Origin of the sequence: Tepidanaerobacter acetatoxydans Re1 (assembly GCF_000328765.2) — a bacterium.
GTDB lineage: Bacteria > Bacillota > Thermosediminibacteria > Thermosediminibacterales > Tepidanaerobacteraceae > Tepidanaerobacter > Tepidanaerobacter acetatoxydans.
The window spans coordinates 598,529-656,199 of sequence record NC_019954.2 but is presented as its reverse complement, the minus strand read 5'-3'; the positions used below and the strand labels follow the sequence as shown (position 1 = coordinate 656,199).

At 37.9% G+C, this 57,671-nt stretch carries 51 protein-coding genes, 10 tRNA genes and 1 pseudogene (2 of these 62 running past the window's edge); 5 read left to right on the top strand and 57 right to left on the bottom strand.

The features are described 5' to 3' along the window. The 19 genes from lonB to TEPIRE1_RS02985 all read right to left on the bottom strand — a co-directional run. A protein-coding gene (lonB, locus tag TEPIRE1_RS03075; RefSeq protein WP_013777718.1) for an ATP-dependent protease LonB crosses the window boundary here: on the bottom strand, positions 1-1,564 show its 5' portion. Its footprint begins 80 nt before the window's first position; only the first 1,564 of its 1,644 coding nucleotides appear in the window; the start codon lies at positions 1,562-1,564; its stop codon lies off the left edge, out of view. Positions 1,565-1,739: 175 nt separating this feature from the next. Further along, entirely contained in the window at positions 1,740-3,005 is a 1,266-nt protein-coding gene (clpX, locus tag TEPIRE1_RS03070; protein WP_013777717.1) for an ATP-dependent Clp protease ATP-binding subunit ClpX, read from the bottom strand. Between the two features lie 22 nt (positions 3,006-3,027). Further along, the gene (clpP, locus tag TEPIRE1_RS03065) at positions 3,028-3,612 is read right to left on the bottom strand and encodes an ATP-dependent Clp endopeptidase proteolytic subunit ClpP (RefSeq protein ID WP_013777716.1); all 585 of its coding nucleotides are present in this window, start codon (positions 3,610-3,612) and stop codon (positions 3,028-3,030) included. Between the two features lie 18 nt (positions 3,613-3,630). Then, positions 3,631-5,010 carry a trigger factor gene (gene tig / locus TEPIRE1_RS03060; protein ID WP_013777715.1) on the bottom strand — a complete coding sequence of 460 codons (1,380 nt, stop codon included), beginning with the start codon at positions 5,008-5,010 and terminating at the stop codon, positions 3,631-3,633. 164 nt (positions 5,011-5,174) lie between these two features. After that, positions 5,175-5,260, bottom strand: a tRNA-Leu gene (locus tag TEPIRE1_RS03055). A gap of 1 nt (position 5,261) precedes the next feature. Then, a tRNA-Lys gene (locus TEPIRE1_RS03050) sits at positions 5,262-5,337 on the bottom strand. 1 nt (position 5,338) lies between these two features. Beyond that, positions 5,339-5,412 (bottom strand) — tRNA-Gln (locus TEPIRE1_RS03045). Between the two features lie 86 nt (positions 5,413-5,498). Beyond that, positions 5,499-5,575, bottom strand: a tRNA-His gene (locus TEPIRE1_RS03040). A 15-nt stretch (positions 5,576-5,590) separates the two neighbouring features. Then, positions 5,591-5,667: transfer RNA gene (locus TEPIRE1_RS03035), tRNA-Arg, on the bottom strand. Position 5,668: 1 nt separating this feature from the next. Further along, a tRNA-Gly gene (locus tag TEPIRE1_RS03030) sits at positions 5,669-5,745 on the bottom strand. A 1-nt stretch (position 5,746) separates the two neighbouring features. Beyond that, positions 5,747-5,823 (bottom strand) — tRNA-Pro (locus tag TEPIRE1_RS03025). A gap of 111 nt (positions 5,824-5,934) precedes the next feature. Then, positions 5,935-6,405, bottom strand: coding sequence for a metallophosphoesterase (locus TEPIRE1_RS03020; protein WP_013777714.1), 471 nt, complete (start codon positions 6,403-6,405; stop codon positions 5,935-5,937). A gap of 10 nt (positions 6,406-6,415) precedes the next feature. After that, positions 6,416-7,003 (bottom strand): XTP/dITP diphosphatase, encoded by a 588-nt coding sequence (locus tag TEPIRE1_RS03015; RefSeq protein ID WP_013777713.1) that lies wholly within the window; start codon positions 7,001-7,003, stop codon positions 6,416-6,418. Between the two features lie 20 nt (positions 7,004-7,023). Then, positions 7,024-7,740, bottom strand: a complete 717-nt coding sequence (gene rph / locus TEPIRE1_RS03010; protein ID WP_013777712.1) for a ribonuclease PH — start codon at positions 7,738-7,740, stop codon at positions 7,024-7,026. A gap of 71 nt (positions 7,741-7,811) precedes the next feature. Beyond that, complete coding sequence (locus tag TEPIRE1_RS03005) at positions 7,812-8,822, bottom strand: GerMN domain-containing protein (RefSeq protein ID WP_013777711.1); 1,011 nt, start codon at positions 8,820-8,822, stop codon at positions 7,812-7,814. 77 nt (positions 8,823-8,899) lie between these two features. Next, entirely contained in the window at positions 8,900-9,421 is a 522-nt protein-coding gene (locus TEPIRE1_RS03000) for a DUF2179 domain-containing protein (protein ID WP_013777710.1), read from the bottom strand. Positions 9,422-9,496: 75 nt separating this feature from the next. Then, positions 9,497-11,431, bottom strand: a complete 1,935-nt coding sequence (locus TEPIRE1_RS02995; RefSeq protein WP_013777709.1) for an N-acetylmuramoyl-L-alanine amidase family protein — start codon at positions 11,429-11,431, stop codon at positions 9,497-9,499. 197 nt (positions 11,432-11,628) lie between these two features. Further along, positions 11,629-12,576, bottom strand: coding sequence for a GerMN domain-containing protein (locus TEPIRE1_RS02990; protein ID WP_013777708.1), 948 nt, complete (start codon positions 12,574-12,576; stop codon positions 11,629-11,631). Positions 12,577-12,631: 55 nt separating this feature from the next. Further along, the gene (locus tag TEPIRE1_RS02985; protein WP_013777707.1) at positions 12,632-13,333 is read right to left on the bottom strand and encodes a redox-sensing transcriptional repressor Rex; all 702 of its coding nucleotides are present in this window, start codon (positions 13,331-13,333) and stop codon (positions 12,632-12,634) included. Between the two features lie 197 nt (positions 13,334-13,530). On the opposite strand from TEPIRE1_RS02985, the gene TEPIRE1_RS02980 reads away from it, so the two are divergent. After that, entirely contained in the window at positions 13,531-15,228 is a 1,698-nt protein-coding gene (locus tag TEPIRE1_RS02980; protein ID WP_041591416.1) for an IS1634 family transposase, read from the top strand. Between the two features lie 538 nt (positions 15,229-15,766). On the opposite strand, the gene TEPIRE1_RS14065 is transcribed toward TEPIRE1_RS02980, so the two are convergent. From TEPIRE1_RS14065 to TEPIRE1_RS02955, 5 genes are all read right to left on the bottom strand, one after another. Beyond that, positions 15,767-17,233, bottom strand: coding sequence for an ISLre2 family transposase (locus tag TEPIRE1_RS14065; protein ID WP_013777705.1), 1,467 nt, complete (start codon positions 17,231-17,233; stop codon positions 15,767-15,769). Between the two features lie 121 nt (positions 17,234-17,354). Then, positions 17,355-18,440 (bottom strand): redox-regulated ATPase YchF, encoded by a 1,086-nt coding sequence (ychF, locus tag TEPIRE1_RS02970; protein WP_013777704.1) that lies wholly within the window; start codon positions 18,438-18,440, stop codon positions 17,355-17,357. 209 nt (positions 18,441-18,649) lie between these two features. Further along, a tRNA-Ala gene (locus TEPIRE1_RS02965) sits at positions 18,650-18,725 on the bottom strand. Between the two features lie 80 nt (positions 18,726-18,805). Continuing rightward, a tRNA-Val gene (locus TEPIRE1_RS02960) sits at positions 18,806-18,880 on the bottom strand. Between the two features lie 6 nt (positions 18,881-18,886). Then, positions 18,887-18,962 (bottom strand) — tRNA-Ala (locus TEPIRE1_RS02955). Between the two features lie 254 nt (positions 18,963-19,216). On the opposite strand from TEPIRE1_RS02955, the gene TEPIRE1_RS02950 reads away from it, so the two are divergent. Continuing rightward, positions 19,217-21,076 (top strand): IS1634 family transposase, encoded by a 1,860-nt coding sequence (locus TEPIRE1_RS02950; protein WP_231848315.1) that lies wholly within the window; start codon positions 19,217-19,219, stop codon positions 21,074-21,076. A 139-nt stretch (positions 21,077-21,215) separates the two neighbouring features. Here TEPIRE1_RS02950 and lepB read toward each other — a convergent pair whose 3' ends face one another. Continuing rightward, positions 21,216-21,740, bottom strand: a complete 525-nt coding sequence (gene lepB / locus TEPIRE1_RS02945) for a signal peptidase I (RefSeq protein ID WP_015294983.1) — start codon at positions 21,738-21,740, stop codon at positions 21,216-21,218. A gap of 219 nt (positions 21,741-21,959) precedes the next feature. Then, on the bottom strand, positions 21,960-23,111 hold the full coding sequence (locus TEPIRE1_RS02940) for a CapA family protein (RefSeq protein ID WP_013777701.1): 1,152 nt from the start codon (positions 23,109-23,111) through the stop codon (positions 21,960-21,962). Between the two features lie 294 nt (positions 23,112-23,405). Here TEPIRE1_RS02940 and TEPIRE1_RS02935 point away from each other — a divergent pair, with 294 nt between their 5' ends. Continuing rightward, a complete protein-coding gene (locus TEPIRE1_RS02935) occupies positions 23,406-24,515 on the top strand; it encodes an ABC transporter ATP-binding protein (RefSeq protein ID WP_013777700.1) in 1,110 nt (369 codons plus the stop codon). Between the two features lie 137 nt (positions 24,516-24,652). Further along, entirely contained in the window at positions 24,653-25,552 is a 900-nt protein-coding gene (locus TEPIRE1_RS02930; RefSeq protein WP_015294982.1) for a PucR family transcriptional regulator, read from the top strand. A 35-nt stretch (positions 25,553-25,587) separates the two neighbouring features. Here the strand turns inward: TEPIRE1_RS02930 and TEPIRE1_RS02925 are convergent, their stop codons facing one another. The 7 genes from TEPIRE1_RS02925 to TEPIRE1_RS02895 all read right to left on the bottom strand — a co-directional run bounded on the left by TEPIRE1_RS02925 (position 25,588) and on the right by TEPIRE1_RS02895 (position 33,532). Beyond that, positions 25,588-26,664: a mannose-1-phosphate guanylyltransferase gene (locus TEPIRE1_RS02925; protein ID WP_013777698.1), complete on the bottom strand. Its 1,077-nt coding sequence runs from the start codon at positions 26,662-26,664 to the stop codon at positions 25,588-25,590. A 103-nt stretch (positions 26,665-26,767) separates the two neighbouring features. Further along, complete coding sequence (locus TEPIRE1_RS02920) at positions 26,768-27,652, bottom strand: NAD(P)-dependent oxidoreductase (RefSeq protein WP_013777697.1); 885 nt, start codon at positions 27,650-27,652, stop codon at positions 26,768-26,770. 89 nt (positions 27,653-27,741) lie between these two features. Further along, positions 27,742-28,257 carry an O-acetyl-ADP-ribose deacetylase gene (locus TEPIRE1_RS02915; protein WP_013777696.1) on the bottom strand — a complete coding sequence of 172 codons (516 nt, stop codon included), beginning with the start codon at positions 28,255-28,257 and terminating at the stop codon, positions 27,742-27,744. 460 nt (positions 28,258-28,717) lie between these two features. Continuing rightward, positions 28,718-29,677: a Cof-type HAD-IIB family hydrolase gene (locus TEPIRE1_RS02910; RefSeq protein ID WP_013777695.1), complete on the bottom strand. Its 960-nt coding sequence runs from the start codon at positions 29,675-29,677 to the stop codon at positions 28,718-28,720. A 246-nt stretch (positions 29,678-29,923) separates the two neighbouring features. Beyond that, positions 29,924-31,114, bottom strand: coding sequence for a DNA polymerase IV (locus TEPIRE1_RS02905; RefSeq protein WP_013777694.1), 1,191 nt, complete (start codon positions 31,112-31,114; stop codon positions 29,924-29,926). A 336-nt stretch (positions 31,115-31,450) separates the two neighbouring features. Next, positions 31,451-32,743 carry a phenylacetate--CoA ligase family protein gene (locus TEPIRE1_RS02900; RefSeq protein ID WP_041591488.1) on the bottom strand — a complete coding sequence of 431 codons (1,293 nt, stop codon included), beginning with the start codon at positions 32,741-32,743 and terminating at the stop codon, positions 31,451-31,453. 378 nt (positions 32,744-33,121) lie between these two features. Beyond that, a complete protein-coding gene (locus tag TEPIRE1_RS02895; protein ID WP_013777692.1) occupies positions 33,122-33,532 on the bottom strand; it encodes a secondary thiamine-phosphate synthase enzyme YjbQ in 411 nt (136 codons plus the stop codon). A gap of 166 nt (positions 33,533-33,698) precedes the next feature. Here TEPIRE1_RS02895 and TEPIRE1_RS02890 point away from each other — a divergent pair, with 166 nt between their 5' ends. Continuing rightward, positions 33,699-34,562, top strand: coding sequence for a DUF4438 domain-containing protein (locus TEPIRE1_RS02890; protein ID WP_013777691.1), 864 nt, complete (start codon positions 33,699-33,701; stop codon positions 34,560-34,562). Positions 34,563-34,592: 30 nt separating this feature from the next. On the opposite strand, the gene dhaM is transcribed toward TEPIRE1_RS02890, so the two are convergent. From dhaM to lpdA, 24 genes and pseudogenes are all read right to left on the bottom strand, one after another. Continuing rightward, positions 34,593-34,988 (bottom strand): dihydroxyacetone kinase phosphoryl donor subunit DhaM, encoded by a 396-nt coding sequence (gene dhaM, locus TEPIRE1_RS02885; protein WP_015294980.1) that lies wholly within the window; start codon positions 34,986-34,988, stop codon positions 34,593-34,595. Between the two features lie 32 nt (positions 34,989-35,020). After that, positions 35,021-35,653 carry a dihydroxyacetone kinase subunit DhaL gene (gene dhaL / locus TEPIRE1_RS02880; protein WP_013777689.1) on the bottom strand — a complete coding sequence of 211 codons (633 nt, stop codon included), beginning with the start codon at positions 35,651-35,653 and terminating at the stop codon, positions 35,021-35,023. A gap of 27 nt (positions 35,654-35,680) precedes the next feature. Beyond that, positions 35,681-36,679 (bottom strand): dihydroxyacetone kinase subunit DhaK, encoded by a 999-nt coding sequence (gene dhaK, locus TEPIRE1_RS02875; RefSeq protein WP_013777688.1) that lies wholly within the window; start codon positions 36,677-36,679, stop codon positions 35,681-35,683. 120 nt (positions 36,680-36,799) lie between these two features. Beyond that, complete coding sequence (gene phnD / locus TEPIRE1_RS02870; protein ID WP_013777687.1) at positions 36,800-38,539, bottom strand: phosphate/phosphite/phosphonate ABC transporter substrate-binding protein; 1,740 nt, start codon at positions 38,537-38,539, stop codon at positions 36,800-36,802. Positions 38,540-38,563: 24 nt separating this feature from the next. Next, a complete protein-coding gene (locus tag TEPIRE1_RS02865; protein ID WP_013777686.1) occupies positions 38,564-40,246 on the bottom strand; it encodes a sigma 54-interacting transcriptional regulator in 1,683 nt (560 codons plus the stop codon). Positions 40,247-40,291: 45 nt separating this feature from the next. Beyond that, on the bottom strand, positions 40,292-40,648 hold the full coding sequence (locus tag TEPIRE1_RS02860; RefSeq protein WP_013777685.1) for a DUF1667 domain-containing protein: 357 nt from the start codon (positions 40,646-40,648) through the stop codon (positions 40,292-40,294). Further along, positions 40,638-41,915 (bottom strand): NAD(P)/FAD-dependent oxidoreductase, encoded by a 1,278-nt coding sequence (locus TEPIRE1_RS02855; RefSeq protein ID WP_013777684.1) that lies wholly within the window; start codon positions 41,913-41,915, stop codon positions 40,638-40,640. The genes TEPIRE1_RS02860 and TEPIRE1_RS02855 overlap by 11 nt, the downstream gene beginning before the upstream one ends. After that, positions 41,905-43,377, bottom strand: a complete 1,473-nt coding sequence (locus TEPIRE1_RS02850; RefSeq protein ID WP_013777683.1) for an NAD(P)/FAD-dependent oxidoreductase — start codon at positions 43,375-43,377, stop codon at positions 41,905-41,907. Before TEPIRE1_RS02850 ends, TEPIRE1_RS02855 begins: the two co-directional genes overlap by 11 nt. Before the next feature lie 118 nt (positions 43,378-43,495). Continuing rightward, positions 43,496-44,989, bottom strand: coding sequence for a glycerol kinase GlpK (gene glpK, locus TEPIRE1_RS02845; protein WP_013777682.1), 1,494 nt, complete (start codon positions 44,987-44,989; stop codon positions 43,496-43,498). Positions 44,990-45,125: 136 nt separating this feature from the next. Further along, entirely contained in the window at positions 45,126-45,464 is a 339-nt protein-coding gene (locus TEPIRE1_RS02840; protein WP_013777681.1) for a Lin0368 family putative glycerol transporter subunit, read from the bottom strand. Between the two features lie 29 nt (positions 45,465-45,493). Then, positions 45,494-45,868: a Lin0368 family putative glycerol transporter subunit gene (locus TEPIRE1_RS02835; RefSeq protein WP_013777680.1), complete on the bottom strand. Its 375-nt coding sequence runs from the start codon at positions 45,866-45,868 to the stop codon at positions 45,494-45,496. A gap of 197 nt (positions 45,869-46,065) precedes the next feature. Beyond that, positions 46,066-46,641 carry a glycerol-3-phosphate responsive antiterminator gene (locus TEPIRE1_RS02830; RefSeq protein WP_013777679.1) on the bottom strand — a complete coding sequence of 192 codons (576 nt, stop codon included), beginning with the start codon at positions 46,639-46,641 and terminating at the stop codon, positions 46,066-46,068. A gap of 200 nt (positions 46,642-46,841) precedes the next feature. Next, positions 46,842-47,435: a glycerol-3-phosphate 1-O-acyltransferase PlsY gene (gene plsY / locus TEPIRE1_RS02825; protein ID WP_013777678.1), complete on the bottom strand. Its 594-nt coding sequence runs from the start codon at positions 47,433-47,435 to the stop codon at positions 46,842-46,844. A gap of 284 nt (positions 47,436-47,719) precedes the next feature. Further along, positions 47,720-48,131, bottom strand: a pseudogene (locus TEPIRE1_RS02820) (DUF3842 family protein). Next, positions 48,128-48,325 carry a CooT family nickel-binding protein gene (locus TEPIRE1_RS02815; protein WP_013777676.1) on the bottom strand — a complete coding sequence of 66 codons (198 nt, stop codon included), beginning with the start codon at positions 48,323-48,325 and terminating at the stop codon, positions 48,128-48,130. Before TEPIRE1_RS02815 ends, TEPIRE1_RS02820 begins: the two are co-directional and overlap by 4 nt. A 19-nt stretch (positions 48,326-48,344) precedes the next feature. Further along, complete coding sequence (locus TEPIRE1_RS02810) at positions 48,345-48,590, bottom strand: hypothetical protein (protein ID WP_013777675.1); 246 nt, start codon at positions 48,588-48,590, stop codon at positions 48,345-48,347. A gap of 21 nt (positions 48,591-48,611) precedes the next feature. Further along, entirely contained in the window at positions 48,612-50,540 is a 1,929-nt protein-coding gene (gene acsV / locus TEPIRE1_RS02805; RefSeq protein WP_013777674.1) for a corrinoid activation/regeneration protein AcsV, read from the bottom strand. A gap of 67 nt (positions 50,541-50,607) precedes the next feature. Continuing rightward, positions 50,608-50,985, bottom strand: coding sequence for a glycine cleavage system protein GcvH (gene gcvH / locus TEPIRE1_RS02800; RefSeq protein ID WP_013777673.1), 378 nt, complete (start codon positions 50,983-50,985; stop codon positions 50,608-50,610). Positions 50,986-51,027: 42 nt separating this feature from the next. Then, on the bottom strand, positions 51,028-53,151 hold the full coding sequence (gene acsB, locus TEPIRE1_RS02795; RefSeq protein ID WP_013777672.1) for an acetyl-CoA decarbonylase/synthase complex subunit alpha/beta: 2,124 nt from the start codon (positions 53,149-53,151) through the stop codon (positions 51,028-51,030). Positions 53,152-53,193: 42 nt separating this feature from the next. After that, entirely contained in the window at positions 53,194-53,979 is a 786-nt protein-coding gene (gene acsE / locus TEPIRE1_RS02790; protein ID WP_013777671.1) for a carbon monoxide dehydrogenase/acetyl-CoA synthase methytransferase subunit, read from the bottom strand. A gap of 135 nt (positions 53,980-54,114) precedes the next feature. Further along, positions 54,115-55,479: an acetyl-CoA decarbonylase/synthase complex subunit gamma gene (gene acsC, locus TEPIRE1_RS02785; protein WP_013777670.1), complete on the bottom strand. Its 1,365-nt coding sequence runs from the start codon at positions 55,477-55,479 to the stop codon at positions 54,115-54,117. A gap of 19 nt (positions 55,480-55,498) precedes the next feature. Next, positions 55,499-56,437 (bottom strand): acetyl-CoA decarbonylase/synthase complex subunit delta, encoded by a 939-nt coding sequence (acsD, locus tag TEPIRE1_RS02780; protein ID WP_013777669.1) that lies wholly within the window; start codon positions 56,435-56,437, stop codon positions 55,499-55,501. Between the two features lie 36 nt (positions 56,438-56,473). Continuing rightward, entirely contained in the window at positions 56,474-57,253 is a 780-nt protein-coding gene (locus TEPIRE1_RS02775; RefSeq protein ID WP_013777668.1) for an ATP-binding protein, read from the bottom strand. 13 nt (positions 57,254-57,266) lie between these two features. Beyond that, positions 57,267-57,671 carry the end of a dihydrolipoyl dehydrogenase gene (gene lpdA, locus TEPIRE1_RS02770; protein WP_013777667.1) on the bottom strand. The gene runs 978 nt beyond the window's last position, so the window shows 405 of its 1,383 coding nt (coding positions 979-1,383); its start codon lies off the right edge, out of view — the gene reads right to left on this strand; its stop codon occupies positions 57,267-57,269.

Below are 57,671 nucleotides of genomic sequence, written 5' to 3'. Positions count from 1 at the left end.
TTATATTAATATCAAAGGTTTTAAAAATATCTTGCCAGTTTTCCTTTGGAATTATTACAGTCTTTGCGCCAGAACTTCTTGCAGCCTCTATCTTTGGTAATATGCCCCCAACAGGCTTCACATAACCACGCACCGATAATTCCCCGGTCATTGCAACATAATTATCAACGGGAATATTCTTTATTGATGAATAAACAGAAGCAGCTATAGTTACCCCCGCTGAAGGACCATCCATCGGTATCCCGCCGGGAAAATTTAGATGTATATCATAATCTCGCGGATCTAATCCCAAATACTTTCTGAGTACAGTCATTACATTATCCACAGAGCCGCGAGCAGTACCTTTCCTTTTTAGCCGTTGAGCATTTCCTACCATTTCTTCTTCGTCTACCACACCTGTAACCAGCAAAGTCCCTTGCCCTTTTTCGGTTTTTATAGCAGTTGACTCTATCTCCAAAAGAATTCCCATATTGGGTCCATATACGGCAAGGCCATTAGCTAGACCAACTAGAGGCACCGGATTTATCTTTTTTTCTAATCTGGGAGAATACTGGCCGCTATTTATTACCCATTCCACATCGCGTGCTTCGATTCGTTTTCTGTTTTCAGTCGTTGCCAATCCTGCTGCCATCTGTATAATATTTACCGATTCTCTGCCGTTATTGGCATATTTTTTTATAATATTCACCGATAATTCATCAATGTCAAATTCTATTTTATTTGCCGCATTCCTTATAATTATATCAATATCATCCGGTGACAGAGGTTTAAAAAATATCTCAAGGCAGCGTGAGCGTATGGCCGGTGGTATTTCTTCCGGTTTCCTGGTTGTAGCGCCTATTAATCTAAAATCGGCCGGCAGGCCTTTTTCAAAGATTTCGCGGATATGCAAAGGTATATTTGTATCCTCACTGCTGTAATATGCACTCTCCAAGAACACCTTACGGTCCTCTAGCACCTTTAAAAGTTTATTCATTTGAATCGGATGAAGTTCTCCTATTTCATCAATAAATAAAACTCCCCCATGGGCTTTTGTCACCGCACCGGGCTTAGGTTGTGGTATTCCGGCAACTCCAAGCGGCCCTGCACCCTGATATATTGGATCGTGCACCGATCCAATAAGCGGGTCGGCAATTCCTCTTTCATCAAACCTGGCAATAGTCGCATCTACCTCAATAAACTTTGCTTCAGGACCAAATGGAGAACCGCGAGTTTTCTTTGCTTCCTCAAGCACAAGCCGTGCAGCAGCAGTTTTGCCTATACCCGGCGGACCATATAATATAACATGTTGGGGATTTGGACCGCACAGCGCTGCTCGTAAAGCCTTTAAACCATCAGCCTGACCAACAATTTCGTTGAAAGAAGACGGCCTGGTTTTTTCTGCCAAGGGCTCTGTAAGTGAAATTTGTCTCATTTTTTGTAATTTTTCAATTTCTTTCTTAGACTCCTTGTTAACCGCAATCTTACTTCCTTGCTGTCCTTTTAACAAATTTAAAAAGTAAAGCCCGATAACAATAGCAAAAAATATTTGAATCATGCTTAAAATATTTACTGTTACATTCATTTGGTAGTTCCTCCCTTGACAACTTTCAACATCTAAATAGCCACTGTCTATATTATTTATTATTAACAGTTTTTTTATAACCATATTTTTTAAAAATAAAAAAGAGCAGTTCCAAAATATTTATCTAAAAATAAATATTTTGGAACTGCTTCCTATTATTTACTATGCTAAACTTTTACGCTATTACTTCTTTCTTCTTGCCTTTTTTTCGGTCCGATGTAACTATAATTGGCTCTTCACGATTTAACACTACTTCTTTGGTTATTACACATTTAGCAATATCATTTCTGTGCGGAAGTTCATACATAATATCCAACATTACTTCTTCCAGTATAGCTCTTAAACCTCGAGCTCCTGTCTTTCGCCGTATTGCCTCTTGAGCAATAACCATAAGGGCATCATCTGTAAATTCCAATTGGGAATTGTCCATTTCGAATAGTTTTTGATATTGTTTTACCAATGCATTCTTAGGTTCTTTCAGTATTTTTATAAGAGCATTTTCATCAAGAGCAGATAGTGTTACAATCACAGGGAGTCGTCCGACAAATTCCGGTATCATACCATATTTTAGCAAGTCTTCAGGCATTAAATGTTTCAAAATTTCTCCTATGTTTTTTTGCTCTTGGCTCTGAATTTCAGCTTCAAAACCTATAGATTTTTTGCCTATTCGATTCTGAATAATATCCCCTATTCCTTCAAATGCTCCGCCGCAAATGAACAGGATATTTGTAGTATCAATCTGAATAAACTCCTGATGAGGATGTTTACGGCCGCCTTGCGGAGGAACACTGGCTACGGTGCCTTCCAGTATTTTAAGCAAAGCCTGTTGTACGCCCTCACCGGATACATCCCTTGTTATCGAAGGATTATCTGATTTTCGTGCTATTTTATCTATCTCATCGATGTAAACTATGCCTCTTTCTGCTTTTTCCACATCGTAATCAGCCGCTTGAATTAATTTTAGAAGAATGTTTTCTACATCTTCTCCTACATAGCCGGCCTCCGTTAACGAGGTAGCATCGGCTATTGCAAAAGGCACATTTAAAATCCTAGCAAGCGTTTGAGCCAGAAGAGTTTTTCCGCTTCCTGTAGGTCCAAGCATTACAATATTGCTTTTTTGTAATTCTACATCATCAATTTTATTTTGATAATTTATCCTCTTGTAATGATTATAAACTGCTACAGAAAGCGTTTTTTTGGCCTGTTCCTGGCCTACTACATACTGATCAAGAATATCTTTGATTTCATGAGGCTTAGGTATATCAGTAAAATCAATTTCCGCTTCTTCGCCAAATTCTTCTTCTATTATTTCGTTGCAAAGTTCAATACACTCATCACAAATATAAACGCCGGGGCCTGCTACTAATTTACGTACCTGATCCTGTGTTTTGCCACAAAAAGAACACTTAAGTTGACCTTTCTCATCAGTAAATTTAAACATATTGCCCACTCCTTTCCGGCTTTTACTTCCTCTTATGGATCACCTCATCAATTAAGCCATATTCAAGAGCTTCTTTTGATGACATAAAGTAATCCCTGTCTGTATCTTTCTCAATTTTTTCTATAGACTGCTTTGTATGATTTGCAAGAATCTCATTCAATAGTTCTCTTAAGCGAAGAATTTCCTTTGCATGTGTTTCAATATCAACAGCTTTTCCTTGCACTCCGCCCCAAGGCTGATGAATCATAATCCTTGAATTCGGTAGTGCATAGCGTTTACCTTCAGTTCCTGCCGCAAGGAGCACTGCTCCCATACTAGCCGCAAGCCCCATGCAAATAGTAGAAACATCGGGTTTAATATACTGCATGGTATCATAAATAGCTAGACCTGCTGTGACGGAACCGCCAGGACTATTGATATAAAGGCGAATATCTTTGTCAGGATCTTCCGATTCCAGGTAAAGCATTTGAGCTATGGCAAGACTCGCAACAGTATCATCGATAGATGTCCCTATAAAAATAATCCTTTCCTTCAGAAGTCTAGAATAAATATCATATGCTCTCTCACCACGGTTTGTTTGTTCCACCACTATAGGTACTAAACTCACCTTAAATAACCTCCTTGATTATACCGTTTTTTCACTATTATCGCTTTCATCATCAACAATGTCTGCCTCTTTTGCTTCTATTGTATCATCTTTTGTATTGTCTTTCACTTTCTCAATAATATTCGAGTTTTCAATAAGGAAATCAAAGATCTTTTCTGTCAAAACCAAGTCTTTAATACTCTCTTTATTCTCAGGGCTCAAACTCTTCTCATATTCTTCTAATGGCTTTTTATACATTTCTGCAAGTTCTTTGATTTTATTATCAAGCTCTTCATCTGTGACCGTAATGTTTTCTAACTTACCTATTTCTTCTAAAACTAAAGATGTTTTTACATTTCGTACAGCTACATCGTGATAACGATCTCTTAACTCTTGAAGCGTCATTCCTGTTGATTCCAGATATGTTGTTAAATCATAGCCTGTGCTCTGTTTTAGGTTAATTGCCAACTTTAACAATATATTATCAACTTCTTGATTTATCATTACTTCTGGAATGTCAACTTCCGCTTTTTCAATCAATTTGTCAATGATTGATGCCCTTAAAGAGTCTTCCGCGACAGATTTGGCTTCCAGTTGTAATTTATTTTTAATATCTTCCTTGAGTTCGGCTAAGGTATCAAACTCACTAACGTCTTTTGCAAAATCATCATCTAACGGCAGCAGTTCTTTTCTTTTGAGTTCTTTTAGTGTAACCGTAAAAACAGCATTTTTACCGGCTAATTCCTCAGCATTGTAATCTTCAGGGAAAGTAACTGATATGTCCTTTGTTTCACCCGGCATCATTCCAATAACCTGTTCCTCAAAACCTTTTATAAACATGCCGGAACCTAATTGCAGGGGATAGTTCTCTGCCTTACCGCCCTCAAATGGTTCGTTATCTATAGAACCCTCAAAATCGATAATGGCAATATCTCCTTCTGCCGCTTTATCTTCTACTGCCACTAACCTTGCATTTTTTTCCTGCATTATCAGTAATTGTTTCTCAACTTCATCTTCTGTTACATTATGCACAACTTTTTCTACTTCTAAACCTTTGTATTCCTCAATTTTTACTTCGGGCTTAACAACAACTTCAGCTGAAGCTAGCAAAGGTTTACCTGTTTCAATCTGCTGAACATCAAATTTAGGCTGATCGACCGGTTGAAGTTTATATTCCTCTACTCCCTTTTGGTAGACTTCAGGTAACAGAATTTGCATTGCCTCTTCATAAAAAACCTCAGGACCATAGTGCATCTCAATAAGTTTTCTAGGTGCCTTACCTCTCCGAAAGCCGGGAATAGCAAAACGTTTAACATTTTTTTTGTATGCCTGCTGTATTGCTTTTTCCAACTGTTCGGCATCTACCTCAAAATTTAGATATGCAGTATTTTTTTCTATCTTTTCCAGATTGACCTTCATCATGCTCCTCCTTGCAATTACCATTGATACGATTTCATCCTCATCGATGCAATTATATTATAGCATAAAAAAATTATGCAATCCAAGAATAATTTCTAATAAAACAACACCTCGGCATGGACCGAGGTATGAAATCCAATAACTATTTCAATATGAAATGGTAATGGTGCGGGCAAGAGGATTTGAACCTCCATGGGATTAATCCACCAGATCCTAAGTCTGGCGCGTCTGCCAGTTCCGCCATGCCCGCATGGTGGGTCATGGAGGACTCGAACCTCCGACACCCTGATTAAAAGTCAGGTGCTCTGCCGCCTGAGCTAATGACCCTTGGCTGGGGCGGCAGGATTCGAACCTACGATGCAGGAGCCAAAGTCCTGTGCCTTACCGCTTGGCTACGCCCCACTAACTTATCAGATGTTAGATACCGGGCGTCAGAAAAATTCTAACCTCAGATTTTCGGCATCCAACTTCTAATTTATTTTATATTATGGGGTGGATAGTGGGACTCGAACCCACGGCCTCCAGAGCCACAATCTGGCGCTCTAACCAACTGAGCTATACCCACCATATAAACTTTATATGGCGCGCCCGAGAGGATTCGAACCTCTGGCCTACGGATTAGAAGTCCGTTGCTCTATCCAGCTGAGCTACGGGCGCTTGGAGCGGGAAACGGGATTCGAACCCGCGACATTCAGCTTGGAAGGCTGACGCTCTAGCCAACTGAGCTATTCCCGCATGGTCGGGGCAGAGGGATTCGAACCCCCGACCCCATGGTCCCAAACCATGTGCGCTACCAAACTGCGCTATGCCCCGACATTTTCAAAGACAATGTATAGTATACATTAAATAGTTTTTTGAGTCAAGATTATTTTAACATAACTCTTTCAGTATTTCAAACATGTTTTTTTAACAGTTTACATCTAATTATATTGTATTGACATATGCTTTAATAGTGCCATCAATGATTTCCAAAATTCCATAGGTTCCCGGGCCGCCTTTTTTAGGCAAAGCCGTGCTGCCGGGATTAAAGAATAATATATTATCAATATATGCATTTTCAGGTAAATGAGTATGGCCGAAAATAACTATATCTGCTGAAATTTGTCGTGCTCGAGTAAGAAGTTCCTTATACCCATACTTTACCCTATAGGTATGTCCATGTGTTAAAAAGATTCTTTTCCCTTGAAGTTCTAAAATCTTTTCAGTAGGTTCAATGGCAAAAGGATCGCAATTTCCCGCTACACAAAATACCTTGTATTTTAATGTTTCAAGATAGCGAGCATCAGAGACTAAATCTCCCGCATGAATAATTATATCTATATCCTTCATATGTTTCAAAGCTTTTTCAGCAATGTTTCTCATCCCGTGAGTATCACTTAATACACCTATCTTCAAACTTTGCCTCCTATAACATATAAAGATGTTTTTTCATTTTTTCCAAGGCTTTTGCTCGATGGCTTATCCTATTTTTTTCATCAACAGAAATCTCAGAAAGGGTTCTTCCTAAATCAGGAACAAAAAAAACCGGATCATAGCCAAAACCCTCTATCCCGCAAGGTTTTAAGGTAATAAATCCTTCAAGTATCCCATGTTCTAAAAATATTTTACCGTCAGGAAAAGCAAGGGCTAAGCTGCACATAAATCGAGCCTGTCTTTTATCGAAAGGAACATTTTTTAATCTTTCAAGCAGTTTTTTTATGTTATCTTCATCGGTAGCGTGCTCACCGGCATACCGAGCTGTGAAAATTCCGGGTTCCCCTTTCAATGCATCTACCTCAAGGCCCGAATCATCTGCAAGTGCAGGTAAACCTGTTTCTTTAGCTGTAACACGCGCTTTTATGAGTGCATTTTCATCAAAAGATGCGCCTGTTTCTCTAATCTCTATATGAGGAAAGGCTTCCAATGATAAAAGTGTAAAGGAGATATCTCCTAGCATTTTTTTTAATTCTAAATACTTTCCTTTATTCTTTGTAGCAATAACTAAAGTTCCCATTTTGTTATTCCTTTTTTATTTTAAAGATCTAGCAGTAATTTCTTTTGTATGCATACCAGCTCAGATATCCCCTTAAAGGCAAGATCTATTAAATCATTCATATCTTGCCGTGTAAATGGAAAAGCCTCCCCGGTCCCCTGTATTTCAACTATCTGACCTTCATCGGTCATTACCAAGTTCATATCTACCTGTGCACGAGAATCTTCCTCAAACCTTAAATCCAACATTTTTTCCCCGTCTACAATTCCTGCACTTATGGCAGCCACATAGCTTTTAATGGGATTTGTTTCAATTTCTTTATTATCCTTAAGAGTTCTTATCGCATCACCTAAAGCAATAAAGGCTCCGGTTATTGAAGCTGTTCTTGTTCCTCCATCGGCTTGGATTACATCACAGTCCAACCAAATAGTCCTTTCACCCAGAGCTGAAAGATCCACAACTGATCTTAAGGCCCTTCCTATTAATCTCTGAATTTCCATCGTTCTACCACTGGGTCTTAGTGTTTCACGTATATTTCTCACTTCAGTAGCTCTAGGCAACATAGAATACTCGGCAGTAATCCATCCTTGGCCTTTTCCTCTTAAAAAAGGTGGAACTTTTTCATCCACCGTTGCCGTGCATACTACTTTCGTATCTCCGGCTTCAATAAGCACAGAACCCTCGGCATATTTATTAAAGTTTCTAGTGATAGTTATAGGCCTAATCTCATCATTGGCCCTTCCGTCTACTCTTGCCAAAAATTTTCATCCTCTCTTAGTAAACATTTGTATATAATAATTATTATGAATGTAATGTATGCAATAAATAATCAAATACTATTTGGATTGACATAAAGCGGCTTAAAAATAGGGGTTTCCAGAACTGTACCTTCAGGTAAAACACCGGCTCTGCCTTCCACTTGTATACTTACTAATTCAACACCCGGAAATTCGGAAACGGTCAACACCACCGAATTCACAACAGATTGCTCAGCTTCAATGCCGCCACCATATCCTTCAATTTCTTTGGAAAAATTAATTACGACTTCGCTGTCTTTTTGAATCACATCAAGTACCTTTGTATCTTTTGGCAGGGGCGACACAAGCGCATTATCGTCGGCGGGGCCTTTAATCAATTCTTCTAAGGCAGTTTTGATTTGATTCTGAGTCCTTGATACCATGCGGGTTACCGGAACAAAATAATCAAAATTTCCGCTGCTGCTTCCGGATTTAAAATATAAGGTCACCGGTATCATTTCTGCTGATGCAATCACTGATGCTTCAAGCGTTTCAAGATTTATGCCTTTTCGCTCAAGTGCTTTTATCTCATCACCATAGGGAGTTTTTTCCAATACTTTGCCATCAATCAATATCTGCACTTGTTCTATAGCAGGAAATTCTGTTAATGTATATACCACAGAATTAATGGCATTTTGCTCTGCCGTTCTATCTGAAAACTGTAAAAAATCAGCATTAAAATCCACCTTAGCCAAGCCATCGTTAATACTCATACCTAATACTCTTGTACCCTCAGGAAGTGTTGGCCTTAGCCCTTTTTCAGCCAGTTCTGCTCTCAACTCAGCATTGTCCACTAAGTTTTCCAGTGTAGCCTTCCCAATACCTTCCACCCAAGGTATATCTCGTGTTACAGGCACTAAAAAGTTATGCTCGTTCACAAAATAAAAAACTGTTCTTCGAAGATGAGATGCAGTCTGTTCAGGTTCTTTTTCAGTTTCCGTTACCTCTTTCTGAGGCTGCTCTCTCTTAAATAAATCACATCCCATTGTAAAGCTTGTAAGCAAAATAAATATAATCAGCCAATAAATTAACTTTTTCGGCATAAATAAACCCCCTCTTTTTTTAATCTAATTAATATATATTTTTTAAGAGGTTTTTTATGCCGGTAAAGGAAGATGATTTATTTATCTTTCATAGTTCGTTTAAAGTATCCCCCTTTACTTGCTCTGGTATCCATGATGGTAACAAAAGCTGTACTGTCGTTTTCTTCTATAACATTTAAAAGGTTATCCAGTTCTTTTCTTGGTAAAGATACAATCAAAACTTTCTTTGAACCCTCTTTACCCTTACCTTCCAAAACAGTTACTCCAAAACCCATATCTCTAATCAATGAGCAAAGGTTGTCTTGTTCCGTGATTATTTGCACAGTTGTAAGGCCTATGGCAAGCTTTTCTTCGATAAAACTTCCCATAACATTTCCTGTCGCAAATCCCAGAGCATATACCAGTAAATTTATCGGGTTATCTAAACCACTAACCACTCTATTTAAAGCCGTTATGTAGATTATAACTTCAAAAAAGCCGATACATCCGGCAATAAGGCCTTTCCCTCTGACTATCATCAAAGTCCTTAAAGTTGCCAAAGAAACATCAGAAACGCGAGCAATAAAGATTAGCAGATATCCCCCAAGCAGCGATAACAAAGCATATCCCTCCCGCTATTATTCCCATAATCCTGTTAAAAATCAAGGTTATCATATCAAAGTGTAAATTTTATGTCAATCGATTTTTCCGCTAAAATAATCAATTATTCCCTGACATATTCCTTCAGCAGCTTTTTGTCTAAAGTCATCAGTCATCAAAAGTGCAAAATCGTTTTCATTAGTCATAAAGCCTACTTCAACTAAAACCGACGGCATCTTTGTTTCCCTTGTAACAACAAGTCCTGGTCGTTCAACTATTCCTCTGTTATTTAGATTGATATAACTTACCACAGCTTTCTGCACTGCCTGTGCCAATAGTTTTTTCTCCGAATCCGGAAAATACAGGGTTTCAGTTCCCGATGCAGCGGTACTTGTTGCTGTGTTATTATGAATACTGACAAATAAATCAGCATTAATCTCGTTAGCTATACCGGCTCTAGCATATAAATCAACGAAAATATCACTGTCTCTTGTCATGTAAACTTTAGCACCATTATCTTCCAAAAGTTTTTGTAATTTTAAACCAATATCTAGGTTAATGTCTTTTTCTTTTACATTATTAACTACGGCACCAGGTTCACTGCCGCCATGGCCCGGATCAACTACTATGAGCTTTCCTTCGAGCGGTTTAAGGGAAGATTTATAGATTTCCAGTCTTACAAGAGACGAAGGAGGTGATGATAACATTTCACAGTTAACAAACGAGTTTAGATTAAAAACTATCTCAAGGTTATAGCTCCTAGTATCCTTTACTTTAACCAGTTCGATATATTCTATGACATCATCTGCTATTTTTATTATATTTTGATTAAGTAAATTCTCTCCAATTGCTACACCCGGCATTACAATCTTAAATTGCTTTTTACTTTTATCAGCTTCTAATTCGTAGCCTATCTTGCCATCTGCGGCAATTTCGACAAAAGTCGCATCACCCTCCCTCGTTATTTGTATATTCTCCACAGTGTGCACTTCGGAAAATATTACTGAAAAAACATTATCATCCCGAAATACTTGGTAGTTAATATCATCTTTTAAATCAAATACAACACGTACGGTATTTTCAGAAAACTGTCCAAAGCGGATATCGCTTACAAAATCATTTTTAGGAATTTCCAGCGGTGCTATTTCAGAAAGCTTAAGACCGTCTATATCCAACACTAACCTGTCAGGATTTGATAATAAGAAATAGTTCACGTCAGAAGCATTTGTCGCCTTAAGTTTAATTAGTAATTCATTTGGCTGACTTTCGATTGTTACATCCTCAAGGAAGTCATCAAAAGTCAGAAAAATGGTTTTTTTGTCCGATGAGCTATATATCCGCGAGGAAACCTCGGGCTTTAAGTCGAAAACAATCCTTGTTATAGCCGGTTCATTGGATATTTCACCTGCAACAGCCTTATCTAAGAAATCATCATCTATGTTTAAAGCATTTTTAAGGGTATCCAGATTCGCGGTTACATCAATTGCCAATTTATTGGCAATTTGTGTTTCGACTTCAGTATATTCTAACGGTCCATCGCCTTTTATTATTACTGATGGCTTGCCTTCTACTACTTCATAGGAAAAATCTATTATTTTTGCTCTGTTTCGGTTAATTATAACTCTTCTCAGATCATTATCCCACTTTACTTCTGCTCCTAGAGTTTCTCCTAAGAAACGCAGTGGAACCATAGTCCTGTTATTTATTATCGTGGCGGGAACATCTAAAAGAATTTCCTGCCCATTCACTAAGGCTTTTTTGTCATCAATTTTTAAAATAATTGTTTTCGTAGAAGTTATTATTTGAACAAGCCTATTGTCATTATCCCAGTAAACTTCTGCTCCAAGATTTTCAGAAATTACACGGGCAGGAGCTAAAGTCCGGTCATTTATAATCACCGGCGGTACGTCCGAATCGATTTTTGTATCATTTATGTAAATTTCAATGGGATTCAAAGCTGCCATTCCATAAGCAGGGATACACAGCATCGAGATAAAGATTACAGTTGCAGCGAATATTTTTTTTAACATTGTTCTGAAACCTCCTGTAGTAATTGCAACTTCTAACCTGTATTCATATATAATTATAACTTCGACCTTGTCTTGCAAAATCCTCTAGAAAAAGACAAGTGTAATGAAATTGTAAAATTTAAACACATCTTAAAAAATAAGAAGGGTTGTTCCAAAAGCTATAATTTGGAACAACCTTTGTTTGACTTTTACTAACGTTATTTTACTAAATTATACCATCTTTCAGGTTTTATGGGGGTTTTTATGCTTACATTACTCGTTACATAATCCATAGTCTTGCCATTAATTAGAAACTGCACTTTGTCAATACCATCAATGCTAGTCAATGTTCGGCTTACAGCTTCAATCGCAATCTCCGCATATTGAGCTTCGTTAATAAATTCAAGTAGATAATTTAAGTCTAAATCGACTTCAGCCATACCATCTGCAACACGAAGATTCTTGATTTCTATTTTCTTGGGAAAAATTTGCAAATTTTCTATATCGCCGGCACCTTCGCTCAAGTACTGCAATGCTGACTTAGCTTTATCTTCCGCTTTTGCTTTATCCGACTTTATCGTAACCGGAATTAAATACTTTTTATTTTCATCAGTATAATAAATTGTTAAGTACTTACTTACTTCATCAGGATTTCCTTTATCTTTTTCATATTCGTCAGGATTTAACAAATTTATGAACTGCGGTCTTTCCAACATTGTTGCATATGGTTTACCATCGACAGTAATATTTACATGAAAAATATTATCACATTCTGTTAATGTGTAAATAATCTGTTTTTTTGCCGTATCAGTTTTGCCACCTGCCAGAAATTCGCCGGAAACATCAATAGATACCGTATCGCCGCTAATCTCCAAACTATTTAATTTTATATTAGCAAGTTCATTTTCAAATCCTTCAGGAACAGTTTTCGAAAATAATAAATCGATAGCAGTGCTTACCTGAGTTATATAGTTATCGACATTGGTGTCTACGCTATAAGTAGCAGGCGTCAAAAGTCCTGACTTTATATAGTAGACCGAAACCATTTTTCCGGATGATATAGATGGAGTGGAATATGTTGAGTCTATAGGAGATGATTCAGCGTTACATCCTGCAAGTATAAATATAATAAACGTGATTAAAACCGCATGTAATAATCTCTTCAAGAAAATATCCCTCCCATAGTCCAGCCTTATTTTATTTTACCATAATGGGCTTTTTTTATCTACAGTCGGGAAATATTTTTCTTTTTTGTTTTAAAAGTCTTTCCTGAAGTTTGTCTTCATTTATACGGTAACTTAAAGTAAATAAACTATCTATCAAATGTACATTTTCTACTATTATATCATCTGTATCATCATCTGTTGTGATTTCTGCCGGTGTGAAATTCCATATCCCTCGAATGCAAGTTTTTGATAAAACCTCAACGACTTTTTCGGTTTTGTCTTTAGGTACTGTCAGTATTGCAATGTCTACATCATTTTCATTAATGAAATATTCCATATCTTCTACGGAATATATGGGAGTGTTGTTAATTTTACGACCTATTAAGTTGGGATTTGTATCGAAAATAGCAATAATGTCAAAGCCATGAGTTCTGAATTCGCTGTAGTTTGCCAAGGCCTGCCCTAGATTACCTGCTCCTACAAGTACCATTTTATGTAAAGTATTTAAACCTAAAATTTTAGAAATCTCTGTGTAAAGCTGTAATACATTGTATCCATAGCCCTGTTGACCGAATTCACCAAAATTGTTTAAATCTTGTCTTATTTGAGATGCGGTAAAGCCTAAAATCTTGCTGAGGTCTTGAGAAGAAACTCGCTCTACATTATTTTTGAGAAGATTCCCCAAACATTTATAGTATTTGGGCAGCCGTTTAATTACGGCCATGGATACTTTCTTTATCTCACCGGGTTGTTCCAAAATATCACCCCGCTTGTGATTATTTTAACATAAATATATCATATCACTTTTCCTCCCTACTTTTACAGCAAAAACATGAATAAGAAATCACTAAAACCTTGTAAGTTTAATACTTATAAGGAATATTTTTTGTCAAATTTTAATCCTTTTACTGTTATTCTATGTTATTCTATGATATAATATATATGGTGATGAATGTGTTTTTGAAAAAAGATAAAAGGCCCAATGGAAGGATTTATCTATCTATAGTGCAAGGCTACAGAGAACCAGGTACGGGGAAGGTTAAACAAAAAGCTGTTAAGAGTTTAGGTTATTTGGATGAGCTTAAAAAAGAGTTTGAAGATCCTATTGCTCATTTTAAAGAGGTTGCCAAACAAATGACTAAAGAGGCTAAAGAAGCTGTAAGGCCTTTAACTTTTAATTTTTTAGCCGATGAGACTATTGATACTTCTTTTACCCTAAGAAAGAATTTGGGTTTTTCTGTGTTGAGTTTTTTCTATCATCAGCTAAAGATTGATGGATTTCTTATTAATCGGCAGCGGAATTTAGATATTGATTATTCTCTTAATAACATTTTCCAAATGCTTGTGTATTTAAGGGTTTTGTATCCGTGTTCTAAGAAACAGTCTTTTGAGAAGATGGATGATTTCTTTTTAAATTTTGACTTTGAATTGGCTGATGTGTATCGCGCTTTAGATTATTTTAACTTCTACAAAGATGATTTATTATTACATATTCATGAGATGGTTCGTATGGTATATGGAAGGGATATGAGTAATGTCTATTATGATGTGACCAATTATTACTTTGAGATTAATGAATCTGATAGTTTACGTAAGAAGGGCGTTTCTAAAGAACATCGACCTAATCCTATTGTTCAAATGGGGTTATTGATGGATAATTCCGGTTTACCTATTACCTATCGGTTGTTTGAAGGTAATACTAATGATTGCGAGACTTTAATGCCTGTTCTTGATGATTTGAAAGATGATTTTGGTTTAAAACGTATTATTGTTGTTGCTGATAAAGGTATGAATACTGGAGAAAATATTGCTTACAATATTTTACATAAGAATGGTTATATTTATTCTCAGACGGTTCGTGGTGCTAATGCTGATTTAAAAAACTTTGTTTTATCTGATGAAGGATATGTACAGTTTGGGGATGGTTTCAAGATTAAGTCCCGTATAGTCCCAACATATATTTGGGTGACAAATGTATCGGGTAAGAGGGTTAAAGTTCCTATTGAACAAAAACAGGTGGTTTTTTATAGCCCTGATTATGCTAAAAAAGCACGATATGAGAGAGCAAAAGCTGTTGAAAAAGCTAAGAAACTTATTCGAAGCAGCAGATTGCCTGCTAAGGGTTCATTTAAGTACATTATGTCTACTCCTTGTGATAGGGAAACCGGAGAGTTGTATGAATGTGTAGATTTTTATTCTATTGATGAAAAGAAAATTGAAGAAGAGAAAAAGTTTGATGGTTTCTATGCTATTGTTACAAGTGAACTAGATATGCCTGACCGTGAGATTATTGATATTTATAGAGGTCTATGGAGGATTGAGGAATCTTTTAAAATTACAAAGAGTGAACTAAAAACCAGACCTGTATATGTATCCACTAAGGAACATATTGAAGCTCATTTTTTAATATGTTTTGTTTCTTTGCTTTTACTTAGATTGCTTGAGATCAAGACGGAGTATAAGTATTCTACTAAAACCTTAATTAACGAGATGAAAAATATCACTGGGACTTATGTGGATGAGAACTATTATATGTTTGATTATTTTAATGAAATTGTTGAAGATTTAGGGAAGGTAGCAGGTATTGATTTTTCAAAGAGATTTATGACATTAGGAGAAATTAAAAAAATTATAGCTCAAACAAAAAAATGAGTTATTTCACTACAACTTTATGATTAAAATAAAAAGCCTGGACGCCTTATTATTTATAAGGTTCAGGCTTTTTTACTTGGTTTTTGCTGTAAAAGTCAAGATATCACTTTTCCTCAGTCAAATTCAGACATTGAATCGTTAGTGTCAAGTAAAAGTTGGCATTTTTCCTCTCAAATTTTTATCCTGCATAATAATGTGGCTTTTTTATTGTTTTAATAGAGAAAAAATCGTTGTTTTTTAATAAAATCATGCACCTCTAATCAATGATTTTTAAAGTGGGTCTACTATCCCAGTACGAGCTAAAGTTTGATTGAAAATAATCTAAAGTATCTACATTTAAGCTCTATTTTGTAAAACTTGCATTTATTCCACGGTCCTATTGACATGGAGCCCCTACACACCCTCTGGACACTATTGTATCGGGCGAAAATACCCTGTAATTAGCTTATTTCGCTATTTTAAATTGTATCAGAGGGTGTTTACCCATATCAATAGGCTTTCGCGGCATAAAGAGCTTTTTAGTGCAAAGCAAATGATTTTAAAATATGCTTTGACCACCATATGTTATTAAATCCTGAATTGCTTTTCGGCCATTGGTAACTGAACATCCGGAAAAGGGCATACCTCCCCTGCGGACAGGATATATATTTGTTTTTATCTCGTTTGTTTTCGGCTTAGGTTTCTTAATTTCTTTAACTTTTTGTGTAAGTCTTTCTGAAAGCTCTCCTGATAGTAGTGAGTTAATTTTATCATGTAGTTTTCCACTGGCTTTTAAAGCTAGTATTTTGGCTAAATTGTTGGCACCGGCTTTGCTCCAACTCATTTTCCGGTTTTTCATCCTGAGATAGAGTATGTCACATATGTTATGTTCCATAGTACCAAGGTTTCTATAGCTAATTCCTTCGGGAGGAGCTGGTAGTTTAATGTTTTTTCTTTGTTTATAGGGTATTAGACCATCGCGGTTGTTTGTTAGATATTGTTGTAGGGTTTCAAGTTTTTTTACTTCTTTGGCTTCTCCACCACATTTATATTTTAGTTGTTCTATATGGTTTAGGGCTTGGTCTATTTTTAATTTCTTTATCATTCTTGATACTTTTTTGGCTTCTTTTTTATCATAGATGTATTTGTGTATGGCTTGAAATATGTGAAATCTATCTAGCTGGAAATGTTTTAGGGCAAGGGAAGCGCTTTCTTTTATCCAGGAAGCTCCATCTCCGTTTAATATTCTTAATTGTATTTTTTCTATGTTATATTCTTCGCTTACTGTAGCTTCACTTAAATCGGCAAATTCTTTTGAGTTGTGAAACCCTGCTACTACGTTTTTGTTTATTACTACGTATTCGTCACACTTGCCAAAATAGCGCTTTTCCCAACCTTCGTAAGTTACTGCAAGTTTTATTTCTTTTTTCCTGCCACTGCCGCCTTTTCGGTCTTTGCCTTGCATGTTTATGTAAAGACCATCGGATTCTTCAAATAATACTTTTACTTCTCTTTTGCCTTTTAGTTCGCCTTTTTCATATGCTTTTATTTTTTGTTTTTCTTGTTCTTGTATTTTTTCTCCCATCTTTTGAACTACGTCCCATGCTGCTTGATGGCTTATGTCTTGGCCGGTTAGTTCTGTAATGTTTTGGGCAGTTTTTCTGTATGACATGTTTGTTGCGTTTTCTATTATTTTTTCTACTAGGTTTGCTGACATTTGGCCTATGGTTTTGTCCATTTTAAGATACTCATCTAGCAGGCTTATGTAATGCTTGTTTCCATCTTCGTCATAGTATCTATATATCCTTCTGCTGTATTCAATGGTTCCCATTACTGTTTTGATTGATGTCTTTTTTATACATATGTTGCGAAATTTGGCTTTGTCTCGACTTTCCATTATCATTACATCTAGTTTTTCTAAGATTGATTTTATCTTTTCTCTTCCATATTTTAATACCCTTTGGTATATTTCTTTCTCTAGGGTCTTGAAGTCTATGTCATTTAAGGGTAAACTTATATTGAACATGCATTTCACTCCTGTATTTTTTTGTGTGTTAACATTATTATACAGGATTTGCATGTTCTGGGCTACTCTGCTTTGCAGGGTGGCCCTTTTTTGTGCCTACTTTGCATACTATAATTTTACTCTAACCATTGAATCTAAAATTAATTATATCTCCATCTTGGATGATATACTCTTTTCCTTCAAGGCGAAGCTTGCCTAGCTCCCTTGCTTTTACCATATTGCCGCATTCTTTAAAATCCTTAAAGTTTATTACCTCCGCCCTTATAAATCCTCTTTCGATATCCGAGTGTATCTTACCCGCAGCAGCTTTTGCATTTGTACCTCTCGTAATCGTCCATGCCTTTACTTCGTCTTCTCCGGCAGTTAAGAAGGATATTAAATTAAGTTTCTCGTAAATAGCCCTTGCAAGTAAATCTATACCTGATTCTTTAATATTCAGTTCTTTCATAAATACTGCCCTGTCCTGCTCGTCCAGTTCGCTGATTTCTGCTTCCGCTTTGGCACTTACTTCAAAAGCGGGAAGATTTTTTTCCTTGCAATAGTTTAAAATTTTTTCCCTGCTCTCATAACCTTCAGCCAATTGCTGCTCATCAACATTAATAACTATAATTACAGGTTTAACGGTCAAAAAGTCAAGATGTTCAATTATCCGTTGTTCTTCCTCGGATAGCTCAATATCAGAAAGTCCGATTTCATTTTCTAAGGACTCTCTAAGCTTTTGCAAAACTTCTCTTTCCGCTGTAAGTTCTTTAGTAATTTTTTTACCGGCATCTATTCTTTCAATTCTTGTTTCTACAAGCTGAAGATCCGCCAAGAGCAATTCCATCCCGATATTTTCAATATCTCTGATTACATCTATTGACCCTTCGGGGTGCAGTATGCTTTCATCTGAAAATGCCCTGACTATATGGACAAGACAATCAACTTTTCTTATATTATCAAGAAACTGGTTGCCGGAACCTTTCCCTTCACTGGCTCCGCTTACTAAACCCGGTATATCAATAACTTCGATCTGAGCATATGTAACCTTTTTCGGTTTATAGACCTCTGCCAAGAAATCAACTCTTTCATCAGGCACCCTTGCAAGACTGAAATTAGCGTTGATTTTTCCGCTTTGAAATGCACTTGTTTCTACTTTTGCGTTTGTCAATAAATTAAAAAAAGTAGTTTTACCTACAGTAGGTAATCCAACTAATCCAACCTTCAATTTAACAAATCACCTCTTAACTTTTAAATCCAATGCTGTGGTTTTACAAATCCTTAATATATATTTTATCCTTAAAACAATTATAAAGCAACATATAACGCTGAAGTTAAAGTTGCTATTTATAACTTGCTATCGTTAACTTTACAACTTTTTTACTTAAAAATAAAACGTAGAAACGGTATATCCCGCTCTACGTCCTAATTTCGCTTTGGTGGAGAATAGGGGGATCGAACCCCTGACCTCTTGAATGCCATTCAAGCGCTCTCCCAGCTGAGCTAATTCCCCTCCTGGTTTATGACAAAACTGTTAATCCACAAGCATTTATTAGTATAATAGGTTTTAAAAAAAAATGTCAAGGTATCTTTTGGTGGGCGCGGCAGGTTTCGAACCTGCGACCTCTTGAATGTGAATCAAGCGCTCTCCCCCTGAGCTACGCGCCCTTACTTTGGTGGAGATAAGGGGGATCGAACCCCTGACCTTCTGATTGCGAACCAGACGCTCTCCCAGCTGAGCTATATCCCCATAAATACAGCATCATATTAAACAACTGATTGAAATGCAATGTGAAGTAATTATAATATAAAATTCATCAAAATTCAAGGCCGGCTGTTTTTATTTTAATTGACCGGGAGTTTGACAGTTGCGCATGAATAAAAACCTTACAAAGGCCGATATCACAACATTTTTGTTGTCAAATTTTTAATATATTTTGTTGTATGGTGTTGTATATTAATCTTATCCATGATATAGTAAGCTTAGCAGAGGATGGTGAATATATGAAACTATATTATGATAAGAAGTCTAAGGATCCTACATATTTTATCCAGATGGGGTTTCGCAACGGTAAAAAGACAACAACTAAAAATGTAAAGAGAATCGGCAAACATTCCGAGCTTCTTAAAATATCTTCTGATCCCCTTGCTTATGCTAAGGAACAGGTGCGTAAGTATAATGAGGAATACAAAAAAGGTAAAGCTGATATGGACATAAAACTTGATTTTAGTGAGAAGCTGACGGCTGCTAATTACATTGCATCAAAGTCAACTCTCGTAAATATCGGCTACTTTATTCTACAGAAAATCTATCATGATCTTAAGATCGCTGATTTTTTTAAACAGATTCAGACAGATAGTAAGGTTACATTTAGCTGTAATGACATAAACAGATTTTTTACCTTTGCAAGGATACTTGACCCTAAATCCAAATGGGGGACATTTGATAAGCTGGATACATATTTTGAGCAGCCCTCATTTGAGTATCAGCATATACTGCGTTTTATGGATATATTGGAAGATAATTATGATAGGTATTTAGAGCATCTTTATTTAAACAGTGAAAATATCGCTGTAAGGAATACATCGGTATGCTATTTTGACTGTACAAACTATTACTTTGAAACCGAAGAAGAGGACGAGGACTTTGTAGATGAGGTAACAGGGGAGATAATTAAAGGGTTTCGCAAGTATGGCCCTTCAAAGCAGCACCAGCCCAGCCCTCTTGTGCAAATGGGGCTTTTCATGGACGGTAACGGCATCCCTATATCAATGTGCATCAATCCCGGCTCTGACAATGAGCAAAAATCCGCCATCCCTTTAGAAAAGAAAATCACAAAGATGTTTAAGGGAAAGCCGTTCATCTACTGTGCAGATGCAGGCCTTGGCTCTCTTGATATAAGGCATTACAATTCATTCGGGAGAAGGGCTTTCATTGTAACGCAATCAGTAAAGAAACTGTCCAAACCTCTAAAGGATGCAATGTTTAACGATTTCGGCTACAGGCTTCTTTCAGATGACTCTCCTGTTACGATTTTCCATATGAAGGAGTTTGACAGATTTAATAAAGAAAACCTTTCTTTGTACAACGATGTCGCCTATAAGGTAATAGATGCGTCAAAGGCGGTAGATGTCGGCCTGTATGAGGAAAAGACGTTTAAGAATGGCACTAGCAAGAATGTAAAGTCCAAGGCTGCTTTAAAGCAGCGCATCATCGTCACATTTTCAAGGAAAATGATGGAATACCAGCGAAGTATAAGGAATAGGCAGATTGAAAGAGCAAAGGACATCATAAAGCATAATGCCGTAGAGGATGTAAAAAAAGGGCCGCATGATGTGACCCGTTTCATAAGGAAGATATCCGTCGGAAAAAGTGGGGAAAAAGCCTCTGATTGTTATGAACTCGATAAAGCCGCAATTGAAAGAGAGGAAAAATATGACGGCTACTATGCAGTTGCGACAAATCTGGAAGATAGCGCAAAATCAATACTTGAGATAAATTCAAGGCGCTATAAGATTGAAGACTGTTTTCGGGTACTAAAGACCAACTTTCGCGCAAGGCCAATCTACCACAGAAACAAGGAAAGGATAATAGCGCACTTTATGATTTGCTACACCGCACTCCTGATTTACAGGTTATTGGAGTATAAACTGGATCAATACGGCAAACACTTTACAACGGAAAATATTCTAGAGACGTTAAAGAACATGAATGTTGCAAACATGAATGATATGTGCTATATGGCAACATACACGGCAAGTAAGGTGTGTACCGCTTTAAACGGCATATATGTCTTGGGGCTTGATAAGAAATACTACAAGCCGAAGGAGTTAAATAAAATCATTAAAAAAATCTCTAAGTAAAATTCCCATACAACATTTTAAAAAACCTAAGAATTAATGGAATTCACTATTATAGCGGATTCCATTAATTATGCATTTTTGCAAGTGTCGAAAACGGGATTATAATATAAAATTCATCAAAATTCAAGGCCGGCTGTTTTTATTTTAATTGACCTATTCTATTTATCGGCCATATTCGGTAGGTTGCTTTCCCTATCACTTGATTTTGTGAAACATACTTATTCTCCCAAAACCTACTGTCTTTAGAATTATTTCTATTATCACCCATCATAAAGTAGTGGCCTTCAGGAACTTTATATGGCCCGGAATCACTATACATAGGTTCTTTTATATATGCTTCCTGGACTGGCTCATTATTTCTATAAAGCGTTCCATCCTTGATTTCTATTATATCCCCGCCCTTACCAATAAGACGCTTTACAAAAGTCTGATGCGGATCATCAGGATATTTAAAAACTACTATATCATTATAATCCGGAACCTGAAATCGATATATAAACTTATTAACAAGAATCCTATCATTTATTTCAATCGTAGGAATCATAGAACCTGTAGGCACTATCATAGGTTCAAAAATTAAACCCCGTATAATAAGAGCAAGCACTAGTGCAAATACAATCGCTTTAATCCATTCTATTACCTCTGATTTTATGTCTTTTTGCATATACACTTCACCGAACCCCAAATTTATATCGCTATTAATATTTCTCAATTGAAGCTGTAAAACCTAAAACCACCTATTTATTATAACACAAAATAATTTTTTACAAAGCCTTTATGAAAAAATTGTTAGCATCAAATATCCTGCAAGTGTTAATACATATCTTTAAAACTTATGGATAATATCATACATAGTTTAATTGCTGCAGCCGAATTAGTAGAACTAAGGTTTTTTTCCAAACCTTACTACATACCGCATTTTTCCGTCTCGAACAAATTTATCCACCCATGTGTCGGTTTCTTTTACATCGGTAAGATAAACCTTATTCTGCTCCAAATCCTTTTCTAACGTAAATTTCATCATCAATCCTTCTTCAGTATGCGGAAATCTTTGTGCAGAAATGAAATTACCCATCGAATATATTACATATTTTTTGATTATCCGGCCATCAGTCTCTTGGACTTCCATCCATTCACCCGGTTGAATTACATGGGGATGGCTGGCTACTATAATATCGGCACCGTTTTTGAGCACAAGATGTGCTAAATTTCTCTGTGCTTTAGAAGGCGATTGCTGATACTCTTCGCCAAAATGAAGATATACTACCACAGCATCGGCTTTTTCTCGAGCCCTTCTTATATCCCCCAGTATCAGTTCTTCATCAATAAGATTCACCAGATACTTTTTATCGGTGGGAACAGGTATGCCATTAGTGCCATAGGTATAGGATAGGAAAGCAATGTTTATATTATTTACTTCTTTCACCAGAATTTTCTCTCTGTCCTCTTCAGATTCATAAGTTCCGACAGGCGTTAGACCCCGCTCTTTTAGAACCTCTATAGTTCGAAGAGCTCCTTTAGCACCCCGATCAAGACTATGGTTATTCGAAGTAACGATTATGTCAAAGCCGGCGTCTTTTAGAGCATCAGCCAACTCGTCAGGGCTATTAAACATGGGATAGCCTGTATATTTTTGTTCTTTACCTGCCAATGTCGTTTCAAGGTCAGCCATAGCTATATCGGCTGAAGTTATTTCATCTTTTACTACATGGAAGAACTCCGAGTAATCAAAACTATCATTTTTTTCATTGTAACCTGCCCAAATCTGACCATCGTGCATCATTACATCCCCCACAGCAAGTAGAGTCACAGTTGGATTTGGCAAGTCTTCTTTTTCTTCCGGGAGCTGTTCTTCGATAAAGTTTTGCGTCATATCGCCAATTATTTCTGTTTCCGGCATATTTATACCCAAAAGTTCACAGATGCTTAAGCCTTTGTAACCAGCGTAGATATATGCAACGGCACTAATGGTAATAATAATTGAAATAATCAAGGCAACCTGAGAGCTGTAAAATGCTTTTTTCTTTCTTTTCATTAAAGCAACCTCTTTCCTCATACTGCTTTAGGCATACAACAATTTTTTTTGAATCTTATACCCTCTATTAATTTAAATGCACGTCCTATATTGCTATAATATTATATTATTTTAAAAAAATAAACAAATAAAACAGAGTAACTACAGCTTTAGAGATTTCTATAAATAAGCTCTGTTTTGTATAAAGTGTAGAATTTCCATAAAAATTTTTTGCTATTTTTTCAATTTCATAAAACAGTCAACTATATTATCATTTAAGTATAGAAAACATATCGGAAAGAGGGAAAAGGACTTATGGCCAAGGTAATATTTAAAAATATAAATAAGGTTTATCCTGGCGGCATCAAAGCCGTTATAGATTTCAATCTTGAAATTGAAGACAAGGAATTTGTAGTGCTTGTAGGCCCTTCCGGCTGTGGAAAATCTACCACTCTTAGAATGGTAGCAGGGCTTGAGGAAATCTCCTCAGGAGAATTATATATTGGCGATAAACTCGTAAATGATGTTTCTCCAAAGGATCGTGACATAGCAATGGTTTTTCAAAACTATGCTCTTTATCCTCATATGAATGTTTATGACAACATGGCTTTCGGCCTAAAATTAAGAAAAATACCCAAATCTGAAATTGACCAACGGGTAAAGGAAGCTGCCTCCATACTTGGCATTGAAAACCTTCTCGATCGTAAACCTAAAGCATTATCCGGAGGGCAACGGCAGAGAGTGGCACTGGGACGAGCAATCGTGCGGGAACCTAAAGTTTTTTTGATGGATGAACCATTATCCAACTTAGATGCAAAGCTTAGAGTTCAAATGAGAACTGAAATTGCAAAACTTCATGATAGACTTAAAACTACTTTCATTTACGTCACACACGACCAGACCGAAGCTATGACCATGGGCAGCCGTATTGTTGTAATGAAGGACGGATACATCAATCAAGTAGATACACCACAAAATATCTATGATTATCCGATTAACACATTTGTTGCAGGGTTCATTGGCAGCCCCCAAATGAACTTTATTGATGCACGGCTTTTAAAGGAAAACGGCAAAGTCTATGTAAGCTTAAATGACGTAAAACTACTCATCCCGGAAGGCGTTGTTAAAAAAATTGACCCTTCATATTTAGATAAAGAAATTATCTTGGGAATACGCCCTGAAGACATCCATGATGAAGCAGCATTTCTTGATTACTTTCCAGAATACTGCTTGAATGCAAAAGTAGATGTCATAGAGCTGCTTGGCTCAGAAACCTTTCTTTATCTTACTGTGCAAGGAAATTCTCTTACTGCACGAGTTGACCCGCGCAGCAATGCTCGCGTAGGCGATACCATTAAAATCGGTTTTGATATGAATAAGCTCCATCTCTTTGACAAGACTACAAAAAATCGAATATTAAGCTGATTTAAATCTTGTTTAGTTGTTAATTTGTCAAAACTAGTAAAAAGGCAATTACTCCTTGCAATAAGTTCATAGGGTAATTGTCTTTTTATATCTTTTATTTTTGTTTTAAATAGGATATCATATTTATGGTGATAAGTATGGAAGGTTTATTATTATCGATTTTATCTGAAATAAATTCAAATATAAAAACACCTTTTGTATTGCTTGATAAGCATGGTCAAAAGATTTTTGGTCAAGACTTAAAGGGCGATAATATAAGTGAAAAAAATATATTTCTAATAAATAAAATTTATACTTTACAAGCTTTACTGCCAAAAAATCAGTTGGAAGACTTATGCTTTTTTCTTGAAATTACGGTTAAAGCAAAATTCGATAGAGAACTGGCAGCTTTCATCAACGGAAAAAATTCCATATTAACTGATTTTCCTTTTCCTTGTGGTTTGGCTTTGATTCAAAGTGAGTTTCTTGCAGAAATAGAAGGGTTTATTAATACAATTTTCGAAGAAGGCATGACTGCTAGAATCGATGATATATTACTGTCATTTTTACCTATGAGCAATTTAGATGAATTAAAAGAAACTTCTACAGCATTATATCAAACTATAGCTGAAGAAGTTTCTCAAAAAGCCGTCATCAGTCTTGGAGGAATTGCACATTCTCAATCTGAGCTAATCAGAGCTTTCAATGATGCTAAAAAAGCTTTGATATTTGCTTCTCGAAAAAATTTCGGTGTTCTTCATTATCCGGAAATGGCTTTAGAGCTGCTTATTTCCTTACTGCCTTCAGAAATTCGCCATAACTATAAAAATGAAATGGAAATGAATTTTAAAGACTTAGATAGTGATACCATAAATACAATACGAGTTTTCCTCGACTGCAATCTTCACATAGCACAAGCAGCTCGACATCTCTATATTCATCGAAATACGCTCATTTATCGACTGGATAAAATTTATACCATTACAGGACTGGATTTGCGAAATTTTAATGATGCCATAAAAATGAAAATTCATCTCATTTTAAATGACTTTTTCTAGTGATTCCTTAAAATTGTGCAAACACACCATAGTTTTTAAAGTAGTTCATTTCTTCCCATTTCTTTCAGCTGTTCTACAACCTTCTTAACATCTTGAGCTTTTTCTTTTGGGCATACCAATAGGGCATCATTGGTTTCTACAACAATCATATTTTCCAAACCTACCGCTGCTACTAAGCGGCTGTTGGAATAAATTATAGAATTTCGTGTATCGATGGCTATAAAATCACCTCGTGTGATATTGCCATTTTCATCAAGAGGAAACACTTCTCCTAAGGAATCCCAAGATCCTACATCACTCCAGCCAAAGTCTCCCGGAATAACAACGACTTTATCAGATCTTTCCATTACACCATAATCAATAGAAATACTTTGTAAAGCAGGATATATTTCTTCAACTACAGTTTTCTCCTTAGGTGTATCTATAAACGGCTCAAGTTCTAATAAACCTCTGTAAAGCTTTGGCAAAAATCTTTCAAAATTCTCAAGAATAACTGATGCCTTCCATGCAAACATTCCACTATTCCAAAGATAGTTTCCGTTCTTTAAATATTCTTTTGCCTTGGCAAGATTAGGTTTTTCCACAAAATCTACAACTTCATATGCTATTTTACCCTCTGCAGGTATGGAGCGTTCCCTGTCGTATTTTATATAGCCATATCCCGTAGACGGAAAGGTGGGATTGATTCCTATAGTTACCAGCTTTTCAGTGTTCTCGGCTATACTGTAAGCAGCGTTTAAAACTCTTTGAAATTCATCAGCGTCTTTTATATAATGATCTGAAGGGAAAACGCCCATTACAGCATCGCCGCAGCGTTTTTTAATAACCATAGCCGCATAACCGATACACGCTGCAGTATTGCGCCCAACAGGTTCTGCCAAAACATTTGCTTCAGGTATATCTTCCTGAATAACTTTGCTTAGCATTTTCTTTTGGATTTTATTGGTAACTATTATTATTTTATCAGTCGGAACGATACTTTTAATTCTTTTTATTGTATCATTAATCATGGTGTCTTCGCCGGTTATATTCAAAAACTGTTTCGGCGTATTTGCCCTGCTTAATGGCCAAAATCTAGTTCCTCCCCCACCGGCCATAATTACTCCATACATATACGTTTCCTCCCGTATCTTATTATCAATATAAGGATATTGTATCCTTATTTGTAAAATATGTTACATCCTATAACTTTATTTATTACTTTTTAGATGCGTTTTAATCACATATATAATACTTGAACAATGCCTGAGTTCCGCTATTCTCTTCACCTTTTTGGGCCAATTCTTCATATAGGGAAAGGGCCAGTTCAAGTCCGGGAGTTTTGAGCCCCATCTCTTTAGCTGATTCAAGAGCGATTCTCATATCTTTAATAAAGTGTTTTATGTAAAAACCCGGTTCAAAATCTCCCGATAGCATTCTAGGTGCTAAATTGCTAAGGGACCAACTGCCTGCCGCTCCTGATTCTATGCTCTTTAGAACATTTTGGGGATTAAGACCTGCTTTTTTAGCATATGCCATAGCTTCACAAACACCTATCATATTAGAAGCAATCGCAATTTGATTGCACATCTTCGTGTACTGTCCGGCACCAGAGCCGCCCTGTAAAACAATGTTTTTGCCCATTGCCTCAAATATAGGCCTTACCGCTTCAAATGCTGCTGATTCGCCACCTACCATAATAGAAAGTTTTGCTTCTCGCGCTCCAACATCGCCGCCGGAAACAGGCGCATCTAATGCATGCAATCCCTTAGCTTTTGCTGCTTCATAAATTTTTTGAGCCAGTTTAGGGCTTGATGTAGTCATGTCAATGAGATAAGAACCTGCCTTAGCATTTTGTATAATTCCGCTTTCGCCAAAATATACCTCTTCTACATCTTTAGGATACCCCACCATTGTTATAATAACATTAGCTTCCCCTGCAATTTCCGCTACCGTATCCTTCCATATAGCACCCTGCTTAATCAGTTCTTCTGCCTTGGCCTTTGTCCGGTTGTAAACCATTACTTTATAGTCGGATTTTAATAGATTTGTCGCCATGCTCCTGCCCATAACACCAGTGCCTATGAAACCGATAATTATCCTTTCTTTACAAACTGACATTTAACTTCCTCCTTATATTTTATCAAAATCACTGAAATTAAAATGCTTTAATTGCTAACAATGTTGCTCTTACAAAAACAATGTAGTAATCATTGACTCAATTCCTGTAAGGCTTCAGCATAAGCATTCATGGTTTTTTCATCAAAGCAAACCATATACACTTTTTCAATGCTTTCATTATCCTTTAAAAAATTAAGTATCTCTCGAATAGCAATTTTAGCTGCACGATTTAAGGGGAATCTGTATGCTCCTGTGCTTATAGATGGAAATGCAATTGTTTTTATACCATTCTTAGCTGCAAGCTCAAGAGAATTTCTATAGCACGAGGCAAGAAGCTCATCCTCATTCGCATTGCCTCCTTGCCATACTGGCCCCACTGTATGTATTACATATTTCGCTGGCAGTTTATATCCCTTTGTGATTTTTGCCTCACCGGTTTTACAGCCATTTAATTTGCGGCATTCCTCCAAAAGCTCCGGTCCGGCAGCACGATGTATGGCGCCATCAACGCCGCCGCCACCGAGCAATGTATTATTTGCCGCATTTACAATGGCATCAACCTCAATCTTCGTGATATCACCTAAAACAACCTGAATTTTCTCCATTAACATCACCCCATTAAATTATATATTGGCAGATTTTTACTTATTTGCTTTAAAGGTTTTAGCTGGTTTTTAATTAAAGAAAATTTCGGTTAAAATATGTTTATAATTTATACATGCCTTTTTACTTACTAAAAATACCCATAACTACATTATATCAAATTTTCTAACAAAAATTAAATTAAAATATTTATGAAAAGTTCTTTCCCACTCTCCAAGCTGTGACAAGCAAAGTGACTTTTTTGTATATGCATGCATAGAGCGCTGCAGACTTAAAGAAGCTCATGCATTAACCTCATAGCCGATATATTCGTTCATTACCAATTATAATTAAAGAAGAGAGCATCCTTGCCAACTTTAAAACAGTTTAAGACGCTCTCTTCTTTATGAGTAATTTTATAAAAAACTAAAAACAGTTTGGAAATCGCTATAGCACTTAGTTTTTTGTGAAATAGTCCAAAGCTCATTGGCCTCGGCAAAGCCCTGTTTGAGGAACAGGAAATTCCTTTGTTTTTATTCGAACCGAAAGTAGGCTTTCAAGAAACTTTGCCAACCCATCATTGTTGTTGGTATCTGTCACATAATTTGCTTTGCTCTTTACTTCATCTGGGGCATTTCCCATCGCCACTCCTAAGCCTGCGTATTCAATCATTTCTATATCATTGATATTATCTCCAACAGCTATTATTTCTTCAGGCTTTATATTGAGTTTTTCAGATAAAACAGCAAGACCTTTTGCTTTTGACACACCGCCTTTTAAAATGTCAATACAATTATCTATGGCAGATGTTATTGAAATTCTATCACCATATTTTTTTATGATTTTATCAGTAAAATCTTTTAAATCTTCTCGTCTTTCATTCCCATAGACAACTATCTTTAACGGTGCATCATCCATAGCTGCAATAGTTTTTTCAATATTTCCCGTATTTTTAACCGGTATAAAGACAAAATCCCTTAATAGATTAAAATATCCTCTCAATGAATGTTTTAATGGAGCACGTAAAAAACTTTTGAAATAATTATTGCGATAATTGGACCCCAGGTATATCTTTCCTTCTCTTGTGAAAACTTGAATTTTAAAATCTTCATAACCGGCAGCCATTCTCATAACATCTGCTGCTATTTCCTTTGGAAGAAGATTATAGATCGTATGATTTGTATTTATGTCTTTTATAATTGCTCCATCACCACAAATAAGCGGGGCGCTTATCTGTATTTTTCGTGCTATTCTAATTGCACTAATATAATGTCTTCCGGTTGCTATAGTTACATTTATTCCTGCATCTTTTGCATTTTTAATTGCATGCATAGTTCGAGAAGTAATAATATGGTCACTGTTAATAAGAGTACCATCAATATCCAATGCAATCAATTTAAAATCGCCATTAAATAACCTGCAAGTATTTCCTTTACACATCATTAATTCATTCCTTTTCCTTAAACCCTATCATATAATTTATTATATCGTATTACCACATTTTTTCAATCAAAAACGAAGACCCGTTTTTTATTTTACACTTATTAGTAATTTATGTAAAAGACTAAAATGAACCTTAAATAATGCATTTTTATATTCAAGGTTCTTTATTTTTAGTATAGTTATAATCAAGTCAATAGGTCTTTAGTGCAGAGCATAACGGGAATCGCCGGAGCATTGTTTTCAGTTTTACCTAGTTTTTAGTTTTCGTTCATTAAGTTCCTTATCATCCAGCAATTTTGCCCGGAATATTGCGTCATCACCAAACCGGTCTTTAATTTCATCCATAACTCTGTTTAATTTCCGCTTCTTATCTTCATTATCAAACAAAGATACTTGATCGAATTCCTTGACCAGATTAGAAAGGCTCACCCCTAAAAGCCTTAGGGGGGTTTTCCCATCCCAATTACTGTAAAGGAGTTTTCTGGAAGCATTATAAATATCCTCGGTGCTGTTTGTATAAAAAATAGTAACTGAGCGTGTAATAGTATCAAAGGAAGCATATCTTAATGTAACGGTAACGGTACGGCCCATATAGTTTTCCCTACGGACCCTTCGCCCCACCTGCTCTGACAAGAACAGCAGCACTATCTCCGCATCATCAAAGGATGTTATATCTTTGGGCAGGGTAATAGAATGGCCCATAGACTTGGCGTCATCCATAGAATGTGGGTTTACAGCACTATCATCAATACCATTTGCCCAAAGGTGTAAATAACTGCCGTTTAAACCGAAGGCCTTCTCTAAAAACTCCTGTGGAGCTTCTGCCAAATCTCCTATTGTTTTTATATTCATTCGTTTAAGTTTTTCTGCCATACGCCTTCCTACTCCGAATAATTCATTTACAGGTAGGGGCCAAAGCAGTTTTGGTACATCTTCCGTAGTCAACACAGTAATAGCATTAGGTTTTTTCATATCTGAAGCCATTTTAGCCAAAAGTTTGTTACATGATACTCCTATGGAACATAATAAATCAAGCTCTTTGGCAATAGCAGCCTGTATTTTACGTGCAATAGCCACAGAATCGCCAAAGAGTCTTTCACATCCGGTAACATCAAGCCAAGCCTCATCAATGCTGAAAATCTCTATCTGAGGAGAAAATCTTCCCAGAATGCTCATCACTTTTTGGCTGGTTCTTAGGTATAAATCATAATCGGGTTTTATAAAAACAGCTTGCGGACATAGCTTTTCTGCCTGCCATTTAGGCATGGCCGTCTTTACTCCATATCGGCGAGCTTCATATGATGCCGTTAAAATAATACCATTTCTCTTTTTCGGGTCTCCCGCCACCATGACAGGCTTACCTTTAAGACTTGGATCCTTTGCCTGATGGCAGGAAGCATAAAAGGCATTCATGTCCACATGTAAAATAGGAAGCATTGACACCACCCTCTGCCAAACATATGTTCTGCTATTATTCTATCATCCCCTTACGTTAAAATCAATATGCTGTGTACCCGAGTCAGTGTCATACAAAAGTTGGAAATTTTTTTCGGATGTGGCAGACCGGCAAGGGGATATTTCGGTTTTCATAAAAAATTACTCAAAATTTAACAGCAAATTTATAAGGGCACTTGATGAGACTTGGTAAAAGTTTCATTTGGAGGCAAGAATAACACTTTATCTTAAGATAAAGGAAGAAGATAAGGGAAGGTTTAATTTGTTAAGCTTAACAAATTAAACCTTCCCTTATAGCTATTACCTAGTCATTCGCAATTATCTCAAGTCTTTTACTCGCTGGGCTTTTCCTTCAAAACGTTTCAAGGAATTGGGTGCTACCAATCTTACCTTGGCATTTAGCCCCAACACCGTATAAAGTCGATGAACAATACGTTTTTCTAAAGCCTCCAGTTCTTTAAAGCGGTCGGTAAAAATTTCTTCAGTGACTTCCACTTGAACTTCTAGTTCATCCATATATCCGTTTTTAGTTACAACCAGCATATAATTAGGGGTAAGACCTTCGGATTGTACCAAAACGCTTTCTATTTGAGATGGAAATACATTCACACCTCGGATTATAAGCATATCATCGGTTCGCCCCGATATCTTCTTCATGCGCATACTCGTCCTGCCGCAGCGGCATGGTTCCGGATTTAATGAAGATATATCTCTTGTTCTATATCGGATTATAGGGAGAGCTTCCTTTGTCAATGTTGTAATGACTACCTCCCCTTCTTCTCCATAATCCTTAGGCTCTTCAGTTACGGGATCAATGATTTCAACAATGAAATGATCTTCTGCTATATGCATACCGTCTTGAAATTGACATTCGCCGGAAACCCCCGGTCCCATCACTTCGCTAAGCCCATAATTATCGGTAACCAGAATTCCCCATCGTTTCTCTAGTTCTTGCCGCATTTCCTCAGTACAGGCTTCAGAACCAAAGAGGCCATATTTTAATGGAAGTTTTTTTGGATAAATGCCCATTTTTTCCGCCACCTCTGCCATATATAAGGCATATGACGGAGTTGAAATCAATGCTGTAGCTTCAAAGTCCTGCATAAGCATAATTTGTCGTTCAGTATTTCCTACCGACACAGGTATTACAGCCGCTCCTACTTTCTCAAGCCCATAATGAAGGCCAAAGGCTCCTGTGAAAAGCCCGTAGCCAAAAGCAACCTGAGCCATATCCTTATTAGTTACACCTGCCTGAGTTACCACTCTGGCAACGAGTTCAGACCAGGTTTCAAGGTCATTACGAGTATAACCCACTACCGTAGGTTTTCCTGTGGTGCCTGAAGAAGCATGCACTCGTAATAATTCATCCTTGGGAACAGCAAAAAGTCCAAAAGGATAATTATCTCTCAAGACATCCTTTGTTGTAAAGGGAAGTTTTCTAATATCATCCAGTTTACGAATATCCTGAGGGTGAACCCCCATTGAATCTAGAGTTTTTCTATAATAAGGCACATTATCGTAAACCCTTTTTACTGTTGCTTTTAGCCGTTCTAACTGGATTTCTTCAATGTCCTTTCGTGGTGCACACTCCCACTTTTTATTCCAAATTATTGGCACTTGGCCCCTCCTCCTTTTTTATGCAGCTATAATTTATATGAATCATTTAAGATAAATATATTTACACGACTAACAGCAGGAGGAAGATTATTAAAAGTCTAATTTTAATCACTGTCCATCCTACCGTGCTACATTTTTTATTTATTAAATCACATCTGAAATCCTGTATTCTGCCATGATACAATTTCTTTAATCTTTTTTAAAATTTACACATAATAAATATAAAATAGCAAACTCTACCTTTATTGTCAATACTTCAAATTTTTATGGTTATGTCAAGTTATGTTATATGACCTAAGGTGATTTTAGACTATCAACTTTTTTCATGCTGCCAATTGCAACTTTTGTTCAGTTATATCTATTTAAGCCAAACTAATTTTCCGTCTTCTTATCATCTACGATTTTTATAATTAGATTTCTATTCCTAGGACCATCAAATTCGCAGAAAAAGATTCCCTGCCATCTACCTAAAACTAATCTTCCATCTTCGATAATAAGCATCGCTGTATCTCCAATCAATGAAGCTTTTATGTGGGCATCGGAATTTCCTTCAACATGCCTGTAACTGTCTTTGTATGGAATTAGTTTGCTTAAAGTTTCCAATATATCATTGGCAACATCTGTGTCAGCACTCTCGTTAATGGTAACTGCAGCAGTTGTGTGTGGTACAAAAATATAACAAATTCCATTTTTGACACCTGACTCGCTGACACTCTTTTGTACAATCGAAGTTATATCCAACATCTGATTTCGCCGGTCGGTCTTAATTGCGATTTTTCTCATACACATTACCTCCAAGATTTCAATCTATGCTATAGAAAGTATGTAATTATATTTCGTTACACAAAACAAAAAATCCTTTACCATTATTATAAATTGAAGGATAATCTATTTTAAAGTAGAATACGATAAGATAGGCACAACATATAATCTAAGGGGGACAAAAATCTTGATTAAAATAAATAAAGAAAGACTTGTAATGCAGTCTGTGCAGGGCAAAATTCACAGCCCTACGGTAAACAGTCCTTATAGAGTTGACAGAAATGGTCAAGGCAGAATCCTTCCGGCTACAGGTGGAATAACTTACAATGTAAAGCTCGGAGATTCTTGCATGAATTTGGTGGGAGATCATATCGAGCCCGGTGTAAGCATAAAAAATGAAAATACCCAGGAAAACAATGCTCTAATGATGCTTTCATGTATAGGCAATGAAGCTGTGGTTATAAGCGGAAACGCTAAGGATGCTAGAGGTATTGTTACAGGCATGCACAGCGGAATTGATCATGTTTTGATATATTTTAATGATGAAGATATGAATAAAATGGCCATAGGAGATACCATTCTTGTTAAGGCATTTGGACAGGGTTTAAAAATCGAAGGTTTCGAAGATGTTACATGCATGAATTTGGACCCGAACCTGTTTGAAAAAATAGATTTAAAGATAGACCAAAATGGAACTTTGGAAGTGCCTATTGTAGCAGAAATACCTGCATATCTTATGGGGTCGGGTATTGGCAGCTCTACGGCATTTATGGGCGATTATGATATAATGACGGGTGATAAAGAAGCAAACAAGACATTCGGTATAGATAAATTAAAATTTGGCGATTTAGTTCTCTTAAGAGACTGTGATAATACCAATGGAAGACAGTATTTAAAGGGTGCGGTATCCATAGGAGTTGTTATTCACAGCGATTGCGTGCTGTCCGGACATGGCCCCGGAGTAACTGTAATCATGAGCTCTAAAACGACTAAAATTAAAGGTATTTTTAATGATAAAGCAAATATTGGACATTACCTAGGGATTGACTGAATAATTGGGGACGGAACCGTCCCCAATTATTCACGCTATTTTCTTCATGCCTCTGGTATTTTCTGCCGCTTGCTTGACCTCTTCGAGGCTCTTCCCAAAACTTGCCTCCATAGCCGCTGAAATAGCTCCTTCAAAGAAGGGTGAATCTGCTAGTTGTGTCTTGGATTTTATAGGCTCTTCTAAACTTTCAATAGCCATTTCTGCACTCATTACCGCACTGCCCAGATCCGGAATAATCAATACACCGTCACCGTCAAAGACCTCCATAACTTTTTCTTCAATTAGAAAGACATCGGTGCCCAGTCTGTTATCTGATGTGCCGGCAGCTACTTCAATTTTTATTTTGCCTCTTATCACTTGCTCTATTATTTCCTTAGCTCCATCTGCCATTTTTTTACTATGTGATACTAACACGATACCAACCAATGCATCACCCCATTTCACTTTGACAATATTTATCAATTATTTTTATCGTGTATTGCCTTGTATACTGCCGCTAACATAATATAGCAGGAAGTAGCACCCGGGTCCTGATGACCAATACTTCTTTCCCCTAGGTAACTAGCTCTTCCTTTTTTTGCAATTATGCCTTTAGTGTATTCTACCCCATCTTTTGCTGCTTTTACTGCCTCTTCCATGAGTTTTATATCTACAGGTGATGATTTTTTCAATACTTCTACCGCAGGTTCTAAAGCATCTATTATGGTTTTCTCGCCCTTTTCGGCTTTCCCACGCATCTTAATGCCTTCAAGAGCAGCATCCAAAATTATTGGCAAATCATTAAAATCAAGTTCTTTTTTGGCTCCAACCGCTTGACCTGCCCTCATAAATGCTGTACCGTACAAGGGGCCGGAAGCGCCACCGACGGTCGATACTAGCGTCATTCCTACGGTTTTCAAGATACTGCCACAGTCCTTATCACCCATTGTGGATATTTTTTCATTGACAGCTTTAAAACCTTTTGACATATTTATACCGTGATCAGCATCACCAATAGCTGAATCAAGTTCCGTCAAAAAATCCTTATTTTCCTGAATATCATGTGCTATCAGATTTATAATTTCGATTAATTCTGCACTATTTACTGCCAAGTCTCCCGTCTCCTTTCAAAAGATGCATCATAATTGTCTTAAAGCAGGAGTATCGGCCTGGGCATCCAATAATTGTTTTAATTCATCATCCAATTTTAATAAGGTGATTGATGCTCCGGCCATTTCAATTGAGGTCATAAATTCTCCTACAAAGGTTTTGTATACTGAAATTCCTTTTTCTTTCAATATTTGACTCACTCTACGATTCATTATGAACTGTTCCATAAGGGGTGTGGCACCAAGGCCATTTATCATTACCGCTACTTCATCCCCTGATTTATACGGTATATCATTTATTATTTTATCCATCAGATGATCCACTAACTCATCAGCTTTCATAATATGTGTACGCTTAGTTCCAGGTTCTCCGTGAATGCCCATTCCTATTTCCATTTCATCCTCTGCCAGAGTAAAAGTAGGTTTCCCTGCAGCAGGTACTATACAAGGTGTTAGTGCCATCCCCATGCTTCTAGTGTTTTTAATAACTTTTTCTGCCACCGCTTTTACGTCTTCCAGAGTTCCTCCGGCTTCAGCCTTTGCTCCTGCAATCTTGTGCACAAAAACTGTTCCGGCAATGCCGCGCCGACCTGTTGTGTAAAGGCTATCTTCAACGGCTACATCATCATTTACCAGCACACTTGCCACTTTGATTCCCTCAGCTTCAGCCATTTCTCCTGCCATCTCAAAATTCATAACATCACCGGTATAGTTTTTTATTATCAGTAACACACCGGCACCGCCATCAACGGCCTTTATTGCTTCAAAAACTTGGTCCGGGGTTGGAGATGTAAAGACCGCACCGGCAACTCCGGCATCAAGCATGCCCTTACCCACAAAACCCGCATGAGAAGGCTCGTGACCACTGCCTCCGCCTGATACCAGTGCAACTTTTCCCTTCACTGGAGCATTAGCTCTTACAATAACATCAAATCCATCGAGTTTTCGCACATACTGTGGGTAGGCCGCCACCATACCTTCCAACATCTCTTGTACGACATTTTCGGGATTATTAATAATCTTTTTCATAGAAACCCTCCTAAAAAAAATGATTTATACTATTATATAATAGCATAAATCATACCAACGTTAAAAGCCTTAATACATGCGCCTTTTATAATTTTCAAAAATAATAGTTGGTAATTTTTATCAACCTGCGTCTTTTACTACTTCTCGAATAATATCGTAATTATCATCGTAAGCAACAACAAAACCGTTAATCACCGAGCTGCCTTTCTTGTTATCTTTATAATTTATGAAAGCATTCTTTAGTTTCTCTATTGTTTCCGGCTCCAAACCGGGACGAACTGCTATACAGTCTTTCGGTATCGGATCGGTCTGAGCTAAATATACAAGCTTACTTACATCAAGGCCTCTATGTTTTGCATCATCTATCGCTTCGGAATAAGTAGCGCCTACTTTAATTGAGCCCGACAGTACCGCTTCTACTACATTACTATGTGTTCCAAGAAATAATTGTTCTTGTAAATCTCTGTCAGGATTTATCCCGGCCTTTTTCAAAAGCATCCTTGGATAAGCATAGCCGGAAGCTGATTTAGGGTCTACAAATGCTACCCGCTCCCCTTTTACGTCTTTTAAATCTTTTATGCCGGACTCTACAGTTGTAATAATAAATCCCAAATAGCTGGGTGCTCCATTTACAACAGGTGTTACTAATGGAATAATCGGAGCCTTATTTCTGGCATTTACATAGGCTAAAGGCGAAAACCATCCCACATCAACGATACCGTCGATTAAGCTGTTAGACAGTGCGTCATAGTCGGTAGCTACCAGAACTCTTGGGATAAGACCGATTTTATTACATATAGCATTAATTACAGGAAGGTATAAAGACTTTATAACTTCAGGACTTAGTGCGGGATTTATGCCAAAAATTATTTCATCTTTGCTTTTTAGATAAGTAGACTGTTTTTGCAGAGAGTACACTTTTTGCACTAGTTTCTCGGCTATCACCAAAAGCTCATCATTGCATTTTTCTTGATCCTTTATTAGAAAAGCTACTTTTGTGGTGGAATCTGCAGTTGATGCAGTCTTTTCTGAAAGCGTCATAAATATTTCCGTTAAGTATTCGGAAACCTTTGCTTGTTCTTCAGAAGAATCAAATAATTTACTGTTAAGCTCTGATATATCCTCAAATACAGCAACAGCTTCATTCATTACATCTTTTCCTATTTGCATCTTTGCATTTGTGTTTTGTAATCCGGTAACACCTTCTTTAGATATTTGGCATGCCTTAACTATACCTTCATTTATCATATCTGCAGTGTCATGTATCTCTTGAGCTTTTTCTCTACTCCGTTCTGCAAGCTTTCTAATTTCATTTGCCACAACGCTAAAGCCTCGACCGGCCTCACCGGCTCTGGCTGCTTCTATGGCCGCATTTAGGGCGAGCAGGTTCGTCTGCTGTGCTATATGCTTAGTAAAACTTACAAAATCCTTTACTTTTTCTGTAAGCCCCAACAAGGCTTCAATTTCAGCGGAAGATTTGTCTATTTGAGAAGTAACTTGTGCTAAGGCATACTCTACTTCACTTATAGCTGTACTTCCCTCTTCCACTTTTTTTGAGTAATCCCTTGATATTTGAGAAACCATTGCAGCCGTTTCTTTTAATTTTGATGCCAAAAGCGATAGACCTTTGAGCTCTTCAGACCCGCTGGCCGCATTGGCACTTATCTCCTGGGAATTACAAGATATATCGTCAATAAGCCTCACCAAATTTTTTACTGTATCAGCATTTTTTGCAACTATCCACTTTAATTCATGAGCATCATAACCTACCTGCTCACTCAGATGAAGTATTTCGCTTTGATTGGCTTGGCTGTTCGAGGTCATAACCGCATTATCAATATGAGATTTCAAGTTTACCATTTTTTGACCCCTTCTCAGTATACTTTACTCAATTATACCATATCTTCTAGCTTTTGCCGCAACGGTTTTATGGGTTATCCCTAAAGCCTTACCGGCGGCATTAAAGCTTTTATATTTTTTTAGAGCCACTTTTATTATGGCCTTTTCGTAATCATCAAAGGTAGCCAACTCTCCATCCATGTTTAAGTTTATAAGAGGTTGTTTTTTTTCTATAATCTTACCGGTTATATATTGGGGAAGATCCCATGCATCAATCACTTCGCTATCGGTCAGATTTATAACTCGTTCAATAATATTCTCCAATTCTCGAACATTTCCGGGCCAATCATAATTGTATAAATATCCAATAGCTCTTTTCGACATAATTTTATTTTTCAAGCCTAACTTTTTACAGAGTTTTTCAAGAAAATGCTCGACAAGTAAAGGAATGTCATCTTTTCTCTCTCTTAGACTTGGCAGCATTACAGGTACCACATTCAATCGATAGTAGAGATCTTCACGAAAATCACCTTTGCTTACCATTTCCCTTAAATTTCGATGGGTTGCAGCTATTATTCTGACATCAGTTTTTAAAACCTGATTTCCTCCTACTCTTTCAAATTCCCGCTCCTGTAAGACTCTAAGAAGTTTTGCTTGTAAATTTTTATCCAATTCACCTATTTCGTCAAGAAATATAGTGCCGCCATTTGCTAATTCAAACTTACCGATTTTTTGATAAATAGCGCCGGTAAAGGCACCTCTTTCGTGGCCAAAAAGTTCACTTTCCATTAAATTGGCCGGTATACCGGGACAATTTACCTTTATAAAAGGCCCTTTACAGCGGCTGCTAGCACGGTGGATTGCTTCGGCTACCAATTCTTTTCCCGTACCGCTTTCTCCTTGTAAAAGAACAGTAGAAGAAGTTTTGGCTGCCTTAGCGGCAATACCTAAAGCTGCCAATAACTTTTCACTGCGACCAATAATATTGCTAAAGGCTTCATCAAGTTTAAATGTTTCTTTTTGAGATATTTTGAAACCTAACTCGTTCTTTTGGCTATAATCTAATAATTGTTCAGAAAGTGGCAATCCCATTTGGGAAGCATGCTTGTTAAAAATTATAGAATATCCGGCGATTTCACCTTCAACAAATATTGGATTAACATCTGCCGATATAATTTTTTGTTCGTCTTTTTTTGCCGATCCCTTAACCCTAATCCTGTTAAATGACCCACCACTCAAATCTATACCTGGAATGACTTCTTGAATCGAATTACCAATGATATATTGTTTATTTATACCCATTAAATTCTCTACAATCCTATTGCACTGTATTATGGTGCCTTGTTTATTTGTGACGATAAGGCCAAGACCTATACTGTCAAAGATTTTATCGGCTTTAATCATATTTTCTTCTAAAATATCATCCACCTGCTCTAATTCTGCAGAATTCTGAGGCAATAAATCGCGTTTGAGCAATTCTTCAAAACATTCTATTGCATCATTTGCATTTGGCCCCTTTGCTACTATTGTAATACATTCTCCGGGTTTTATATTCAATGAGTGAATAGCCATCAATGCAGTAGCAGGCACTTCCCTTCCGGCTTGATTGCGGATATATACGCTTGTGCCCATTGTATTTTCTATCTCATAAGCCTTTTGGACTATCATTGCCGCAGCTCTGATATGCATTCCTTTAGGATGGGTAAAAACAGCATTTTTTTGAAACAAGGCTTTTCACCCTTTCGCTTCTGTCCAAAAATTATATTTATGTTTTTATTCAGCATTTCCCGTAGCAATTACATCAATGCCTGTTCCAACTACATTTTCTGCAACTACATCACCAACTTTAACAGGTTGAGCTACTACAATATCTTTTAATTCAAACATAGCTTTCTTCAATAATTTTTTAGGAATAGGCTCTTTTGTCTTTACCGGCAGTACTCTGCCACCTTGAAGTTTTAACGTTGTAGTAAGTATCCTTCGCGGGTCTAATACTTCATTTTTAGCATATTCTATACCGCGTTTACAACCATAATTTTCTATATTGACAACTTCGTTGTCTACAACTTTTACATCGATTTGACATCCTTTCGGACAAATAATACAAGTCACTGTTTTATTAATTTCCATTATCCACACCTTCTTCCTGAAGGGAAAATTTTAAGGTCTTAATATCTTTATTTGCAAGTTCTTCTTTTTTAAGTTCAATATTTATCATTTCGCTAGGCTTTATGTGCTGGAGTACTTTTGCACGGATAAGGCCATCTTCCGATTCTATAAATAAACGTGCCTTTTCCATAGGTCTTGTGCTACGCATAAAAAAGTTTTGTTTTTCATCCAGAATATTTTCAGCATCAATCAATTGCGGCACAACATATCTAATATCAGAACCTGGTGAAACCTTAATGAATTTTTGCTGTGGCATCTTATTTTTCAGGTAATTTACGGCGCCACGGCCTGCAAGCCTTGATTCCATAGTAACAAAATCTACTAAGTCATGAACATGGACTACGTTGCCGCATGCAAAAATTCCAGGTACCGAGGTTTCCATTCTCTGATTTACCACCGGCCCCCCGGTAACATTATCTATTTGAATATCAGCCATCTTTGAGAGCTCATTTTCCGGAATCAATCCTACTGATAGCAGTAAAGTATCACAGCTAATAAATTTTTCGGTTGACGGAATAGGATTTAGTTTATCATCAACTTGAGCAATTGTTACACCTTCAACTCTATTTCTGCCATGGATGTATGTGACAGTATGGCTTAAAAGCAGTGGAATATCAAAATCCTCCAAGCACTGGACAATATTTCGCGTAAGGCCGTTTGAGTAAGGCATTATTTCCGCTACACATTTTACCTTTGCCCCCTCAAGAGTAAAGCGACGCGCCATGATAAGACCTATATCACCTGAGCCTAAAATAACTATTTCCTTGCCGGGCATGTAGCCTTCGATGTTTACAAATCTCTGGGCGGTGCCTGCCGTAAAAATCCCTGCAGGACGGTAGCCCGGAATATTTATAGCACCCCTGGTTCTTTCCCTGCATCCCATGGTAAGTATTACTGCATCAGCTTTGATTTGGAGCAATCCTTTTTTATGACTGACAGCGATTATTTGCTTATCTTCTGTCAAATCTATAACCATAGTATCTAGCAAGACTTCTATACCTATTTCCTCAAGCTCTTTAATGAATCTGTCGGCATATTCGGGACCTGTAAGTTCTTCTTTGAAAACATGAAGACCAAAACCGTTATGGATACACTGTTGTAAAATTCCTCCCAGACCGGAATCCCGTTCTATAAGCAAAATATCCTTTGCACCATGTTTTTTTGCTTCAATTGCAGCAGCAAGCCCTGCAGGACCACCGCCTATTATTACAAGTTCTTTAGTTATCATTTTGGTCACCGCCTTCGTCCTGTAGAAATTCCTTTATACGACCAACCAGCATATTTGAACCCGGACCCTTTTTAGTTATTTCCAAAGGATCTGCTCCAAGTTCTTTTGTTAATATTTCCAGCACTCTCGGAGAGCAAAAACCTCCTTGACACCGTCCCATGCCGGCACGAGTTCTCCTTTTTACCGCATCTATACTGCGAGCACCTACCGGCCTCCTTATAGCATCAATAATTTCCGCTTCGGTAACAGTTTCGCATCTGCAAATCACATGGCCGAATGCAGAATTTTGTTCAATAAGCTTTCTACGTTCTTCACTGCCTAATTCCCTAAACCTGTATTTTTTTGGCCTATGAGGAATAAAATCTTTTTTCTTTTTTAAATCAAGGCCTGCTTCTTGCAGTATATCTTTTACCATAAGTGCTATAGCAGGTGCTGAAGTTAGGCCAGGTGACTGTATACCGCCCACGTTGATAAAGCCTTTAACCAATTTAGATGCTTCAATTATAAAGTCATTAGTGTTAGACACTGCTCTTAATCCTGCAAAAGATGTGATTACATTTTTTAAAGGCAGATTAGGCACAAGTTTCCTTCCGCCGCTTATAATTTCTTCGATCCCGGCAGCATTTACACTTGTGTCATATTTATCTTCAATATCGTTTGAATTGGGGCCTATAAATATGTTTCCATCAACAGTCGGGCATACTAAAATACCTTTAGATATTTTAGTCGGAGTTGGGAAAATTGCTTTTTTTACCATGTTTCCAAATTGCTTATCAAATATGAGATATTCACCTTTGCGAGGAGTTATAGTATATTCTTCGGCGCCAGCCATTTTTGAAATCTCATCGGCAAATAGGCCGGCGGCATTTATCACATATTTTGTTTTAATGTTTCCCTTTGGAGTTTTTACCAAAAAACAGTAGTCTCCCATTACTTCTATATCAGTTACCGGCGCATTGAGCCAAAATTTTACTCCATTTTGATTGGCGTTTTCCGCTAAAGCAATAGTAAGCTCATACGGGCAAACCAGTCCACCGGTCGGAGCATCAAGTGCTGCTCGAGCATCGGGATTTAGATTAGGTTCTAAAGCATGTAGTTCATCTTTTCCAATAATTCTTAAAGGATTTACGCCATTAGTCTTGCCTTTCTTAAGCAATTCATCAAGAGCATTCACTTCTTCTTCGTTTACAGCAACAACAAGAGAGCCATTCATTTTAAATGGTACATCAAGTTCTTCACACAGCGCAGGATAAAGCTTATTTCCCGCTACATTGAGTTTTGCTTTCCATGTACCCGGTGTTGCATCAAAACCAGCATGCACTACAGCACTATTAGCTTTGCTGGTGCCACAAGCCACATCCTCTTCTTTTTCCACTAAAGTAATATTGATATCATAGCGAGACAGCTCACGAGCAATTGAACAACCAGTTACTCCTGCCCCAATAATTACTATGTCTTCCATTTTATTCCTCCCCAAATTAGGAAAACCACACCCTATATAAAGGTGTGGTTCTCCTTATTCTCCGCCACAGCTTCTAAATCCTATTGCATCTTTTTTTTCACTGAAAAAGTAGATTTTATTATTTATCTTCCCAATCCATTGACCGTTTTACGGCTTTCTTCCAACCCTTATATAAGCGTTCTTTTGTATCAATATCCATTTGAGGTTTGAAAGTTCTGTCTATCTGCCATTTAGCCGAAATATCATTTTTATCTTTCCAGTAGCCCACTGCAAGGCCGGCAAGATAGGCAGCACCTAGTGCCGTAGTTTCAATTACCTTAGGTCTGTCAACAGGCACACCTAAGATGTCAGACTGGAATTGCATCAAGAAGTTATTGGCAACTGCTCCGCCATCAACTTTTAGACTCTTCAAAGTGATACCAGAATCTTTCTGCATGGCTTCCAGTACATCACGGGTCTGATAGCAAATAGACTCCAGAGCTGCTCTGACAATATGTTCTCTTTTTGCGCCGCGGGTAAGTCCAAGAATAGCGCCACGTGCATACATATCCCAGTAAGGTGCTCCAAGCCCAACAAACGCAGGTACCAGATATACGCCATTGTTGTCTTCCACTTTTGTTGCAAGCTCTTCGCTCTGTGCAGCATTATCAAGCACTCTGAGCTCATCGCGCAGCCACTGTATTACAGCACCGGCTATAAAGATGCTTCCTTCTAAAGCATACTCGACCTTTCCATCTGCACCCCAGGCAATTGTAGTAAGAAGACCACTCTTGGATTCAACAGCCTTCTCACCGGTATTCATCAACATGAAGCAACCTGTTCCATAGGTGTTCTTAGCCATACCGGGAGCATAGCAAGCCTGACCGAACAAAGCAGCCTGCTGATCGCCTGCATCACCGGCTATTGGAATTTCTCCGCCAAACACTTCCGTAGTTGTATATCCATAAATGTGACTTGACGGCATAACTTTAGGAAGCATTGCTCTTGGTATATTCAACTCTTTGAGTATTTCATCATCCCAATCCAGTTTATGGATATTAAATAACATTGTTCTGGAGGCATTGCTATAGTCGGTAACATGGACTTTACCGCCCGTCAGGTTCCATATAAGCCATGTATCAATGTTGCCGAATAACAATTCACCCTTTTCAGCCTTTTCCCTGGTACCTTCAACATTATCAAGAATCCATTTTACTTTAGTTCCTGAAAAATAAGCATCAACGACTAAGCCGGTCTTCTCTCGAATTTTTTCAGTAAGGCCGCGAGCTTTCAGATCATCACAAATCGGAGCGGTTCTGCGGCACTGCCATACAATAGCATTATAGACAGGTTTTCCCGTATTCTTATCCCATACAACCGTAGTTTCTCTCTGGTTTGTAATGCCTATGGCGGCAATATCATTCACCGATAGGCCACATTTTAAAAGCACCTCTTTGGCAACACCTATTTGGCTTCCCCAAATTTCCATAGCATCGTGCTCGACCCAGCCGGGTTTGGGATAAATCTGTGTAAATTCCCGATTGGTAACACCCTTGATCAAGCCATTTTCATCAAAAATGATAGCCCTCGAACTGGTTGTTCCCTGGTCTAAAGCCATAATGTACTTAGGCACTATACATTACCTCCCTGTGATATATTATTTTATTTGAAATATGTGAAAACTTATAATAATCTAATTATTATGCATCATTCATGGTGCAATATTATTTTATATAATAATAATTGTTATAATTTTGTGTATTTAAGATTTACACATATAGGCAATAAAGAATAAATCCTCCTAAAACTCCTCCAATAATTGCATTTATTATCATACCTATACCTTTACCTACATCGTCACCTGATAGAGCCGAAGCAACAAATAATCCTGTTCCGGCTGCCCATGCCATATCTATCCAAGCATCACCAGACTGAAAGATTAAACCCACACCGTGGTTGAGAGTCCATGTTGTCCCAACTATAAAGCCGGCAGCAAGCCAACCACCGATAGGTCCGAAGTTATCACAGAGTTTCCCCCATACGAGTCTGAGTAAAAACGGAAATATAAAACCACCAGCCATAGTAGCAATAATCTTTGGAAATGCCATTTTATGACCTCCCCTATTTTTTAATCAAATTACATTGAAACATCTTTTTTTGAGGCATCTCTTTCCGCCCAAGTCTTCTCGACTGCAACTGCAACGCTACCCCCTATAATACCACCGATAACCACGAAAGCTAATGTCGGCAGAGAAGCCACTCCAGCTGCAGAACCTTTAAGAAATACATCTCTCATTGTACCGGTTATTCCTATGCCAAGGGCCATGTCAACAAATGCACCTTCATTAGCAATAAGACCCAAAAAGTGGTTTAAAAACCACATAACCGAGATAATTATAAAACCTGCAAACCAGCCTCCCACAATACCATATGCATCTGCAAAAGCTCCCCATACTGACATTACGAAAATACCAGCAATTGCAAAACCAATGATTGATCCAAGGTTTTTCACTAATGTCACCTCCATTTTTTTAACCTCTTAGTAATTACAATAGATTAAAATATCCCCTACTCTTTATGATATTACATAATCCACCTCCTTTTTAGATAAATTTAGGTAAAATAAAAATCCTTCCAAGGCAAATAATTTGACAAAAAGATGCTGTCATACTATTTACCCGGAAGGACTTTCTCCTAATCTCCAAGTCCTCAAAAGGTGTAATCCCATATATCCTCTTTTGTAACTGATATGGCCAAAGCCCCTTCTCTTAGAGCTGCCTCTACTTCGTCTATATCCTCAATTAACCCTCCGGCTATAACCGGATGTCTTACTCTTTGGCATACTCTTGCAATTACTTTAGGTATAACCGCCGGCAAAATTTCTATTGCATCAGGATTCACATTTCTTACAGATTTTTCCGCGGTATCTACAGCTAGACTGTCGAGGACAAATATTCTCTGGATAGTAAACAAGCCTTCACTTTTAGCATAATTTACTAGATTTGCTCTCGTTGTGATAATTCCATCCGGTTTAATCTCCTGAGCAATATATTTTATGCCCATACCATCCTTGCTTATACCTTCAAGCAGGTCTATATGTAAAAAAACTCTTTTATCTGCTCTTTTCACATGTTCCACTATATTCTTGATATTTAGTATATTACCTGTCAGCAAAAAAATGCATTTGGACATTTTCGATATGGCTGTATCGAGCCTATTAACATCTCGTATAGCCGGTATCACCGGGAAACTCTTCAAATCTTCTGTTATTTCTGTTTCGTTCAAACAATCACCTCTGTTTCGCCTCGGTAATACCCTGAAAAATTTATTCAATTATCACATCTTTATAGAATATATTATGCAAAAACTGTGCCAAGAATGTCTTATTGATTTTCTAACAGTTCGAGGTTTTTGCCTTGGTAAAAAATATCAACTTTTTGTTGTTATTTATAAGTTTCCTGATACTTTTTACCAACTGGCTATTTCTATTTTACTTTTTGACCCAGTTTATTCTCTTTACCTGCCATTAGTCTCTTAATATTATCGCGATGTCTATATATGGCAATTATACCGAGGGTTAGCCCTGTTATTACATATTTTGCCGGATATTTAAATATGAGCAACAGTATCGGTAATAAGACTGCAGCAGTTACGGATCCTAATGAAACATAACGCGATATGGCAACAACCAACACACCTATTATACAAAGTATCAATCCTACTTTTGGAAAAAGGCCTATAATCGTTCCGAAGCTTGTTGCTATGCCTTTTCCTCCTTTAAAACCAAGAAAAACAGACCAGTCATGCCCTACAACAACTGCAACAGCAGATAGCAATGCCAAATTTTCTCCGCCGAAAAATCTTCCCAGTAAAACCATTATTAGACCCTTTAATAAGTCGGCAGTAAAAACTATCATGGCAGGTTTTACGCCAAGCACCCTGAGCACATTGGTAGAGCCCGGATTGCCGCTACCATATCGGCGGATATCAGTCGAATAGAATTTATTGCAAATAATACATGCAAAAGAGATAGAACCTACTAAATAACTTACAATCAAAAATATGATAGTTTTTATCAAGGCTGCCCACCTTTCAAAAGATTTTTAACAATTTGTAATTCACTTAATATATTGTACATTATGTTCCATTAAAAGTCAAACAGTTTTTTTAACCATTTTAGCTATTTAAAACTGGTTTACTTCTTTTGTTGTATTGTATTTATGTTTAATTCAATTTATGTCTTTATAAACAAAAAAAGCCGCATAAAGAGGGCTTTGTCATTGGAAACGTTTATGTAGCAGGTTTGTAGGGGCGGTCATCGACCGCCCGCTCGACCGCCCGCTGGTGACCACGGGCCGCGCCCCTACTTTAACTCTTTAATTTTTTCTATAGCATCTTTTATGGCAAGAAACAACGGCTTTTTTTCTATACCTAAAAGCGTAATGTCTTCATTGTCTATGATAGGTATGAGAATTTTTTTTTGCATTGCAAGACGCTATGGCTTTTGCAATGCCCGGGGTTATTTCTCCCAACATGGAATTAGGGATGACAATTCCTAGTGATCCTACGATTACATCCGCCTTGTTTACGGCAAATGTAATGGCATTTTCGCCGGTTGCACCTTTATTAGCCTTTTCCTTCATCATGCTGGATGTAGCGGCAGAATTGGTACCCAGAGCATAAATCGTGACATCACTGGGCAAGTCTTGCCTTAAAAGAGAAATAATCTGGCTGCCGATACCTCCTCCCATGCCATCGACTACAGCTATATTCATTTGGCCTTCTCGCTTTCAAGTATTATCTTATGCTCAAGAAGCCTAACTTCTTTAATTGCAGCATCTATAATCTTCTGTTCGCCTAAAAGATCATACATAAACAATTTGCCATTTTGAGGTTCTATATGAATAACATTGTCCATAATCTTTTTTTCCTCGCCATTTTCCAAAAGGTAAACTTTTGACTCACACATTTAAAAACACCTCCATCCATTACATATGTTTCTTGGCTTCCAACAGGTAATCACTAGCGGCTTTTAGGGAATCGGCAGCTTTTGATATTAGTTTGGAAACCTCGGTTTTCCCAAGATTTTCAGCTTTTTCCGCCCACTCCCTAAAACCCTCTTCATGGGAATTGTTGTGTTCAATCCAATGAGCTAAGAGAATTCTTAAAGTCTCTATTTCCTTGTCCTTACCTTTATAAGAATTGCAGTTACAGTTGCAGTTGTTCTCTGTCATGGCAAATGCCTCCTTTGAGATTTATAAATTCATAGCCTTCTTTAAGCTGGGGAACAAAGTGGTATCGGTATGGGGGAGAAAACATGCACTGATAAATTCTTCCATGTATGCGGAATCTGCACTAAGCTCGATGTATGTCATATTATCGGCAATTTCCGCTGCTTTTTGCCTCGCTTCATCGCTGATGATGCAGGCATATGCTCCGGCAAGGGAGCTGTTGCCAATAAATTCAAACTTGTCATGGGGTATATCGGGCAGCAAGCCAATTGTAATTGAATTTTTTATATCAAGATTCTGGCCTATGCCGCCGGCAATAATTACCCTGTCAATCTCTGCCGCGCTCATTCCTACATTGTTTAAAAGTGTTCTTGCACCGGAATATACAGCACCTTTAGCCCGAAGGAAGTTATCGATATCAATTTCATTTAAGGTTATATCTCTTCCATCTTCCGTTTCCCCGCCAAAAACAATTACATATTCATAACATCCGATATTGTGATTATATCTTATTCTGTCAGATTTGATTGCTTTGTTTATTTTTCCTTTCATATCTATTATACCTGTCAAAAACATTTCAGCAATAGCATCTATTATCCCCGAGCCACAGATGCCCTTTGGCTTAACCTCTCCTATAACACTAATTCTGGGTTTTAAGTCATATTTATTGATTTTTACCTCATCAATGGCACCGGAAGATGCTCTCATGCCGGAACTGATTTCACCGCCTTCAAAGGCCGGTCCTGCAGAACAGGCACATGTCAGCATCCATTCCCTGTTTCCAAGGACTATTTCGCCATTTGTGCCTAAGTCCATAAATAACACCGTTTCGTCACCTTTCCAAATCCCTGATGCTAAAACGCCTGCGACTATGTCGCCACCTACATAGCTTGCTACATTTGGAAGGGTAAATACCGGAGCATTTTTGTTAATGCCAAGCAAAATATCGCCGGCTCTAAATACCGGAGCATTTCTAAATGCAGGTATATAAGGTTCAATGCGGATATTTTCAGCAGGTACGCCTAATAATAAGTGAGTCATGGTGGTATTGCCTGCAAAGACTGAAAAAACTATGTCATCCTTACTGATACCTAGTTTGCATATCATTTTATTAATAAGTTGATTTAAGGTGCCTTCAACTATCGCCTGCTGCAGCTTTTTGAGGCCATCATCTTTTGTAGAATAAATTATTCGGCTTATTACATCAGCACCATACTGCATCTGAAGATTTCCGCTATTGGCAGATGCTTTTATTTCTCCGGTTTGAATATCCACCAGGCAGGCGGCTACTGTAGTAGTGCCGATATCTACGCAAAGTCCAAAGGGCTTAGCTTCTTTTTTATCGGCAACATTGATGATATCATAGCCACTATCATTCTTTGAAAGCATGAGTGTAATTTCATTATCATTTTTTCTTAAAATTGCCGGCAATTTTTTCAGCACTTCTATAAAGCAGCTTATTTTTTCACAACCCAAAACCTGCTTTAGTTCTCTTTTAACTCTTTCAAAGTCTGGAATATTATCATCTATCGTAGGTTTTGGAAGTGTTAGGGTAACAGTTGTAAAACCAGTTCCAACTTCTATTTCTGAAGCACTAAGTATATCCAAAGTCCTTTTTGCTAATTTTCCCTTTGAGGCAGATGTTATGTCTTCGACCATTATGTCATTAATTATATCTACTTCCATGATTTCAATGGTCATATCATCCTGTATCCATGTTAGGCACGCAAGTCTAATGCCTTGCTCTATCTCTTCGGCAGCAAGGAGCGGGGTATATTCATGTTTATGTTTGCCTGATTTTATCTTAATCCGGCATTTACCGCAGTGTCCCTTACCTGCGCAGGGTGCATCTAAAAATACGCCGGCTTTTCGTGCTGCCTCCATCAAGTTAGTTCCTCTGGCAACTTCAACTGTTTTACCTGTTGGCTGAAAAATTACGGTGCATTTTTCCATAATCGTATCACCACCTTATCTTGTAAGTACACAAGCCACTTATATAAGTGGCTTGTGTGGACAATAATCATTCAAGAGATTTTTCGTAATCACTGCTGCTAAGTAAGTTGTTCTGTTCATCAGGATTTTTTATTTTGACCTTTATCATCCATCCGTCTTCATATGGAGAATTATTCACAAGCTCCGGATCATCATCCAGTTCCTCATTTACTTCAATTATCTCTCCACTAATTGGGGCGTAAAGGTCTGATGCTACTTTCGCCGATTCGACAGTGCCGAAAGTTTCGCCTTGAGTTATAGTTTCGCCTACTTCGGGCAAATCTACAAATAGAATTTCTCCAAGCGCATTTTGAGCATGATCGGTTATACCTATTGTAGCAATATCGTCTTCTATTTTAACCCATGTATGTTCTTTATGATATTTTAAATCAGAAGGGAATTCCATGTTAAAGCTCCTTTCTAGCGCTTAAGTGTTTAACAGACTTAATTAAAACATAGGATCCATACTGAGGGCAGGATGGCCAACCTTTGTCAAAAACTCCACTACTGCATCGGGCTCTACTCCTACTTCTTCATCCGCAATCATATCGTAGAAGTTTTCGATACCGATTTCTTTTCCACGCTCAATTAATTTTTCCTTGAGAGCTTCTTTTAATTCCTTGGGCATCCAGACTACTCGTGCTAATCCGCCATCTGCATATAGGAATTTTTTGCTTGTTATAAACTGCCTGCCATGCCCCATAAAGCCCGGTGTTTGAACACCACCGCCGGTTGTAGATGCCAGCTCGCCAAAGGTCATTCCAAGCGGAGTCATGCCATGGTATTCGCGATTTACTATGATTACACCATTGGCTTCCGGCATAATCCCGCAGATACATTCAAAGCATCCGCAGGATGTCATTGGGTCTTCCATTATTGTGTATATATTTACTTTTGTTGTAGCACCATGCGACTGTTCTGCCACTCTCTTATTTATGGATTCCCAGCTGCCTTTGACTTCATCCTCGCATTCGCCCTTAACTATAGGCTGGCAGGGTCCGGTAGAATCCAGTTCATATGTGGCCTTTGCATCGAGCCAACTGACAGCACCACACAGGCCAAGCCGCTCAGGTGTAACTATGCATACATGTGCTGGTGCAAAGGATTGACATAACAGACAAGAATAGAAGGTATCAACACTTTCATCAGTAAGACCTGCAAGCCTTGCATCTCGGGCTTCATACCTGGGCCGCGCAACTTCTTCAAGCAGTTCCTCTACTTTTTCTTTATCGGTAATGATGGTAACCTGTACCCTGTCGGCAATGCTGCCAAATTCATCGAGCATCTTAGCATATAGTACTTCACCTATATGTTTGAGCCTAAAGCCGGCTTCATAGGCAGATTTACTAATTCTTATCCACGCAATGTCCCTTTGGCCGATATGCATAACGCCTTCAGTGTAATTTGTAAAATAGTGAATTCGCCGTTCCATAACAGGTTCAAAATCTTCTTGCATGTTTTTCCCTGCAACATCTACAATAATTGCCAGCGGCAGCTTACCGCCGTCAGGTCCCAGTGTATCGATATCAGGCCCTATTAATTCAATCTTATGGTCTTCAACTTCAGAAAGGTCGCGTTTTCTAACCAATTCCCATGCAGTCGTGCGGCCGCCGCCAAACTCCGCAAACATATCATCCTTGCGAACTCTTTCGCCTTCAAAGGCCGGAGCAAAACCAACGGGAATTGGAATTTCGGTTATCTTGATTTTTATGCCGCGAGCCTCTAATGATGTTTGGACAAGCTTGTCATAGTCCTTTTGAACTATAAGGTTCATCGGAACTTCTTGGACATCCTGGTCAGTAATTACCGGAAATCCTAAGGCAATTGCACCGGCACCGGCAGATACTACCAATTCGCTCAAAGGTCCTAAGGCATTCACAAAAGCCGGCACTCTTTCCTTTGTATATTTTAACAGCTCCGGAAGGTCTCCAGGTTTTATATTTCCAAAAATCAGCGCCGCTCTTATGGCAAAAGAAACTATATGGGTAACCGAGGTTACGTCATAACCTAAAGGCACAACTCTAAATTCAAGTCCCATCTTTACTTTTGATTCGATAGCCTGGTCGATGATTTTTCCTACTAATGTCACTAAAATACCCTTTGATTGATAATCTTTTATAATCTTAGCAGCATCTTCTGCTGTAGGAGCTTCTCCGATAACAACTGCTACGCCCGGGATATCGCCGGTTACAAGTGGCACACCCATGGAGCGAATCACGGTATCAGGGATAAAGCCGACACAGGGTTCTTCATAGGGATTTTTTCCTCCTACATACTTACACGCCTCGATGACTTCTGCCACAACTGCTGTTGCAAGCCCTGCATTTAAAGCCTTCTCAAGATTCTGCTCTTTTACTATCAGGCTTTCGATAACCCCTATAGCGCCTTTCAAATCTGCTAAAGTGCCGATTTTTTGTCCCGTAGCAGCATATATAGTAGGAAGACTATAGGCGGTATTAGGAAAACTTACTTTCTCGTTTTCTCCATACTCTTTGATGGTTTGCTCGACAACAGATTTGCAAGCCTCCAGTGCTTGCTCGGAGCCGGTAAAGATAATATCAAATAATGTCATAATACATATCCCTCCAAGGATGTTTTTTCGCCTTCAGGCAAATTATAGATCTAAATAGGAATCTGCATACAAGGTTCTTCCTTTTATCAAATCCGCAGTTTTAATCACATTGATAACGAGCTTGTCTAAGGGATTGATTATAGCTGAGGTCAGGCCGCACTGAATAGCCATGGCACAAAAAGTGGCTTCAATCAAGCCTCTGAGCTCTTTAGGACATCCGTTGGAAACATTGCTAAGGCCGCCGGTAGTCAAAAGTCCCATCTCTGAAATCTGTCTTACGGCTTCCAGTACTTCCTGCTGTTTATCCTGCATGCCTTTTAGAACTACAAATAGAGGGTCAAAGAGAATGTTTTCCGGGTCAAGGCCGGCTTCCATAGCCCTTTCTAAAATCTGGGTGCAGTACATCATCCGCTCATCATTATCCCTTGGAATACCTTCTTTTGCGCACAATCCGATAACCATCGCATCGTATTCTGCTGCAAGATTCACCATGTCAAGCCTGGACCCGGCATCGGCAGAATTGATAATAGGCTTACCAGCTTTGCGATCATAGACTTTAATCCCGGCTTCAATGGCTTTCATGTTAGCGGTATCTAAACACAAAGGCGTATCAGGAAACTCTTCCTGCAGAATCTTGATTGCCCAAGGCATCAGCTCTTCTCCGTCCCTGTCGGCAGGACCTATATTTACATCGAGATAGTTTGCGCCAGCTTCAACCTGTTCGCGAGCTCTTGCAATAATGGGCTCAGGATTTCTTTCCTGCAGCGCTTTTCTGATGGTAGGGGAAATAACGTGAATCCTCTCACCGATAGTTAAAAATCTTGCCAATTGCTTTTCCTCCTCTTTCTATTTTTATTAACTAATTTCATCATTTTTTGGGTTAAAGTTATATTTTTTTAAGATTATATGTGAATGTGCTGGATAATTATATGGTTAGCATCATAAACAATGTTTCAGCATTGTTTATGATGCGGCTTCTTTAGCCTTGTATTTTTTTAAGAAATTAGGTAATGCCGCTGCTTCCTCCGTACCGACAGTAACTTTCCATCCCGGCAGTTCGTCTTCGATATCTGACTTGAGTACTGCCACTTTGCCCGGTATTATTAGCTCTCGAGTCTTTACCTTGTTTTCAACTTCAAATTCTTTTACAGCCTTTGCAATTGATTTGGCATTAAACTTACCAGCAGCCCATGCCGTAAGTACTGAATATCCTCCCGCATCGGGTATTAAAATCCATGACGGCACTTTTGACCTCTCTACTTCTCCGGATACTATGAAATATGTCAAGGCAAAATCAACAGTAACAAGAAGCGGTGATTCTTCATCAGCAGAACCTACTTTGTAAATGCCTTGTTCTATGCGCATCGGGCGCTGTGGATCTGTGAAAATATTTTGTCTTAAAGCAAACAGCGGAAGTGCCATCGAATAATCCATATCGCTTAAAACAATTATAGAAGCGTATTTTTCGATGAATAACGATGCACATGCAAGCTGCATCATCTTATCCTGTGACATATCGCACACAAAAGCCACCGCAGGATACCCAAAGGTTCTATCACCTGATAAAAGCGCCGTTCTGCGGATGTTGACCATATCGTCAAAAGCTCCCTTTAAGTTTCGGCTTCCGGCATCAAGCAGCAATTCTTTATAGCCCGTGTTTTGAAGCTTTTGAACAAGAGTGTATAGATTTTCCTTGCCGTCGGCAGTAACTCCAAGAAGCAATTTATTTTCTTTTGCAAGGTCTGTCATAGCTTCATAGTTTTGCTCATTTGCACCAAAAAGTATAGGTCCTTTGTCGGCACAAATGCCCACTGCTGCCTCGGCAATCTCGGGACTTTCTGTAATTATCATGGGTACTACCTTTGGACAGCTTTCTGTGACTTTTTTAATAAGACTTATAAATCTATCCTTGTCTTGGCTTTCACATCTAAAAGCAGCAATTTCTACATACATCTCTTCATTAATTCTGGTGTAATTAATGGTATTGATGTTGTTTATCTTTTTTTCTATTTCCTCCTGAGCCATAATATCAGAAAACATTATCGCAAACCTGGGCCGATTTACAAAGGTTTTTTCATGCCTAAACAGGACTGTTTCGCCGCCTAATGTATATTCCGTATCATTTGCACCGAACTTTACCGTCTTCATCGGCGGTGCAGTAGCTTCAGCCAGCTGTGCCTTTGCCTCATCTGACATATAAGGGCATTTTTCCGCTTCGGTTCCGCCCTGTGCAAGTTTCATGGCAAAAGCTAAACATGTAGGAAAACCGCACTCCTTGCAATTTTTCCGAGGTAGCAGTTTGTATATTTGCATTCCATTAAGTGCCATAAATCATCTCTCCCTTTACTTATTCAGTCATTTCAGTAATGAAGTTCCTGATAACTTCCACTGAACGCGGATGCCGAAGTATTACTGCATTAGCTCCGGCAGTCAAAACTCCTACTGCAGTAGATATCTCCATGGCTATGCCTCGTTCTTCTTGAGGGCCCCATTCTGGTATTTCTTCTTCAGAAACAACAGATTCTTTCACTTTCCACGATTCAAAAGACACAGGCAGAATCATCGGCATCTGCAGCGTTGCATCATTTTGTTCTAATGCTGCCAGCCTTATTCTGTCCATAGTTGTAACTGCATACTCGAAGCCGTATCCTACGGCTGCGCAGCCGGGATTCATAACCATTTTATCCGGTTTTACGCCTAATTGCGTTATCAAAATATTTAGCTGTTTAGCCAGATTTAAGTCAACAGATGACTCTGCCGCTACAATATTGCCATAAGCAAGCCCTACGGCAGCTGCGACTTCTTTGTAATTTGACTCTACCGCCGATAAAAACACATAGCTTTTATTTGGAAGAGCTTCTGCAATTTTTGTAAAAAGTTTAGCGTTTTTTTCATTATTTGAGCATCCGGCTATAACCAGAGGTACGCTTACATTCTCTGCTAATCTTTTTGCAACTTTGGCACATTCTTCGACAGATTTATTAAGACCGTCAGGGCTTGCACCTTCAAATTTAATACAGATAAAATCCGGATTGTACTTTTCTATGCAGTGCTTTGCCCATTTTACAGGATCATCGGCAACTTCTTTAAATACATCTAGGACTCCTGCAGGCCAAGATTCAGGAAAAATATCCCATATCTCCATGCCTATAGCCGGTTTATTTCCGATATCCCCGTCAAAACTGTAAAAGGGTAGAACTGACTCTCCGCCCAGCTTCAAATCAGAGCCTACGTTAACTTCTAGAATTTTTCCAGAATATTTTTGTGTAGGCATTTTGTAAGCCATTTACATCGCCTCCAATAAAATTTAGCAAACTAGATATTACATTTTTATTTGTGGAATTATTATCTTGTCAAAAATTTGCCTTGCATTCTTTACAGCATTACTATCTTTTGGAAGTTGAACAAGGGGTATGCCCTTGTTGTCATATTCAAAAACCTTTGCATCCAGAGGAACGATTCCTGCAAGTTTTAAGCCGTAACCTTCTATAGCCTGCTTAATATCATCGGACAGTCCCTCTTCAGGAACACGGTTTACTATCAGGTAAAGCTCTTTTACATCAAGCTTTAGCTCCTCTATAAGTTCCTTAACTCTTGCTGCAGCTTCTATTCCACGCTTTGAACACTCACTTACCGCAAACATGATATCTACACTTTTCGTGGTGCGCCTGCTCAAATGCTCCAAACCGGCCTCATTGTCAATAACCATCACTTTGTAATTGTCTGAAAGGCGGTCTGTAGCTTCTCTTAGAATGCCATTTGCAAAGCAGTAGCATCCTGCCCCTTCCGGCCTTCCCATAACCAACAAATCAAAACCATGGCCTTCGATAATTGCCTGCTGAAGTTTGTAATTAATATAGTCGGTCTTGCTCATGCCGCCCGGCAGTTTTCCATCCCTGTTCTTTACGCTTATGTCTTCTCTTATATCGCCTAAAGTTATTTCTACATCTTCGCCCAGTACTTCGTTTAAATTGGCATTAGGGTCAGCATCCACGCCCAAAACAGGTGCAAACTTTTTTTCCACTAAATAATCAATTAGAAAACCGGCCAGGGTCGTCTTGCCTGTACCGCCTTTTCCTGCTACGGCTATGGTATAAGCCATTTAAATCATCTCCTTACAATTTGTGCACCGATTGTCCGTTTACATCCTGAAGTGCTTCCATGACTGCTTCACTTAAAGTCGGATGGGAATGAATAACTTTTCCTAATTGCTCGGCTGTTAAGCCGTATTTTACACCTACAACCAATTCATGAATAATATCTGTGGCATGAGGTCCGATGATAGAAGCACCCAACAATCTGTCAGTTTTTTTATCTGCAATAATTTTAACCTTACCAAAAAATTGTCCCATAGCCTGTGCTTTCCCAAGAGCCCTAAAAGCAAAATCGCCTTTTTTGATACTATATCCTTCGGCCAATGCTTCTTCTTCAGTAAGGCCTACTCCCGATACCTCAGGATCTGTAAACACTCCCCGAGGTACTGCTCGATAATCCATCTTGCATGCATTCCCTAAAATATT

Excerpts from the sequence above, each read along its gene's own strand:
- TEPIRE1_RS02850 (WP_013777683.1), bottom strand. The coding sequence starts at position 43,377 with ATGGAAGACATAGTAATTATTGGGGCAGGAGTAACTGGTTGTTCAATT.
- TEPIRE1_RS02895 (WP_013777692.1), bottom strand. The coding sequence starts at position 33,532 with ATGAGAAAAATCGCAATTAAGACCGACCGGCGAAATCAGATGTTGGAT.
- clpX (WP_013777717.1), bottom strand. The coding sequence starts at position 3,005 with ATGTTTAAATTTACTGATGAGAAAGGTCAACTTAAGTGTTCTTTTTGT.
- TEPIRE1_RS02995 (WP_013777709.1), bottom strand. The coding sequence starts at position 11,431 with ATGTTAAAAAAAATATTCGCTGCAACTGTAATCTTTATCTCGATGCTG.
- acsB (WP_013777672.1), bottom strand. The coding sequence starts at position 53,151 with ATGACATTATTTGATATTATCTTTACCGGCTCCGAGCAAGCACTGGAG.
- TEPIRE1_RS02920 (WP_013777697.1), bottom strand. The coding sequence starts at position 27,652 with ATGTCAGTTTGTAAAGAAAGGATAATTATCGGTTTCATAGGCACTGGT.
- acsV (WP_013777674.1), bottom strand. The coding sequence starts at position 50,540 with ATGGAAAAATGCACCGTAATTTTTCAGCCAACAGGTAAAACAGTTGAA.
- TEPIRE1_RS02935 (WP_013777700.1), top strand. The coding sequence starts at position 23,406 with ATGGCCAAGGTAATATTTAAAAATATAAATAAGGTTTATCCTGGCGGC.
- TEPIRE1_RS02940 (WP_013777701.1), bottom strand. The coding sequence starts at position 23,111 with ATGAAAAGAAAGAAAAAAGCATTTTACAGCTCTCAGGTTGCCTTGATT.
- TEPIRE1_RS02925 (WP_013777698.1), bottom strand. The coding sequence starts at position 26,664 with ATGTATGGAGTAATTATGGCCGGTGGGGGAGGAACTAGATTTTGGCCA.
- TEPIRE1_RS02775 (WP_013777668.1), bottom strand. The coding sequence starts at position 57,253 with ATGGCTTATACCATAGCCGTAGCAGGAAAAGGCGGTACAGGCAAGACG.
- TEPIRE1_RS02855 (WP_013777684.1), bottom strand. The coding sequence starts at position 41,915 with ATGATAACTAAAGAACTTGTAATAATAGGCGGTGGTCCTGCAGGGCTT.
- TEPIRE1_RS02915 (WP_013777696.1), bottom strand. The coding sequence starts at position 28,257 with ATGGAGAAAATTCAGGTTGTTTTAGGTGATATCACGAAGATTGAGGTT.
- TEPIRE1_RS02930 (WP_015294982.1), top strand. The coding sequence starts at position 24,653 with ATGGAAGGTTTATTATTATCGATTTTATCTGAAATAAATTCAAATATA.
- TEPIRE1_RS03005 (WP_013777711.1), bottom strand. The coding sequence starts at position 8,822 with ATGCCGAAAAAGTTAATTTATTGGCTGATTATATTTATTTTGCTTACA.
- TEPIRE1_RS02840 (WP_013777681.1), bottom strand. The coding sequence starts at position 45,464 with ATGGCATTTCCAAAGATTATTGCTACTATGGCTGGTGGTTTTATATTT.
- dhaK (WP_013777688.1), bottom strand. The coding sequence starts at position 36,679 with ATGAAAAAGATTATTAATAATCCCGAAAATGTCGTACAAGAGATGTTG.
- TEPIRE1_RS14065 (WP_013777705.1), bottom strand. The coding sequence starts at position 17,233 with ATGTTCAATATAAGTTTACCCTTAAATGACATAGACTTCAAGACCCTA.
- TEPIRE1_RS02860 (WP_013777685.1), bottom strand. The coding sequence starts at position 40,648 with ATGGAAATTAATAAAACAGTGACTTGTATTATTTGTCCGAAAGGATGT.
- gcvH (WP_013777673.1), bottom strand. The coding sequence starts at position 50,985 with ATGGAATTCCCTTCTGATTTAAAATATCATAAAGAACATACATGGGTT.
- TEPIRE1_RS02815 (WP_013777676.1), bottom strand. The coding sequence starts at position 48,325 with ATGTGTGAGTCAAAAGTTTACCTTTTGGAAAATGGCGAGGAAAAAAAG.
- TEPIRE1_RS02950 (WP_231848315.1), top strand. The coding sequence starts at position 19,217 with ATGAAACTATATTATGATAAGAAGTCTAAGGATCCTACATATTTTATC.
- tig (WP_013777715.1), bottom strand. The coding sequence starts at position 5,010 with ATGAAGGTCAATCTGGAAAAGATAGAAAAAAATACTGCATATCTAAAT.
- TEPIRE1_RS03015 (WP_013777713.1), bottom strand. The coding sequence starts at position 7,003 with ATGGGAACTTTAGTTATTGCTACAAAGAATAAAGGAAAGTATTTAGAA.
- acsC (WP_013777670.1), bottom strand. The coding sequence starts at position 55,479 with ATGGCACTTAATGGAATGCAAATATACAAACTGCTACCTCGGAAAAAT.
- phnD (WP_013777687.1), bottom strand. The coding sequence starts at position 38,539 with ATGGTAAACTTGAAATCTCATATTGATAATGCGGTTATGACCTCGAAC.
- lepB (WP_015294983.1), bottom strand. The coding sequence starts at position 21,740 with ATGCAAAAAGACATAAAATCAGAGGTAATAGAATGGATTAAAGCGATT.
- TEPIRE1_RS02905 (WP_013777694.1), bottom strand. The coding sequence starts at position 31,114 with ATGCTTCCTATTTTACATGTGGACATGAATGCCTTTTATGCTTCCTGC.
- acsD (WP_013777669.1), bottom strand. The coding sequence starts at position 56,437 with ATGGCTTACAAAATGCCTACACAAAAATATTCTGGAAAAATTCTAGAA.
- TEPIRE1_RS02810 (WP_013777675.1), bottom strand. The coding sequence starts at position 48,590 with ATGACAGAGAACAACTGCAACTGTAACTGCAATTCTTATAAAGGTAAG.
- TEPIRE1_RS02910 (WP_013777695.1), bottom strand. The coding sequence starts at position 29,677 with ATGATGTGTAAAGGAAATACTTGCAGGTTATTTAATGGCGATTTTAAA.